Source organism: Clostridium sp. SM-530-WT-3G, from assembly GCF_012843905.1.
GTDB lineage: Bacteria > Bacillota > Clostridia > Clostridiales > Clostridiaceae > Clostridium.
Map to the genome: position 1 here is coordinate 1 of NZ_JABAGC010000012.1, position 57,671 is coordinate 57,671.

A 57,671-nucleotide genomic window follows, 5' to 3' on the forward strand; every position below is an offset into this window, starting at 1 on the left:
TATCTCTATATAATTTTACTATAATTATTACATTTTCGGAATTTATTTGCTCGAAATATTTTTACTCTTTAGAGCTGATTTCTCTTATACTGTAAATGATATTATATAAATATGACAAACATATGGCAAAAATTAATAATGTAAACTTTTAAAGTTAAATTTCCAATCCTTATAAAGCTATGGTATAATATTAGTATTATTTATAACTATTTTGCAAAGGAGTAATTATATATGGGTTTTAGAGATAAGATGAATAGTTATTTTCAAGATGCTTATTTACAAAAATATGGTGACAGAATGACAAGTGTTTCTGGTACTGTTTTATCATATAAATTAGTTGAAAAAAATTATTTTATCTTCCACAGAATTATTATAGAAATGATAGTAAAACCAGAAGTGGGTAGAAAAGTCGTTAAATGCTGGTTTAAGAAAAATAGATGGTTTAAAAAACCTGAATTTATAACTGTTAAGCAAGGTCACAAAGTTATTGTTATGGGGGTAACTGGTGACAAAGATAACAAAAAGGAAAATTCTCAAGAAGTTCAAATTATGAATCTTCTTAACTTAACAACTAAGAAAGACTTAGTTCCAATTGACCACAGTCAAATAAAAAAATCTCGTCAACAAGCTAATAACATGATGATGAGAAGATAACATTAATTGACAATTGACAATTGATTATTATATATCAATGTCTATTGTCTTTTTTATTTTTTCTTATCTATAATTATATTATTGTAGATACTCCTCTTTAATATTTCACTAAACATATAAATAAAAACTAGCAATCAATAATCAAAAAATTATCAATCACTAGTTTATGCGTAATTTTATTCAATATCTACATATTAAGTATCCTATTTTGATTTAATTAATAAATAAACACTGTTAATAAATGCAATTATTCCAGAGAAAAATATTACTATAAGCCATTGTTTTAAAGATAAAGCAACAGTATGGAATATAGTTTGTAAAAATGGTACATACAATACTGAACATATTAAAACTATAGATACAGATACAGCTCCTATAAGCCACGGATTAGTAAATAGTTTTATTTCAAATAAAGAATGTCTTTCTGATCGGCATTCAAATACATGAATAAGTTGTGACATAACAAGTGTACATAATGCTAAAGTCCTACATGTATCAAGATTCATTCCATAATATCTCCCTGCCATAAATGATAATAATGTGCATAATCCAATTAATGATCCCCTAACTAATATCTTCTCAACTAATCCTCTGGCAAATATACTTTCATCCTTTTCTCTAGGGGGTTGTCTCATTATATCATCTTCAGCTGGATCTATCCCAAGAGCAATTGCTGGTAAGCCATCTGTAGCTAAATTTACAAGTAATATTTGAATAGGACTCAATGGATTAGGCAAAGAAAAAATAGTTGCTAAAAACATAGTAAGAACTTCACCTAAATTACATGATAAAAGATATCTTATAAATTTTCTTATATTGTCATAAATAATTCTTCCCTCTTCGACTGCTGCTACTATAGTTGAAAAATTATCATCCATAAGAATCATGGAAGATGCTTCCTTTGTAACATCAGTTCCTGAAATACCCATAGCAACACCTATATCAGCTTCTTTAATTGCTGGTGCATCATTTACACCATCTCCAGTCATAGCAACAATATTCCCTTGCTTTTTAAATGCTTTAACAATTCTTAATTTATGACTAGGTGAAACACGTGCAAATACTCTTGTTTTTTTAATCTTCTCTTCTAAATCGGAATCAGTGGCTTTTTCTATTTCAGCTCCAGTCATAACTTGATCTTCACTACTGCATATATTCAATGATTTTGCAATAGCAAGAGCAGTATTTTGATGATCTCCAGTAATCATAACAGGCTTTATTCCTGCAAGCTTACATTTGAGAACAGAGTCTCTTGCTTCTGTTCTAGGTGGATCTATACTTCCAGCAACCCCTAAGAAAATCAAATTTGTTTCAAGTTTTTCACTTTTAACAAGATGTTCCTCTTTATATGCAGCTGCTATACATCTTAATGCCCTAGATGACATTGCTAAAATAAATTGTGCTGCTTGCTTTTTCTTCTGATATGTGAATGGTTTAATTTTATTATTCTCTAATATAAAATCACATTTATCAATTACTCTCTCGGGAGCGCCTTTTACATAGCAAGTGTCCTTCCCATTTTCCTTAACTATAACCGACATCATCTTTCTTGTTGAGTCAAAAGGTATATCATATATTCTATTAGCTTTTCCTATAAAAGTTTCTAATTCCTTTACATCATTAAAAAACATATTTATAAGAGCAGTTTCTGTAGGATCTCCATGAAGTGCATCACTCATTTTTTTCTTATTAAAATCATAATTACAATCATTACAATATACCAAAGCTTTCATAAACATTGAGCAATCTTTTATTTTTTCTTTTTCCAAATCATAAATCTTCCCATTTATATAAGCTTCTTTAACTGTCATTTTATTTTGAGTTAAAGTCCCTGTTTTATCTGAACATATTACTGATGTACAACCTAATGTTTCGACTGCTGGAAGTTTTCTTACCAATGCATTTCTCTTAAGCATACGAGATACTCCCAAAGCTAATGCTACAGTAACTATTGCAGCTAAACCTTCTGGAATTGCTGCAACCGCTAAACTTACTCCCAATAAGAACATTTCAGTTATATCATTTCCTCTTACTATTCCCATTATTGTAACAAGAGCGCATATAACCAAACATACTGCAACTAAGACTTTCCCTAACGAATCAAGCTTTTTATTTAATGGAGATTTCTCTTCTTCAATATTCTGAATTAAATTTGCAATCTTCCCCATTTCAGTTTTCATTCCGATTGTACTTACTTTAAATAAGCCCTTACCTTTAACAACAGTTGTTCCCATAAATCCACTATTACTATTTTTTTTAAGTGCATCCTTATTAACTCCTACAGATTCTCCTGTAAGCAGAGATTCATCAACAACAACACCTGAGCTTTCAACAAAAAAGCCATCTGCAGGTATTCTATCTCCAGCCTCTAAAATTACAATATCACCTATTGTTAAATAAATAGAATTAATAATTTGTATACTAGAATCACGCAATACCTTACATGTAGGTGCTGCAAGTTCCTTCAATGCTTCAAGAGATTTTTCTGTTCTAAACTCTTGAATAAACCCTAAAAATGCATTTATTACAACTATAATTAATATTGTTATTGCATCTGCCTTATCACCTATTATTCCAGATATTATAGTGGCAGCAATAAGAACCCATACTATAAAGTCATTAAATTGTGACAAAAATATTTTAAAAGGTGATGCCTTGCTATGATGCTCTAATTCATTAAGCCCAAACTTTTCAATCCGTTTTTCAGCTTCTTTTGTAGTAAGGCCACTGATTAATTCCTTTTCCTGTATCACATTTTTTCCTCCCTATATAGAACTCTATACATTATATATATTTAGGAAACTCAAAAAAATGCTAACAAAAAAACGCAGCCTAAACTGCGTTTTTTATTAAATATATAATTGAAAATATTTTAATTTTTATCCTTAAACTCTCAACTTTCAATTATCAACTTCTCACAGAGTACCCACAAGGGGCATAAACTGAACAAACTATTTCATTGAATTAACAACAGCTGTTAATGGTGGTATTACTTGTTTCTTTCTTGATAATATACCTGGTAAGAATGCCATTGAATCTTTTAATTCAACATTAAATGTCTTTTCAACATAATCTGGTCTTTCACCAGCAACTAATATTTGTGAACCTTCAGTTAAGATATCAGTTAATAATAACATAACTACATCATAACCCTTAGATTTTGCTTCACTTTCCATGAAATCTAACATTTCATCCTTAAGAGGCATAAATCCATCAATATCCATAGTGTTAACTTGTGCAACACCAACTTTAGTTTCTCCCATTGTGAAAGGCTTAAAGTCTTGATTGAATATTTCTCCAACAGTTTTACCCTTTAATGATGTACCTGCTTTAAACATTTCTTTGGCAAATTCTTCTACGCTCTTAATTCCAGCTATTTCAGCTAATTTAAGGCAGATTTCCTTATCTTGTTCTGTACAAGTAGGGCTCTTAAATAATAATGTATCTGAAATTATAGCTCCACATAAAAGTCCTGCTACTTCTTTAGATGGAGTAAGTCCTTTTTCAAAATAACATTTAGCTACTATACTTGAGCTACTTCCTATTGGTTCATTTCTAAAGAATATAGGATTACTTGTTTGAATATCTGCAACTCTATGGTGATCTATAATTTCAAGAATTTCTGCTTCTTCTATTCCATTAACTGATTGACCTCTTTCATTATGGTCAACTTGAATAACTTTCTTCTTATGCTTAGAAATCAAATGATATCTTGAAACTGTTCCAATAACTTTTCCTTCGTTATCAGTTACAGGATAGCTATGATATCTTGTTTCTGCCATAACATCTTTAATGTCTTCAACTAATTCATCTTGAGAGAATGAAATTAATTCTTTAGTTGCCATTACATATCCAACTGGTATACTTTGAAGTAATAATCTTGAAGCTGTAAATGAATCATAAGGAGTACTTATAATTGTAACTCCTGCTTTTTTAGCTGCTTCAAGAATTTCATTAGTTGGAGCATGAGAACCAGTTATTATTATTAATGAAGTTTTGATGTCTATTAATTCTTCTTGTACATCTGGTCTATCACCAACAATAGCAATATCTCCTTCTTGAACTATTTCTCTTAAACTTTCTGGAAGCATAGCTGTTACTGCTATCTTACCATCAAATGTTTTACAGTCTTCATTTACGTATAAAGCTGTTGCATTAAGAGTGTCTACTATATTTCCAATAGGTGTTTTACTTTTTCCTAATATATCATTATCACCAATATCCATATATGATGATGTTAAATTAGAAATTGAAAGCATTCCTATTAATCTACCACTTTCATCAACTACTGGTAAAGATTTAAGATGATTATCTCTCATTATGTTCCATGCATTCTTTAATGAAAGACCTGCTTTAATAGGTTCTATTGTATCTATATCTAAATCTTCAACTTTTAATTTTACTGTTTCTAAAAATCTTGGTGCTTCAACTCCAAAATAATCTAAAATAAATTGTGTTTCACGATTTACTGCACCAAGTCTTACTGGTACTGCTGGAAGATTACTAGTCTTATTTTTAAATTCTGCATAACTATATGCAGCGCATATTGAATCTGAATCTGGATTTTTATGACCAGTTACATAAACTACATTTTCCAAAATACTTCCTCCTTAAATTTACATAATATATACATTAATTATTGTACTTGTATTAATCTTTGTTGTAAAGAGTAAAAAAAAGTGGTAAACCCACTTTTTTCTTTAACTCTAATCTATTATTTTTTCAAATTTTTTATCTCATATTATTAATCATAGACCACATATCATCTGCAGCTATTATAGCTTTAGAATTAAGCTGAAACGCTTTAGAGGCCAACATAAGATCTGAAAACACTTCTACTGTATCTACATTTGATCCTTCTAAAAATCCTTGTCTTATATCAAAGTCATTACTAAGTTCAACCTGTGCATCCTCACTTGCAATAAATGTATTATTTCCCTTTGGTATAAATCCCTTGTCACCAATAGCAGTAAACACAGGTATTTTTCCTATTTCAACTGTATTTCCTTCAAGCTCCATATAAATTGAGCCTCTTTCATCTATAGAAATATTTTCACTCTCAAGTGCAGGATTTCCTTCTGAATAACCATTTGTATATTCTATATACACTTTTGTACCATGAGCAGTAACTAATCTACCATCAACATCAATCTTAAAATTTCCATCTCTTGTATACGATATAGTACCATCTGGTTCCATAAGGGCAAAATACCCTTTACCATCAATAGCAAGATCTGTTTTTAATCCTGTAGTTAATAAATTTCCTTGTTTATTATTTGCATAATTAGTACCTAATCTTACACCTGTTCCATTTATAGCATCTTTATTAGCAAGTGGAGTTCCTTTTTTATCTAATGATTCTGTTAATAAATCCTTAAATCCAACATCAGTACTCTTATATCCTGTAGTTGCAACATTGGCCATATCATTAGCTAAATAATCTATTTTCTGCTGATATGCTGCCATTCCACTTTTTCCAGTTGCAAAAATATTAAACATAAATCCTCACACTCCAAATTTCCCATAAGTCTTGTACAATAAAGTTCACAATTACTAAACTCTTCCTATTTCAGTAGCTGCCTTTTGTACTATTTCATCCTGAATCTTTATAAATTTTTGATTTGTTTCAAATTGTCTTTTTACTTCCATAAGCTTTGTCATTTCTTCAGTTGCATCTACAGAAGACGATTCAAGTACTCCTTGAATTATATTTACTCTTGCATCATAAATAGGATTAGCTGTAGTAATATAATTATCACCAATTGGTGATAAAGTTTTGTAATCATCGTCATTAAAATCTACAGTCATTAACTTTTGAGTTACACCCATTCCATCAATATTTATATTGTTATCAGCATCTATACTGAAATTCATATTTCCTACATAAATAGGTTCTTTCTCACCTGTAATATTATTTTGTCCAAGTACAGTACATCCATCATTGGTTATAAGATAACCCTGCTGATTTATTTTAAAATTACCATCTCTAGTATATACTTCTTGTCCGTTTGCATTCTGAGCTACAAAAAATCCCCTTCCATCAATTCCGAAATCAGTGATATTATTAGTAGATTTAAAAGAACCTTGAGTAAAAATAGTTTCTACATCTGATGTTTTCACTCCTAAATTCATAGTTCCTATATTATTTCTAACATATTTATCTCCTACAAGTTTCTGTCTATTAGAAATCATAACATCATCAAAACTTTGTTTTACTAATAATCTTTTTTTGTATCCATTATTATTTATATTTGCAATATTATTTGTAATAGTTTGCTGTTCGTTTTGTAACGTTATCAACCCTGACACTGAATTATAGAATCCTCTTATCATTTATTATTCTCCTTCACCATTAAACATAGATTTTTGCTCACTCTTATAAATCATCCCTAGATCACGTGCTCTTTGTTCAATTTGACTATCAGATAATCCTATTGTACTTTTATAACCAATCATAAGAATGACACCCAAAATAAGACCGATTCCTATACCAAATAATATTTTCCTATCTTTTAATAAGGTATATGTATTTTTTATTTTTTGAATAATTCTTTTACTAATAATACTTCCCCCTTACTTATAGATAGCTCGTGGCATATCTCTTCTTCTGTTAAACCCATTTTTAAAAATTCAATAATTTTTTCAGCCTTAATACTAGTTTCAATACTATCATCATTTAATACATTAATTTTAGGAATTATATCTTCGTTTATGTTATCATAATCTTTTATCATATTAAATTTTAACTTGTTATCTTCAGCAATACCAATATTATTATTTTCAATAATTCTTAATCTTGTTTTAATTTCTAAAATTTCTTGTTGAAGTTCAGTAAGACTTTCTCCTAAATTTTTTCTTAATAATCCAAGTTCTAATTGATAATCTGTCATTTCATTTTTACTATTATTTAGAACTTTATCAAATGAATCATCTCTATCTTGTATTTCAAAAGAATTGCCTCCTCTCTTTACAGCCTTATAATTAAAAATTATTAGCACTAATCCAATAACTATTAAAATAAATGGCATAATACACCTCTGTTCTATTAATCAACATAATGTAATTTTTTCATACACTCTCTTAAATTTCTTATACTTCTACTATGTAATTGACATACTCTAGACTCTGATACATTAAGTATTTTTCCTATTTCTTTCAAAGTTAACCCTTCATAATAATATAAGTTTAATACTATTCTATCTTTTTCCTTTAATAATTCTATAGCTTCTGTTAATATTTCTAATCTTTCTTTATCTTCAAGATATGAATCAGGGCTTGGGCTATTTTTATCTTCTATTATTCCCATTAAGTTTATATCTTCATCTTCTGAAAAAATAACATTTTCTAATGACACCATTGAAATATAATTTATATAATTTTCAATCTCAGCTACTTCACTAGTTGTTATTTTTAAATACTCAGCAATTTCATTATTATTAGGTTCTCTAAGTAGCTTCATGTGCAATTCCTCTATTGCCTTATTATATCTATTTAGTTTATCCATGGCACCTTTAGAAATAGGTCTATTTTTCCTAAGTTCATCTATCATTGCACCTTTTATTCTTATTGAGGCATATGATGAAAATTTCATACCCTTTGTTTCATCATATTTGTTTAAAGCATCCATAAGACCAATCATCCCATAACTTACCAAATCTTCATATTCCATATACTTATTTTTCCCAAACATAACTCTAGAAGCAATATATTTCACTAATGGAATATACTCCTCAATTATTTGATTCCTGCTATCAATCTCTCTCACTGTATTCACTTTTGTATTCTCCCATCTCTCAATTTTATATCATAGTTTTTTCTTGTGTTCTTCTAAGTGCATTTTTAAATATAGAAAATTAAATACAATCTATAACAACATTTTTTGTTTTCTCATAATTTCAAATAATTCTTCAATAATTTTATCTACTTGCATTTCTGTAATATCTAAAAACTTAATACCACATACTTTATTTAAATCTTTATCTATTTCTACTCTTACTATTTGACCCTTTAAAAGCATTTCTAAATTTTTAACTTCTATTCTAATCAATAAAATATCGTTTACCTTTACTTCTTCTTTAACAATTAATCTCATTCCACCACCACTCAAATCAACCATTAAAGCATTATTAAAAGGTATCCCATCTATTTGCTTTTCATCACTAATATTAGTTATATTCTTATATTTTGTATCATTTAGAATATCTACTCTAAAATAATTTCTTCTTTGAATTCTTTTTATATTATATGGAGAAGATAATTCATAGCATGGTATTGAATCTTCCAAAGCTTTTCTTATAGTTTCACTATTAAAACTGTAACATCTTCCTGTTTTAGAATATATATTAATATCTAATTCTTCTCCTAGCTCTTTTAATAAATATTCACCCTCATAAATTGGTACAGCAATCTTAATATTATCATTTTCTTCATTAACATCTATAATTAGACTTTTATATGCCTTGTCCCCCACAATAATTTCAACTCTCTCATTAACTTCTAACTCAAAACTGTTCACCAAAGTTTCCTCCTATGAAAATAAATTAAATAATCTTTTGAACAATCCCTTTGCTCCACCTGTGGAAGATATTTCTTCTCCCATTAATCTCATTGCAATGCTCTCAACACACCTTGATGCTTCACAATTAGGATATAATAGCACGAATGGTTTTTGTTGTCTTACGCTTTGTACTAATTTTTTATCATCTGCTATACAACCTAAATATTCTATTTTAATCTTTAAGAATTTACTAACTGCTTTATTAAATTTGTTAAATGTCTCTATACCTTCTTCCGGCGTAAAAGCTTTATTAACTATTACTTTTGCTTTATCTTTAAGTTTAAAATAATCAGTTGCTTTAATTAAACTATATGCATCTGTAAGAGATGTAGGTTCAGGTGTAGTAATTATTATCAACTCTTCAGAAGCTGATATAAATGAAAGAATATCCTTATTTACCCCTGCACCTGTATCCATTAATATATAGTCAAATTCATCTAGCTGTTCAAGTTTTTCCAAGAAAGTACTTCTTTCTTCATCTGTAAGTTCTTCTATCTTATTAAGTCCAGTTCCCGCTGGAATTAAACTTACACCATTACTTCCTTGTATAATTATATCCTTTATTGTCAAATCAGTAAATATAATATCAAATATATTATTTTTTGGATATAATCCCATTAACACATCATCGTTACCCATTCCCAAATCCGCATCAAAAATCAAAACTTTTTTTCCTTTACTCTGAAGTAAAACACCTAAATTCACAACAAAATTACTTTTACCAACTCCACCTTTTCCTGATGTAACTGTTATTATTTTACTTCTTTTTTGATTAACGCTTACACTATTATCATCTTTGTCAACTAATTTTCTCAATGAAGCTGCTTGATCTAGCATAAAGTTTCCTCCCCTAGTATAAATCTAGCTAACTCTTCTTTTTCAGGAATTTTAATATCCTCTGGTACATTTTGTCCTACAGTAACAAAACTGATAGGCTTATTAGCTCTTTTAGCTATATTATATATAGACCCATACACTGTGGTCTCATCTAATTTAGTTATAATAACATTATCGTATCCCAAACCTGAATATCCATTTAATATATTTTTTATATCTCTATTCTTAGTTGTGGCACTTATCACCATATTAACATAATCTGGTTCTGCCTTTTCTATAAATGCTCTCAACTCTGAAATCTGCATTGTATTTTTACTACTTCTACCAGTTGTATCAATTAATATAACATCACAATCCGACATACATTTAATTGCTTCTTCCATTTCTTTAATAGTAATAACAACTTTAAATGGTATATTCATTATTTCAGCATAAGTTTTTAACTGTTCTATTGCTCCAATTCTATATGTATCTATAGTTATTAACCCTACTTTTTTCTTATCAACTAATGCAAGTCTTCCTGCAAGCTTTGCTATAGTAGTTGTTTTACCAACTCCCGTAGGCCCTACCAATGCTACTTTACCTTTAAAATTTCCTGTTGTAACTAATAGTTCTCTTTCAAAAATATCTCGTAAAATCTCTTTAATTTCCAGTTGTTGATCTTTATATTCATTTGTAACCTTAATTATATCTTCAAAAAATTCTTCGTCTATATCAAGTTCATCTAAAGTTTTTTTCAATTCACTTTCTATTTCACTTTTATTAACCTCATGTGAAAAATCACTTTGAATATGCTTATTTTTATTTACTTCCTCTATTGAATTTGATTTATCTTCCATAACTTTATTAAGAAGATTTTTTAGTTCAACTACTTCATTATGAACCGATTCAATACTCAAATCATTATTATGTACGTTACTATTATTAGATATATTATTATGATTTATTTCATTAATAATACCATTAGATATCTGAGTATTATTATTTCTTTCTTTTAAAGCATTATTATTATGTTCTGTTATCATACTATCTAAATTTGAAATTTTATTTTCTTTAGTTGCAGTAATTCCAGTTTCCATAAGTCTTTTTATGCTTTCTAGGGATTTTTTAAATTCTTCCTCATTATTAATAGTATTTTTCTTAGAAATTTTATTATCATCTACTTTAGACTTACCTTCAGTACTTTCTACTGCGGCTGTAACTTCAATTAATTTCCCAGAAAATAAACCTTTAATACCAGGTTTTCTTACTTTTCTTTGACTTATAATTATGGCATCTTTACCTAACTCATACTTGATTCTCGTCATTGCTTCATTTACACTTTTTACAATATACCTTTTTATGACCATTATATTGTTACAACTCCTTCACTATTTATTTGAACATCATTTGGTACTTCATTTAATGAAATAACCATGATTTGTGGAAATACCATTTCTATTAACTTTCTAAATACTGGTCTAATATTTGGTGAAACCAATATAATTGGTTGGTTATTATAAAAATATACACTTTCTACAGTGTCTTTAATTCCACTAAGTATTTTAGTTGTTGTATCAGGATCAACAGTTGGGAATGATCCATGAGGCGACTTCTGTACATTAGCGCCAACAATTTCTTCTATCTGAGGATCAAGTGTAACTACAGTAATTGTTTTATTTTCATCAACTACTTGGTTGCATATAGTTCTTGATAGTGCAAACCTAACATACTCAGTAAGTAGTTCTAAATCTCTAGTATTTCTTGAATTATCAGCTAAAGACTCCATTATTGTCACAATATCTTTTATTGGAACTTTTTCTCTTAATAAATTTTGTAATACTTTTTGTAATTCACCTATAGTAAGTAAATCTGGAATAAGTTCTTCAACAACTGCACTATACTTTTCTTTAGCATTATCAACAATAAGCTTAACTTCCTGTCTTCCAAGTAGTTCATAAGAGTGAAGCTTAATTGTCTCAGTCAAGTGAGTTACCATAACTGTTGTTGGATCTACAACTGTAAATCCTTTAATTTCAGCATCTTCTCTCTGATCCTTATTTATCCATACTGCTGGAAGTCCAAAAGTAGGTTCTATTGTCTTAATTCCAGGCATATCTGAGTTTTCTCCTGTTGGATCCATACATAATAGCATACTTGGCATAAGCTCAGAGGATACAACTTTTGTCCCTCTTATTTTTATAACATATTCATTAGTTTTAAGCTGAAGATTATCTCTAATTCTTATAGGTTGTACTACAATTCCCATTTCAATTGCACATTGTCTTCTTACTGATGCAATTCTTTGAAGAAGATCTCCCCCACTACTTTCATCAGCTAAAGGTATAAGACCATATCCTATTTCTACTTCCATAGCCTCAACAGAAATAAGATTCATAACATTTTCAGGTTCTTTTCTTTCCTGCTCTATTATTTGTTCTTCTTCTGAAATAACTTCTTCAACATTCTTAGAAGCTTCATCTTTATATAAAAGATAAGTTAATGTTCCCATTGCTATAGATGCAATAAAAAATGGTATTTTAGGCATATTAGGTATTATCCCTAGGAATAACATGATAGCACTTGCTACACCTGTAGCAACCGGGAATGCTGTTAATTGCTTTGATAAAGTTTCTCCAAAATTTTCAGCGTTCCCTGAACGAGTTACAAGTATACCTGATGCTGTAGATATTAAAAGTGCTGGAACTTGGCTTACAAGCCCATCACCAACTGTAAGTCTTGTATATGTTTCAGCAGCTTCTCCTGCATTCATTCCATTAAATAATATACCAATTATTATTCCACCTATTATATTAATAATTGTTACAATTATTCCTGCTATAGCATCACCCTTTACAAACTTAGATGCACCATCCATTGCTCCATAAAAATCTGCTTCTGCCTGAAGGTCTTGTCTTCTTTTTCTTGCTGTAGCTTCATCAATCATACCAGAGTTTAAATCTGCATCTATACTCATTTGCTTACCTGGCATAGCATCAAGAGTAAATCTTGCAGATACTTCAGATACTCTTCCTGCACCATTTGTAATAACCATAAACTGAATGATTACTATGATAAGAAATATAATAATACCAACCACATAATTTCCACGTATAACAAAATTACCGAAAGCAGAAACTATAGTACCCGCATCAGCTTCAGTAAGTATTAATCTTGTAGATGATATATTTAATCCCAATCTAAACAATGTAGTTACAAGCAGTAATGTAGGAAATACTGATAATTGTAATACATTAGTTGTAAACATAGTAATAAGAATTATAACTATAGATATAGTTATATTTAAGGCTAAAAGCAAATCAAGCATAAACTTAGGTAAAGGAATAATAATCATAAGAACTATTCCTATAACTCCAAAAGCTATTATAACATCTAAATTAGCTTTTAAACTAAAGCCCTTGTCTCTGAACATAAATTCACACACCCTTTTAACAAATTTAACATTTGATATTAAATCAATATGTTTTCTTCATATGTTTAAATAAATATTTATTTAATTTAGTTATCCCTTATTGTACCATATATCCCCAATATTAAGATTATTTATTTCATATAAAGTAGTAAAGCATTATTTATTCTCTTTTAATTTCATTACTACTGCAAGTATTTCAGCTACTCCCTGGTATAGTTCATGAGGTATTTCCTGATCTACTTCTACCATATCATACATCATTCTCGCTAGTGGTTTGTTTTCCACTATAGGAACATCCTTATCTTTTGCTAAACTTTTTATTTTTAAAGCAAGGTAATCAGCACCTTTTGCCACTACTTTAGGAGCTTCCATATCTTTTCCTTCTTCATATTTCAATGCAATAGCTAAGTGAGTCGGATTTGTTATAACAACAGTAGCATCTGCAACTGACTGCATCATTCTCTGCCTACTCATTTCTCTTTGCTTTTGCTTTATTTTTCCTTTAATATTTGGATCCCCTTCTTGTTGTTTATATTCTTCTTTTACTTCTTGCTTTGTCATTTTTAATTCTTTATCGTGCATTCTTACTTGCATAAAATAATCTATAGCTGCTATTATTACAAGTACTAGACATATCTTTTTAAATATCCCTAATACTAGATCTTTAATTTCTACTCCTACAGTAGGCAAATATAGATTTGACATAGATGCTATATTTTCATAATTTGAATAGATATATTTGTATGCAATTATCGTAACAATGATTATTACTATAAGATTTTTACACAAGTCAATTAATTTCCTTTTAGATATCATGTTTTTAAAACCTGATAAAGGATTTAATTTACCAAAAGAAGGTTTTAAAGGTTCACCAGTTATTATAAATCCAGTCTGAAGTAAACTTGCTACAATTCCACCAATCATTATAGGTAATGCTATTGGTAATAATGCTATTGCAATTTTTAATACAACTGTTATCATTATACTAAATAATGATAATTTATCAAAATTATTTATCCTAGGAAGCTGTAAAAAATAAATTATAACTTCTCTAAAATTATTTATTATCATATCCCAAAAAATCGATAATGCAAGAGTGCATACAATCATTGTTACTGCAACACTAACTTCTTTACTTCTTGCAATTTGTCCTTTTTTTCTAGCGTCAGATTTCTTCTTTGGAGTAGCCTCCTCTGTTTTATCATCACTAGCAAAGATAAATACCATTGGTGCTAAAGGTATAAGTTTGACTAGCTTTTCCATTATACCCTGCAGATTATATATAGCCGTACCTATTAAATTAATCATTATAGGTAATATAATTAAATATGTTACAAAAGCTAAAACATTTTTTATTGGCATTCCTAAAATCATCACAGGAATTGTAGGTATTGTTCTTGAAATTAACCCTAGGCAAATATCTGTAATTACTATTATTATAACTACTGGAATAGCTATTTTTACTCCTAACATAAAATACTGTATTATAGTATTTATTACATCCATAGTTGTTTCTTGATATACTATTGTTCTACCTAAAGGAACAATTTCTATACTTTCAACTATTAATTTAATAACTAATCTTTGTCCACCTATTATAAAGAAAAAAACAATCCCTATAAAATATGATAAATTTCCAAGCAGAGTAGAAGACATATTTGTAGCTGGGTCAAAAACACTTACCATTGAAAAACCAGCATGTAAATCCATCCATCCCCCTGCAAATTTTGCTACTTGAAAAATCAAATTAGTTATATATCCCAAAATTAACCCTGTCATTACTTCACTTACTGCATAAAAAACAAGCATATAATTATTATCAATACTTAATAAATTATTATAGTCAACACTTGAAACTATACCGTAAGACACTATAAGTGAAAATGCACCTTTAAATATTCCTGGGGTTCCACTAGGGAAAAATATCTGTGTTGCAAATAAATATGATGTTATTCTTAAAAATATTAAGAATAAGGCAAGAAAGTAGGCTACGTCTACCACTTTATCCTACCTCCTTACGTTGTAATTCTTGAAATAATATCAAATATTCTATTTGTATATGATATAAGCATTTCAAGCATCCAATTTCCAAGTAATAATCCAACTACTGCAGCAGCAATCAATTTAGGAATGAATGTAAGAGTCTGTTCTTGAATCTGTGTTGCTGCTTGAATTATACTTATAACTAACCCTAATATAAGTACTACAATCAATATAGGAGCTCCTATCTTCATTGCTGTAATTATTGTATCTTTTACTACACTATTTAGCATTATCTGGCTCATCCTATATCACCTCATAAAACTTTTTATTAATGATTCAACTAATATATGCCATCCATTAACCATAACAAACAAAATAAGTTTAAACGGAAGTGATACTGTTGTTGGTGGTAACATCATCATTCCCATAGACATTAACACACTTGACACTACCATATCAATGACTAAAAATGGTAGATAAATTAAAAAACCTATTTTAAAAGCTGTATTTAATTCACTTATGGCGAATGCTGGTATTAACGAAGTAAATGGGACATCCTTAGCTTCTCCAAGAGTTGATTTATCTACATTATTTATTTCCACAAATAACTCTAAATCATTTTGATTAGTTTGTTTAGCCATAAACTCCTTTAAAGGCTTTGATATTTCATCTATAGCCTGTTCCTGCGTAATCTTATTCTCTAAATATGGTTTAATTCCATTTGTATTCATTTCAGAATACACAGGCTGCATTATAAATAATGTTAAAAATATAGCTAGTCCAGTTAATATTTGATTTGGTATTGCTTGAGTAACTCCAATTGCTGTTTTAAGAAAAGAAAATACTACTATAATTCTTGTAAAACTTGTTACCATTATTACTATCGAAGGTAATAGTGCTAAAATAGTGAAAAATATAAGTATCTTTATATTATTTACATAATCCTTTGGAGTATCCGTACCATTTCCAAAAGAAATATTTAGTTGTGGAATATCAGTTGTAGTCGGTGCAGCATATGCACTTATAGACCAGAACATCATAACTATGAAAGTTACTAAAAATGTAACTATTATTTTTCTTTTATTTTTCTTCATTGGTTTCTTCCTTTGATTTTATTTTTTTAAATACTTTCAAAGCGTTATCTTTTGAAAAAGAAATTAATTTATTATATCCGTCTAAAACTTCCTCATTATATAACCTTTTATTCTCTTCAATTTCTTTAATTTCTTCTTCAGATAATTCTGATAGCTTCTCTATATGCCCTGCTGTACTAGCTACTACATATCCCTTTTTTCCAGTTTTAATAACTAATATGGAATTTTCTTTTGTAATCTGAGTTCGTTCCAGCACTTTCACATATTTATTTTTATTTATACCATTAACTTTATTTCCTAATATTTTGTAGCTTAAAAACATTATTCCAAGAGTTATTGCCAAGGCAATAATTAATTGCATAATCATTTTAAAAAATTCAAAATTCATTTTTCTTCCTTATTGTACTATCATATTTTTAAATCTTATATCGTTAATTTTTCCTTTTAGAAGTTCTTTATTAATTGCAACTATTAATTCTTCTTTTATTTTTTCTTTATTATTAATATCATTTATGTACTCTGCTTTTTGCCCTTTAAAGTAAAATATAATTGCATCTCTAATAACTACAGAATTATTTGCAAGTTCATCTGGTAGTTTTTTATCGTCTTTATCATATCCTAAAGAAATTTCACCTTTAAAATATCTTTTTCCACCTTCATCAGCAAGATTTATGGTAAACTCTTCCAAATCAACATATGTTTGTTCTTTTATTACTGGCTGAGCAGATACATTCTTATTAGTCTTCATAAACAAATATACCCCTCCAAAACTTGCAGCACCTAACACTATAAGTCCTAAAATAAATAAGACTATCATCAATCCCTTACCGCTTTTTTCCGCTTTTTCTTCTTTATCTTTACTTTTAGCCATTACTATCACTCCTCATTATTCTCAATTAAAATATTTACCCTTCTATTTTGTGCTCTGTTTTCCTCAGTGCTATTATCTACCTTTGGCTTGTATTCTCCATATCCCGCTGCTCTGAACCTTTTAGGATCTTGATTCTTTACTTCTGTAAAATATCTTAATACATTTGTAGCTCTCATTGAAGATAAATCCCAATTATCTCTATATTTATCATTATGTATAGGAACATTATCTGTATGCCCTTCGATATCAATTGAATTTGGAATATTCGATATAATTGTATTAATTTTATCTAATATTTCATTACTATTTGCCTTTAAATCTGCCTGACCTGATTCAAATAATATATTATCCTTTAATTGTAATACCACACCTGTATCATTTTCTGCTAAATCTATTACATTATCCAAATTATTTTCTTCTATAAATTTTTTTATATTTTGATACATTGCCTCAGCTTCTGCACTTTCACCTTGGTCAATGCCATTATCAACTTTTGATTCTCCACCAATTATAGGTTGACTTCCTTGATACATGTCATATTGTAAAATGCTATCAGCTGCTTTTCCACTTAATACAGAAAACGCTTGTGAAATAGCTTGTACCTTTGCTTCATCAACACTAGACATGGAATATAATAAAACAAATAATGTCATAAGTAATGTTACCATATCAGAATATGTACCTAACCATTCACTCCCTGTTGGGCCACCGCCTTCTTCCTTCTTTTTCCTAGCCATATATTATGCAGCTCCTTCACTTCCATTAGGATTATTTTCATTAAATGTTCTTCTTTCTTCTGGTGATAAGTAACATATAAGCTTTTGCTCCACAACTCTAGGATTCAATCCTGCTTGAATAGCTAAAACCCCTTCAACAATCATTTCTTTTATTGCAACTTCTCCTTTACTTTTAGCAATTAAATTTTGTGAAATTGGTGATCCAAATAAATTTGCAATAAGTGATCCATAATATGTAGTTATAAGAGCTTTTCCCATACCTACAGCTATTGTTGTTGCATCCGATAAATTTGCAAGCATCTGTATTAACCCTATTAACGTCCCAAGCATACCCATACTTGGACCATATACTCCAATCATAGCAAACATATTAGCATTTTCAGCATGCCTTGTTTCCATTCCAGCTATATCTGATTCTAATATTTCTTTAATTGATTCAGGCTCAGTACCATCAACAACCATTTGAAGTCCTTTTTTAAGAAATTGATCTTCTAAATTATTTATTGTATCTTCTAATGATAATAACCCTTCTTTTCTTGCCTTAGTAGACAAATCTGAAAATTGAGTAACAATTGACAATTTAGAACTAGTATCTTCTTTTATAGCTTGGCCTAATAATTTACCAAAATTCTTCAATACGTGTGGTGGAGTTATTATCATTGTAACTGCTGTAACTCCACCTAAAGTAATGGCTACAGATGGTATATCTAAAAATAATCCTAAGGTTGGTATTCCCATTCCATAGAACATCATTCCGATTCCCAGGGCAAATCCCACAATAGTCAATACCTGTGTTTTTTTCATTATTAATTCCTCCTACATAATATCTCTATACATCTTTCTTTTGAAATTTATTATTTTCTTCTTAATTTCTTCAATACTTTCAAGCACTAGATATTTCTTACCATTGCTCAAAGTAATCACAGTCTCAGGTACAGATTCTATTTTTTCTATATGATCATCATTAAGGGTAAATTTCATATTATTCATAGCTGTTAAATCTATCATGCTCCCCCTCCATTCTTAATATTAATAATGAACCTTCTATCCCCTATTATACCTTGTACATTAATATGTAATATATTAAATATAACAGCCACATTAACTTTAATTATAAATATTAAATACTGCAGCTGTTATTAGATAATTCATATTAAATATATATCATTAAAATATTATAATTTCTTATTAATCAATCACAAACTCATCATAAAATATTATCTAATTAACCCAGTTATTGTCTGTAGTATTTCATCAGCATTACTTATCATCTTCGATGATGCCTGGAATGCTCTTGTAGCCGTAATCATATCTGTAAATTGCTCTGTAATATCTACATTAGATGCTTCTAAACATCCTTGTATAAAATCTCCATAAGCATTACTGTTATCCTTATTCTCATCAGTACCTACAGCTGATCTTATGGTTTCACTTCCTGAGTTTGTAGAAACCTGAAGTAAATTACCTCCAACTGATGTTAATCCTTCTGGATTTTTAAATGTTGCAGTTGCAATTTGACCTAATGCAGATCTACTCCCATCTGCTAATATTGCTGTTATTACTCCATCTTTCCCAATTGTAAATGATGCTACTTTTTTTTCTTCAGTTGTTCCATCTGCATTCTTTACAATAACACTATCAGGTATTTGTAATGGATATAACTTCTCTCTACTAGCCTTTAAATCTCCATCTGCATCTACATATTGAACCTTTCCATCATCATCTATAGACGGACCTGTTGGATCTCCTGCAGCATTTCCTCCAGCTGTAGCTTTAGGGGTAGATGATAATAAATATCCCATTACTCTATATCCATCAGCCGTTAATAAATTTCCATCTTTATCTAATACTAAATTACCATCTCTTGTATAATTTATTGACATGCCACCACTATCTGCAATACCATTAGTATCATTAAGCTCAACACCCTTTGCATCTGTGTAATCAACTAATCCTGAACCTACAATTAAATATCCCTCTCCATCAATACATACATCAAGTGATCTACCTGTTGATAACGCATTACCTTGAGACATTACTTTATTTATACTTGAAAGTTGAGCTCCAAGCCCTACTTGTTTAGCATTAGTACCGCCTTTAGTTGATGTTGGCGATGTTGCTGCACTTGAACTTTGATAAATCATATCTGAAAACCTTGCATTTGAAGATTTAAATGCAGTAGTACTCACATTGGCTATATTATTACCTATTACATCTAATTTAGTTTGATTAACTTTCATTCCACTTATTCCTGAATACATTGACCTTAACATTTTCTCATATCCCCTATCTTATTATTTTTATTTTGCAAAATACAATTAATATATTGTTTCTAAACTATATACTCAAACCAGCCAAAAATTTATTCTCATCATTAATTAACTCATCTATATTATCCGAATTTGAACTATTATTGTTTAATTTAGTAGTATTTCTTGTTACTAATGCTTCTGTTGTATTATTTTTTATTGCCTCATTTACAACATCATCTGATAAATCTTTACCTGCAACAGCTATAGTACTATAATCTACAGTTTTAGTAGTTCCATCTTCTAATTTAATGGTTACTTTTACCACACTATTTTGTTTATCTAAATAAGCTTTTTCAATAATACATTTATGTGCTGTTTTAGTAGTAGTTGTAACAGTTGTATTCTGTCCATTAATAACTTCATTATGATTTTTAGTTGTTACTTCAACATAAACAGCTGTAGCATTATCTTTAGCAAGTGTAGATGCCGCTGAGAAATTTGAATTTAATGCAGTTTCATAATTAGCTGACCCATATCCCGAATCTGATGTACCAATTATCTTATTCATAGAATAATTACTATAAGTTCCTGTTTTAGGGTCTAATATTGTTGCAGTAGTCACTGTACCATTTTTTATTATTTGTGATATTATCCCATATTTATTATATCCATCCGCATCAGTCTCACTTAAAATTGCAACCTTACCAACCATCTGTTCATAAGCAAAATCCTGCATTGTAGTATTAAGATTATTCATCTGTTCAATACTTGAAAATTGGGCCATTTGAGATACATATGCAGTAGAATCTTGATTTTGAGTTGGATCCATATTCTTAAGCTGAGCTACTAACAAATTTAAAAAAGCATTCTTACCCAATCCATTATTTTGTTCTACAATTGCCGTTCCTCTATCAGTAGTTCCAATTTTCCCTGATTCATAAGAACTCCTTGCAGCAGCCTTCGCATCAGCTGCTTTTGTATAATTATTAGTTAATGTAGTTTGTACTGCCACATTTTTCACCTCCTAAACTAAGAAATCCAAATTATTATCTAGAATTGATAAATTTTCTTCCTGCATTTCATCATCTTCATCCATGCTAACATTAGCATGTCCACTATTATTTGATTTACGTTCATTATTATTTTGTTCTTGAGACAATTGCCCTCCAAAGGTTTGTTCTTTAAAGAAAGTAGAATCTTCATTATAAATATCAATATTTACTTCAGAAACTTTAATATTTTGATCTACAAGTTCCTTTTTTATCTCTGATAAATTTTGTGATAATAGTTCTGCAGTTTCCTTTGAATTTGCTTTTAAATTGACCTTCATAAATCCATCTTCTTGTACTAACCTAATAGTTATTTCACCAAGATTTCCTGGATTTACTTTCACCGTAAGTTCCTTAATATTGTTTACGTTCATATATTTAACATCCTTGATCAGATCACTAGTAAATGTAGATTTATTAATAGTAAGTCCCTTTGCTTCAGTATTCTGAGTTTGTATACTTTGAGTTCTTGAAGCAAATAAATTAATTTTATTATCTATAGAATCATTTTTATCTTCAATTAATGAATTTAGAAATTTATTTTCCTTAGAATTATTGTTTCCTAACATTCCTGAGTTACTATTCTCATTAGATGTATCTTGTTTAAATAATTCTTGAGAAGGTGCTACATTTTTTCCCTGCTCTTCTGAGTTCTGAAGTACTTCATCAAGTTTTGAAATAATATTATTAATACCTTTATTCATATTGTTGTCATTATTTGAGTCTCCACTTAATTGCTGAAGGAAACTTTTTAATTGTTTTAATATATCAGAATCAAAAAAATTATTTGAATCTACTTTAAGCAATTGATTTAACAAATTATTTTTATCATTATTATTGGTAAGTTTCTCAATTAGTGTTTCTAATATTTTATTATTTTCCTTCACTTTTTCCATTTGTGATAATTCATTTGATTTAATTAAAATATTTAATCCATTAAGTAGTTCATCTAAAATATCATTTACTTTTTTATCCTCAGAATTTTCTTTTTCATCCGTTTCCTTAATATCTTCTTTAGAATCATTTATTTTATCTTTAACTTTATCACTTTCAAAATTTTTACTTGAATTAGCTATAGATCTTTTATCACTTACTTTTGAGTCTTTTTTAAAATTCAATACTTCATCAAATCTCTTTTTATTAATATTATTTAGTTTTTGCTTACTATTATCTGAAATTATATTGTTATAATCACTAAGAGTATTAGATATTGTTTGGGAATTTTGATTTTTAGAATCGTTTGATAATTGTATCAAACTGCTATTATTTACATAACTATTAAAGAATTGTGTATTGTTAACCATATATTTGCACCTCCATTAAAATTAAGATTTATACATTTTTCAATATATTTAACTGTTTTCATTTCTTATATACGAATATAAAGCAAGTTCATCCAATGTTATCTGCTCTATTCGTTCTTTTTCTCTTATAAATGCGTTATATTTTTTTTCTCTTAAAGCTTCAACAGTTTTTCTCTCAATTTGTTTAGTAATTAATTCTCTTCTTCTTTTATCAACTTCAAGATTTTTGATTTTTAATTCATCTGTAGCTGATTTAATCCCCTTTTGTAACCCAGATACGTAGTATCTCTTTAATTTTTGATATATTACATCTTCATTTCCACTTATACCTTTATATTTGTTATAATTATCTTTTAAATTTTGTAATTTATCTTCTACTATTCTTTTTTCTCTCTGACATTCAGTAAACAAACGCTTACTTTCTTCTTCTTTTTCTTTTCTTATATCTAAAAGCTTATCTAAACTAAATTTAAATTCTTCACCCATTTATTCACCTCATTTAAATTATTTAAACATTGAAATCAATTCTTGCTGAGTTGTTTCAAAAGATGCTTTTTCTTCTATTCCTTGACATAAGAAATTGTTTAATCTTTCATTATAAGCAACTGCCATATCTATTTTTTTGCTACTTCCTTTTACATATGCTCCTATATTGATTAAATCTTCTGAGTCCTTATATGTGGCTAATAAATCTCTTGCCAGAGATGCCGATGTTTTATGTTCCTTAGTAGCTATTTGACTCATAAGTCTACTTACACTATTTAAAACATCAATAGCTGGATAATGATTCTTATGTGCCAAACTTCTTGATAAAACTATGTGACCATCTAGAATACCTCTAACAGTATCAGCTATAGGTTCATTAAAATCGTCCCCATCAACAAGTACAGTATAAAAAGCTGTAATAGAACCATCCTCAGATGTACCAGCTCTTTCCATAAGTTTAGGAAGCTTTGCAAATACTGATGGAGTATATCCTTTAGTAGCAGGAGGTTCCCCTATTGCAAGTCCAATTTCTCTTTGTGCCATAGCAAATCTTGTTACTGAGTCCATCATAAGAATTACTTTCTTTCCTTGATCTCTAAAATACTCTGCAATAGCAGTAGCAGTAAGTGCACCTTTAAGTCTAATTAATGCTGGCTTATCGGAAGTCGCACATACTACAACAGATCTTTTCATGCCTTCAGGTCCTAAATCTTTTTCAATAAATTCACGTACTTCTCTTCCTCTTTCTCCAATTAAACAAATAACATTAACATCAGCCATTGCTTCTCTTGCTATCATTCCAAGAGTAGTACTCTTACCAACTCCACTACCTGCAAATATACCTATTCTCTGTCCATCACCAACCGTCATAAAGCCATCAATAGCTCTAACTCCTGTAGGCATTATTTCTTTAATTCTTTTTCTCTTCATAGGGTCTGGAGCTTCATTTTCTAGTGGATATTCCTCTCCATCAAAATCAAGCAAATCACTATCTAAGGGATTTCCAAGACCATCAATGATATGACCTAAAAGCTTATCTGAGCACTTTACAGTAAGAGGCTTATGTTGAGGTACAACCTTACACCCAGGTGATATACCTATAAGTTCACCTAAAGGCATTAATATTACAAATTCATCTCTAAATCCAACAACTTCACAATTTATAGGTTGGTTTCTTTCATTGTATATAATACATAATTCACCTACAAATGCCTTTATCCCTTGAACTTCTACAGTAAGCCCAATAACTTTTTTAACAATACCTTCACTATATATTGGTGATGTACTATTAATTTTTTTTAATATTCTCTCAAAATTCACATTTAACTCAATCATTGACCATCCTCCATATTACCCAAAAATAGCTTTCTTTATCTGCTCCATTCCTATATCTACCCCAACTTTTACTACACCACTTGATTTTTCTAATACTGCATTTCCTGGTTCCAAAGAATCATCTGTAGCAATAAAAATATCATTTTTTATACCATACGATATTTTCCATCTTTCACTATTCTCTTTTATTTTGTCTACATGAACTGAATTAGCCCTTATTATAATACTTTCTTCACCCTTTGATATTTGAAATGCTTCATCTATTAGTGAATTTAATGAATCATCATTTGATAAAGTTTTTCTAGTTATACTTTCAGCAATATTAAGTGCCAAATTAACTATTTCATTTCTCTTACTTTCAAGATATTCTGAATAATCCTTTTGAGCTGAATTTAATAGCTTTTCTGCTTTTTCTATAATAGTTGAAGCTTCTTGTTTAGCATTCTCTATATTTTCATCATAAGCTTTTTTATAGCCATCATCATAACCATTTTTAATTCCTTGCTCATATCCTTTTTCATAAGCATTTTTTTCGGCTACCGAAGCCTCCATCTGTGTTCTTAACAAAATTGCTTTCTTTTCATTTTCAGCATCTTGTATTATTCGCTGTCCAATTTCTTCATATCTCTTTAGCAATTCTTCAGGATCAACCTTTGGAACTTGTGGTACTTCTTCCACAAGTTCCTCTTCAATAATATCTTCTTGATTTACATTTATATTTTTTTTTAAATAATGTGTAGTAATTATTTTTTTTTCTCCAGTTGTAGCAAAATTATTTTTTATAAGACTATACGATGAGCGCATCTTCTCCACCTCTTGAAATTATAATTTCATTTGCATCATCTAATCTTCTAATAATAGAAACAATTTTTTGTTGTGCTTTTTCAACATCTGTTATTCTAACAGGCCCTAAGAATTCCATATCTTCTTTTAGTGAAGCTGCAGCTCTCTTAGATTGATTTCTATAAATAGCATTGGCAACTTCTTCCGAACATCCTTTAAGTGCAAGTGCAAGATCACTAGCTTCAACTTCTCTAAGAATTCTTTGAATAGACACATCATCAAGAGAAATAATGTCTTCAAATACAAACATAGAACTTTTAACTCTATCTGCAAGTTCAGCATTTTCTCTTTCTAGTCCTTCAGTAATATTCTTTTCAGTTGTTCTATCAACAGAGTTTAATATACCAACTAATGTTTCTACTCCTCCAAGTGTAGTCATTTCAGTTCTTACAACTGATGATAACTTACTCTCAAGAACTGCTTCAATTTCTTTTATGACCATAGGTGACGTTGTATTCATAGTTGCTATTCTATATGCAACCTCACTTTGAGTTTCTTCTGGAAGCTCAGCCATAACCTGGGCTGCTTTATCAGGTTGTAAATAACATAAGATTAATGCAATAGTCTGTGGTTGTTCTGACATTATTACATTTAAAAGCTGCTTAGGATCAGCCTTTCTTGCAATAGAGAAAGGTCTGTACTGTGCAGTAGCTTCTGAAACTTTATCTAAAATTTCATTTGCTCTTTGAGATCCTAATGCCTTTGATAGAAGCTCTTTAGCATAATCCATACCACCTTCGACTATGTAATCTCTAGCTTTATTTATTTGTAAAAATTCATTCAATATTTCTTCTCTCTGTTCTGATGTTACAGATGTAATATTTGCAATTTCATAAGTAATCTTTTGTATATCAGCTTCAGGAAGCTTTTTAAGTATCCCTGATGACGCTTCTGGTCCAAGAGTAATAAATAATATTGCAGCTTTCTGTACGCCTGATAGTTTACGTGAATCTTTCGCCATATCTATCACCTCTCATTTTCATTAAGCCAAGCTTTAATAATTTCTACAACTTGTTCTGGTTTTTCTGTAGCATATTTCTTAATTTCATTTTCTAAATGAGTATTTTCAGTCTCTTTATCAAACTCGATAGGATCGAAGGCTTCTGGTTCTTTAGGTATGATAGTATCGTCTATTAATGTATCAAATAACTGTTCATCCTCTTCTTCCTTCTTCTTTCTTCTCTTAATAATTATAAATACTAGTAATCCTATTACTACTGCTCCTACAATACCACCAATAATAATCATCATATTTCTCTTATTAGCAGCTTCTTCTGCTTCCATAGCTTGGACATCAGCTTGTGCTTTATCTGCTGCTGTTGTATCAAACGGCATACCTACAACTGAAAGTTGATCTCCATTTACAGGATTCAACCCAATAGCATTTGATATTGATTTAGTTAATTGAGTAACTTCATCATCTGTAAGAGTTCTATCTACTACAACTGAAGCTGTTACTCTCAATACTTTTCCCTGTGCAGTTATAGTTTTTACTTCACTCTTTCCTGAATCATAATTAGTTTTTTGCTCTTCTCTCGTAGATGTGCTATTATCTTTATTATTTTCATTAATTTGATTACTCATATTATTATCTACAGGACTTTCTGTCACAGTATCACCTGTGCTACTACTATTAGATTCTTTTAGTATATCCTGACTTACTATAACCTTATTAGGATCTATAGTAGTTTCAGATTTTTGAGTAGAATCAAAATCTAGCTTAGCATTAACTTGTGCTTTAACTTTATTTTTCCCTACAATAGGTTCTAATAAATCAATTATTGCTTTTTGAAGCTTTTGTTCATAATCCTTCTCAGCTTTCTGCTGTTTTGAAATATTATCAGAATTTATTTCTTCTGTATCATCTGAATTTAAATCCTTAGTAAGCCATGTACCATTTTGATCTACAACAGTAACATTTTCTCTTGGAATGTTTTGAGCACTTGCAGATACAATTGCTACAATTGATTTAACCTGTTCTTCAGAAACGCTTTGTCCTTGCTTAATTTTTAAAGTGACTGAAGCGGTACCCTTTTCATTATTATTTTTAGCAAAAATAGAACTTTCAGGTTCTGTTATGGTTACTTTTACATTTTCAATTGGTTCTAAAGATTTAATAGTTTTTGCTATTTCTCCTTCAATCATTCTCTTTTTGTTAAGCTTAAATTGATCATCTGTCATTCCAAAAGAACTTTGACTATCCATCAATTCATATCCAGTACTACCAGAAGTCAATGTAGGTGCAAGATTTAGTCTTAATTTATCAACTTGTTCCTCCGGTACATAAATAGTATTGGTAGAACTATCAATTTTAGCATCTACTTTATCGGATGTTAATTGGTCAAGAACTGCTTTAGCATCTGTTGCATCCAAGTTAGAAAACAGAACTTCATATTTAGTTTTTGATGAATAAACTATAGCACTTACAATAGCTACTATAATAGCTATTAGTGATGCTATAATTGCAATCTTTATCTTTTTATTCTGTGACTTAAACTTTTCAAATAGTTCCTTGACCCTTTCTAAAAGTTTATTCATGTTCTAGCTCTCCCCACCTTACTACAACTGCATCTTTGACAATGTATCATATCCTTCAAGTAACTTATCTCTAGTTTGAGTTAAAAATTGAAGACATAAACTTGCTTCTTGGTTTTTTATCATAACCTCATCAATGTTTATATCATCGCCTCTTATAAATGCATTTGTAGCGGCGTCTGATTCCACTAGTTTATTATTCGTATCATCTATTGCCTTTTTTAAAACATCTCCAAAACTTATATTGGAGGAATTTTTCACACTCCCATTACTATCTAATTGAAATTTATTATTAAATAAAATTTCTCGATTAGTAAAATTATTATTAACTCTCATATCTCAATTCTCCTTCTTCCCAATTCCCTTACTTTCCTATTTCTAATGCTTTAGAAAACATACTCTTAAGTGCATTAAATGTATCAACATTAGCTTCATATGATCTTGACGCTACCATCATATCTGCCATTTCATTTAAAACATTAACATTAGGCATTGTAACATATCCATCCTCATCAGCATCTGGATGATTAGGATTATATTCTTTTCTTAATGGTGATTTATCGTTTTCTATTCCAACAGCTTTTACCCCAGCCATCTGTTTTTTAGAATCAAGTGCTTCTTGAAAAACTGCAATCTTTCGTACATACGGACTCTTTTCCCCTTGAGCATTTCTAGTTGTACTTGCATTTGCCATATTAGAAGATATGGTATCCATTCTAAGTCTTTCTGCTGCTAATCCCGTAGCACTAATCCTCATAGATGAAAATGCATTCATAATTTTTAATACCCTCCTATTTTATAACTGTCTTCAAATTATTAAACTTATTATTAATACTAGTAATCAATGCATTGTATTTAAGTGTATTCGCTGCCTGATTTACCTTTTCTGTTTCTAAGTCTACGTTATTTCCATCAGTCCTCATGCTTGTACTCTTATCTTGAACAACATTAATATTTTGACCATATTCATTATCGTCTGATATATGACCTTCTCTAGTTTTCTTCAAACTAAATTTTGATTCATTATCACCTTTAAGATTTTCTTCGAATACAACACTAAACTTTTTATAGTTTTTAGTATTTATATTAGCCATATTATTAGCAATTGTTTTAGCCCTTAAATTTGATGCTTTTAAACCCAACTTAATCAAATCATAAGTATTGTCATTAATTGCTGATTGTCCTCTCATGAACTCACTTCCTCAATATACTATTTTCAATATTTTTCCCCCGTTATTTACAATCATCTACATTTTATTATAAATTAATTGCAGAGTTTTCGCCATATTTTTTTTGTTTTTTTGTCATTTTAATAGCTTTTTATACATTTTTTCTTCTATTTAGTTTTATTTGTTCCACATTTCTCTATTACAAATTTCTACATCCGTTAATTTATGCTAGGAATTCAATACAAAATGTATTGATATAAAAAAGTTTCTAAAACCTTATAAATCATATTAACAATATTTTTTACCCCAACTATATTTACACTAGCTATTGGTTTAGTAGTTTGAACAATGCCTCTAGTTTAGTTTAGAAATTAATACTGTTAAGCTACAAATAAAATCACTTGTAGAATAGACTTTTGCCTTATCTATTCTACAAGTGATTTCACAAATTACTTAATTTTTATATTTTAAATCTATAGTATCAATTTTTATTATTTTATATTAGCTAAAACCTGTAATGCATCCTGTGGTAACTGATTACTTTGCGCCATTAATGCAGCTGCAGATTGAATTATTATTTGACTTTTTGATAAATTCACCATTTCCTCTGCAACATTAGCATCTGCAATTTTACTCTGTGATTTTTTAAGAGTTAGATTAATTTCGTTCATATTTTCCTGTGTAGTTTCTAAAGTAGATTGTAATGCCCCATATTTACTTCTAGCATTTGATACAATTCCAATTGCAGTTTCTATATCATTTAGGGAATTAGATGCATCTTTTATAGTTCCAACATTTAAATCCTTAATTCCCAATCCGATAATTGTAAGATTGCTTTTTTCAATTTTAATCCCTTCTCCCGAAAAAGAACCTGTCATAGTGTTTATACAACCAGTTCCATTCAATAATTTAACACCATTAAAGTGAGTATTATTAGAAATATAATTTATATTATCATTGATTTGATTAATTTCATCTTGAATACTTTTTCTGTCGTCTTCTGATAAAGTTCCATTGCATGCTTGCACAGATAATTCTTTAGACCTAATTAAATTATTATTTATCTCCTGCATAGCTGTATCAACAGTTTGTAACATAGATACGGTATTTTGAATATTTCTCTGAGCTGCCGAATTACTTATAGTCTGTATTTTAAGACTTTCACTTTGTGCTATTTTTCCTGGATTATTTTTTGCCATTTCAAGCTTAAGCCCACTACTTATATTATTTAAATTTCCACTTGCAGAAGTAACATTTTTCTTATAGTTTTTATAAATATTCAAAGAAAACATATTTTTATTTAATCTCATTTTATTTACCTCCCATCATTGTATATTTATTCTATCTTCCCTGTGCTAAGTTCATAACTACTTTTACCATTTCATTAGACTGAGCAATCATAGCTTGAGCAGATTGAGTTAAAATAGAATTTTTAGATAATTCTATAATCCCTTCTGCCATATCTAAATCTCTAATACTACTTTCAGCAGTCTGTAAGTTTTCACCATAACTTTCAACATTATTAATATTTTGTTCTAATCTATTAGAATAAGAACCCAATTTAGTTCTTTGATTTGTAATATATTTAATTGCATCATCAACTTTTCCTAAAGAATTATTAGCTTCTGTTGATGATAATACTGACACTGAATCATTGTCTAACTTAATTTTTTTTAGAGTTGTATTAGGTAAATCAATTCTTATTTCTTCACCCGAACCTGCTCCAATTTGAATATCTATATAAGAAATATATTCTTTTTCTGGAACACTCTCTCCATATACACCAAATTCAAATTTTCCTTCACCTGATGATGTTGGAAATATATCTCCTATTGTATCTGTAGACCTTTCATCATATATAATTAACTTTCCATTATCAAATTCAAGTTGTGTAAAATGATTAGTAAAAGTTTTACTCTCATTATATGCAGTTTCTTTTATTTTTTCTGCAAGTTCACTTCCATTTTTTATTCCCCTTATATCGATTTCCATAACCGGATTCAAATCACTTAATCTACTCGTATCAGGATCACCATTCACAAATTTGATACTGTATGCTTTTGTACATGTACAACAAGTATAGTTAAAACCAGTTCCCTCAAGTTCAGCAATATCCTTCTCTGTTTTTAAATTACTAAAATCTACACTTGCACTAGGATGAGTAATTCCTTTTGAATCAACATACTTCTCTGTTTGCCCTCCAGTTGTAGTTATATGATTCACAACTTCATCTATGGAGTTAATTCCTTCATTTTCAAATTTATTATGCTCCCCATCTAATAGTGGAACATTATTAAAATTTGTATCTCTCGCTATTCTTTCTACTTCCTCTAACAAATTATTTATTTCTACTTGAATTACTTGTCGATCATCTAATGAATTTGTATCACTTGATGCTTGTACAGTAAGTTCCCGTACTCTTTGTAATATTTCAACCTGTTCACTCATAGCTCCATCAGCAACCTGCATTAATGAAATACCATCCTGAGTATTTCTATTTGCTTCACTAAGACCTCTTATCTGCATTCTCATTTTTTCAGAAATAGCCAATCCAGCTGCATCGTCACTAGATTTATTTATTCTTAACCCAGAACTTAATCCCTGCATCGCCTTACCAACACTAATATTATTTCGATTATATTTAGAAATTGTATTTAATGCATTCATGTTATGATTAATAATCATAATTACTCCCTCCCAATGATTCTGATAGTGTAAAGCTGTTTACACTACGCTCTTTAATTTTTCTTTATATTTCAAGGGTTCCGACCGTTTTTTTGTATAAAAAACAACGACCCCCTCAATTTCATGTTATTATTGAATCACCACAAAACAAAACTCACATGAAAGGTTGTCGTTATTATGGAATCAATTATAACTTATTTACTACTATATAATCAATATCTAATTAAACTTGTTGGCAAATTACTTTTATTTATTGCAAAATACATACCACTCAAACAAATGTTATTCGATGATTCAAATAGCCCACAATATCAAAAGTTTAAAGTAGATAGACTACCAAAAATCTTAAAATTTGAAAAAGTAGATTATATATTACTTTCTAGAATATTACAAACATAAATATAATAAAGCCTTAAAACCCGTCAAAAGACGTAACAGTAAGTCAATTCCTGAATCAATTATATGCCCAAAGTGTGGTGCACCACACTTTGGATATATATGACAACAATGGTAATAAGGGTTAGTTTTAATGTAAAATTTGTGGTATTACTTTTAAACAAAGTAATACTGTTGCTAAACCTTTAGTATTTAAATGCCCTTATTGTGGTCATACACTTGCTGTTCAAAAAGAACGAAAACACTTTAGAACTATAATAGTGCATTTTTACTTGAATAATTTTACAGTTGAATAACCAAACAGAATTCTAAGCTATTTTTAATGACTCAAAAATTTCTTCTATCGGCGTACCGCTTGCGGCAGCTTCATATATGAATATTACTTTAGATTTTTGTAAATCCTTCTTAGCAGATTTATATCCAGTATTGAAGTGATAAGAATTATTAGAATACATTTTGCAATAAGTATAGTTTATTAACATTATTGTTAGATATCTATTAATACTTTTTTCACTTCTTACTTGATATCCATCAAGGCCTAAATAAGTTTTACAGTCTTTAAAAAATGGCTCAATAGCCCAACGGTCAGTATATTGAGTTAAAAGTTCTAAAGGTTTTATGAAAGAATTTATAGAAATAAAAGCCTTCAGTGCTTTATCTTTCTGAAATGCATCTTTAGGATAGCTTAAAACAATAGAAATATTTTTTCTATCTTTCAAATTGCCAACATAATTGTAAATGTAATATTGTTTTTCTTTGACTGTGACAAGGTCAAAATCTTCAATATTTAATGTTTCAGCAAATTTATGAAGTTTTATTCCTAATCTTTCATGACCTTTTGGGAAAATGACTCTGTTTGTCTTTAAAGTTCCAATATAACTGTATCCAGCTTTTGAGAGGCATTAAATATATCCTTACAACTATACCAACTATCAGCTAAAACATAACCTTCATATTGAGGCTTAGGTAGTGTTGAAATTAAATTTTCAGTTAATTCTATTTTACTCATAGATTGTTTATCATAAATATCAATCGAATATGGAAGAACTAATCCGTCACACGATAGTAATGAAACTAATATTTGATGACCATATACAGTTTTACCCTTTAAATGTGAACTGTGAAATGAACACTTTTCAATAGGATTTATAGCCTTTGACGAGGGCTTAGTCTTTTCAGATATAGTGTCATCAACAATAAAGTATATTGGTTGTTTAGATTCTTTTGATTTATTCCAAATAAGTTCTACTATATAAGCTTTTAAAGATCTCTTTAGAAGATTTTCATCCCAAGAACTATTTGATAAAAATCTAGTGATACTAGTTCGATGTCTTGCAGGCGCAAGCTCCGCTATGTCGGAAATCTTACCATTAAACCCTTTAGATATCATAGCATTCATGATATTTTCTAAATGCTTTAACTGAGGATTTGTTAAATAAAAATTAAAATTTAATTCATTAAAAAATTTGTATATTGATAGCTCATTTGATATAATTGTATTCTGAAACATTTATGTATCTCCTTGTTGGATTTTGTGTTGGAACTTAATTATAACAGGGATTTATCATAAATGTTTTTTATTTTATTCAGTTGTAAAATTATTCAAGCATTTTTGCACTATTATAGTTTAGAATACATAAATGTAAAAACTCTGATTGCTCTTATTATTTAAAGAATATTAAAAATATTCCAAAAGATTTTGATAAAAGCAAAAAGCATAAATACATACTTCACTATATTTACATAGAATTCACTCTTAATTTCTTCAAGATGGATTTACATATGTTGCCTAAGTCTGTAGTTAATTTTAGTTTCAAAAAATTCAATCCTCATATAATGGGACTGTGCTTAACTTATCATGTCAATTTAAAGCTTTCGACTAGACAAACTGCTCGCGCGTTAGCGGAAGTACATGGTATAAAAATATCACATACTATGGTTGCTAATTACGCATTGACAGCAGCTTCAGTAATTAAGGCATTTATAGATACTTTTGATTATAAACCATCTAAAATTCTTGCTACTGATAAAACCTACATAAAAGTAAAAGGCATCAAACATTACGTTTGGATTGTCATGAACGCTTTCAAAAAGTCTATTTTAGGTTATTAAGTATCTGATACTCAAGCAGTTGGCCCTTGCATATTAGCAATAAGAATGGCTTTTGAAAAGTTTTGAACTTTTCCTAACAATGCATTAAAGTTCATTGCTGATGGATATTCAGTTTATCCTTTAGCTAAGCAACAATTTGAGTTAGAAGAAAACAAACAATTTGATTTAACTCAAGTTATTGGTCTTACTAATGACAATCCAGTTTCTGAAGAATATCGTTGGTTTAAACAAGTTGTAAAACGCTTGAATAGAACATATAAAGCTTCTTACCGCGTAACCTGTGGATACGGAAGTGACAATGGTGCAGTATATGGCTTTTCTCTTTGGGTTGCTTACTACAACTTTTTACGTCCACATCCTTATAATTACTGGCATCCATTAAATGAACTTACTGAACTAGAGAATGCTGACAATATGCCAGCAAAGTGGCAAATCCTTATTAGCCTCGGACAGCAAACTATTTTCAACATGCAGGAGAGCAAATGCTCCTGACATAAAAATTACAATATTTGTTTTTTGCCTGCGCTGCCGGAGGCCTATTTCTTATGCCCAAATTTAAGTAGCAATTCACTAATTCTTACTTATATTGATTATTTAGTTATTAAATTTTCAAATATCATTTTTCATAGCATACTTTACACTATCATGATTCTCATTTAATATATTAATCTAATTAATGCTCATGTTAAGTATTCTTTATAAGGAAATCATCATAAATAATTTTATAAACTTACCAAATTAATATATCTCTATTGTAATATACTATTATTAATTTTACATAACATCACATATCCTAGTTAGACTTCTTATTAAATCACATCCATCCCATACTAATGAAAAGTCCGCTGCCTTACCTATAGGTACTATTCTATCTATGCCTGTAAGTCCATTTTTAAAAACCCATTTTCTAATTTCTAGCGGATCTATTCCAAAGTATGATACTGTTTGATATTTATTAGTAATTATTGAAGCTAACGAATTCAAATTATTATCACTATACTCAAAAAAAATACCACCTGCACATTTAAAATCCTCAATATTATCGGTTAATGAATTTAATTGTATTCTATTAATTAAATTATCTTCTAAATTTTCTATATGTATATCCTCTAAGCAAATTGCACACCTATATGAAGTCAATAACTTATCAACCACAATTACTGATTCTAATGTATATTTATTTACTATAAACTCATGAAGAGCACTCCAAAAAATTTTTTTTGCTATACCTATATTTTCATTATCTCCTAACCAAACTATTAGTCTAGGAGAAGAACATGCATTTTGATCATATAAATATGTGTCATTATAGAAATCTTGAGCTAATTTTTTCATATTTGGATGATTAATAATATCCATTGAATTAATTATCGCTATAGAATATCTATCAGCAAAAGCTATATCTATAGATCTAATGGGAATATTAAATTTACGTATCTTATTTATAGTGTTATCCCCGCCCCAAATAATTCTCGAATCACATATCGAAGAAAAATATTCTGTTAAATTAGAATCTCTATTATAATTTAATATCAAAATATAATCTTTTAAAATACCCCCGTGCTTTTTTAAAACTTTTGATAATAATTTACAAACAATTTTAGTTTGTTCAAATTTTTTAGATGATATTCTAACAATACAACTATTTCCACTTAACAAGCCTACTACTAACGAGTATGCAAAATTAATAGGTACATTTGATGGGGCAATATGAAAACTAAGACCTCTTCCAATATGTGATTTATTTATTTCAATATACTTTTCTTTTAGCCTCTCTATATTCGCTTTTCTACAGAAAAATCCAAAGGTAATAATATCAGCATATTTCTTAGCTTCTTTATCTAACATTATTGCTTTGGATAACTCATTCAAAAAATTACATACTTGCGCCGAAAACGGTTGTAATGCTTTTAACTTCTTCATTTCTTCAAACGATTTTCCGTTGTAATACAAGTAATTAATATTATTTAAATTTATCTGCATATGTATCACTACACCCCCGTATTTCAGAATTCTTAATCCTTCCAGTTATTTTAAAATACTTACCTAATCTTCCACAAGCGCAATCATCTTCACCTAAAAGAATTCCTTCATCTTCCGTTAATAATATATGCCCTGGATAAGACTCTGGTAATATAGATACAACTTCAATTATTCCTTTTTCTCCAATAGAGGAAACTGAAAAATCAAATGGATTCCTAACTATAATATCCGAATATATACTACTATGAAAATGACCACACTCACATTCCATATATATACTACCTGTTTGTTCAACCATCCCATAATAATCATATATTTTTTTGATTCCGCATATAGAATTTAATCCCTGCTTAAATTTTTCAGCAGTAACAGCTTTATCCATCATATTTTTCCATCCACCTCCATGAATTAAAATACCATTTGATAAATCTATTTTTTTACCACTATTTTTTAATTCTGTATAGAAATGTTGCCAAATCATAAATGTAAAACCAAATACTAATATTGATTCGTTTTTATGCTTTTCTAAAAATGTTACTAATGAATCTATATTTAAACTCATATCATCATTTAATGCATAAACTCTATCATACGAAAACATTTGAAATCCTAATATCCCTGCCCCTCTAGCTGAAAACATAGCTCTATTTTTTACCACTTCTGATGTATCTAATATTATCATTGGCAATCTTTTAGATCCAATAAATGATGATATTATTTTACCTAAAGCTTTAGTTTGACTTAATGCAGTTTTCTTATTCAAATAAATTTTAGACACTTTATTTCCAGTAGTGCCCGATGACATCATTGTTTTTAAAACATTTTCTGCTTCCACACTAACTAGATTAAATTCTTTAAACATTCTTACTGGTAAAAATGGAATATCATAGTAATTTGATATATTATTAACTTCAATCCCTTTGCTATCAATTATCCTTCTATATTCATCACATGAATTATAATGATGCTTAGTTAAATGCCTAAGATACTCATTTAAAAATTCATGTTTTTCTTCTCTATTTAAGCAATATGGATCTCTCTTGAATACTTGACTATAATCAATCATAAAATTCCTCCAACTTAGCATATAAGGTTTTGCCTGCTTCATTCTTAGGTATTTCATTGACTTCTCTTATCTTAAATGCACTTAAATTTAATCCTGTAGTTTCAGTAATAAACTTTTTAATATGAGTCGATAAAGAAATATCTGTAACAAATATATACATTTTATCATCAACACCAGAACATGCGCACTCTATATCTTGAAATTTATTCTTCAATAATCTTTCAGCTTCATCAAGGTTTATTCTATTCCCAAAAATTTTCAAAAATCTTTTTTTTCTTCCTACTATATAAAAATACCCATCATCATCTCTTTTGGCCATATCTCCAGTTACTAAAACTCCTCTATTTTCATCTCCCTTAGAAAGATCACTCCCACACTCAGCATAACCTAAAGTTACATTATCACCTTTATATTTAAGTTCTCCTACCACATTAGCATAGATAATTTTATTATTATTAATATCTATCAATTCAAATTCCCCGCCTGGAATTGCAACCCCTACACTTCCATATTTTTCCAAAGATTTATAATGCGGTAAGTATGCCATCCTCGCTGTAGCTTCTGTTTGTCCATACATTACAACAAACTTTATATTATTCTCTTGTGCATATTTTGCAAATTTTTTATGCAATTCAAGTGATAATTTACCACCTGCTTGAGTAATTGTTTTTAAAGAAGGTAAATCCATTCTAAAAAATTTTAACTTATTTAATATCTCATAAGTATATGGAACTCCTCCAAACGATGTCGCTTCTTCATTCCTAAAAAATTTCCAGAATTGCTTTTCCAAAATAGTTTTAGTTGTCAATAAAATAGTTGCTCCTGCATATAAATGGCTATTTATTATAGATAAACCATATGTATAATTCATAGGCAAGGTTGTTATTGGTCTTTCAAAACTATCTATTTCTAAATACTGAACAATTGATTCTGTATTAGCTAAAATATTTCTATAGCTTTGGCGTACTAATTTAGGACTACCTGTTGAACCTGATGTAGTTAATAATAATGCTAAATTATCATGTAATTTATATTCATGATTATATTTTGTTTTTACTAATGAATAATTAAAAAGCTCTAAAATACAAGTATATTCCTTGAATTTGTCTTTAGCTGATAAAGGAATCCATAAATAATCTGGTTTATAATTTTCTATAAGACCTTTTAATAAGTTTCTATCTATTCCCGCATCCAAAAGTAATGGTACAATGTTATTATTCAAAAAAGATGTATATCCTAATAATGAACCTAATGTATTAGTACATAATGAAAATACTAATGCTCTTTCTCTTATATGTTCTTTTATAATCTCTCCTTTTTTATCCAATTCATGATAAGTTATTTTCTCTCCATTTTCATCAACAGCTGCAACTTTATCAGAATATTTATCAAATTTCCACATCATACTTATTTAAAATTTCCTTTCCCTTTTCAAATGAATTAAAATCGATAATATCATCAGTATCCATCATTATATCAAATATTTCTTCTAATGCTGCCATTAGACTCATGTGCCCTACTGAGTCCCATTCATTAATTTCTTGGTATTTTAAACCGTCTAATTGTGATTCTTCTATTTCAAAAGTTTCTATAAATGCATTTTTATATTTTTCCAAATTTATCATGTTAATTTACCTCTTTATATCTATTAATTATTTTACTTGCAATTTGTTGTGATTCTAATCCATATTGGTGTAAAAGATAATTATAATCACCAGCATGCTTGAATTCATCTGAAATACCTATTATCTGATGAGGAGGCCTCTTATTGAACTTAGATAAATATTCCGCTATCGCGCCTCCTAAACCACCATTAACACTATGTTCTTCAACTGTTACAATCAACTTAGCACTTGTGGCTTTTTTTATTGCACTAATATCTAATGGCTTAATTGTATGCATATTTATTACACTACAGCTAACCCCCTCTTCTTCAATAATGTTGGCTGCCTCAAGGGAATTATTTACCATTGTACCCGTAGCAATTATTGCAATATCCAAACCTTCTTTTAATGTTATTGCATTTCCAATCTTATATTCATAGTCTTCTTTATATACTATTGGATTATTCATAATACCAGTAAGCCTTAAATAAACTGGCCCATCATGTTCAGCTGCTGCAAAAGTTGCTTTTATTGTTTCTGTACAATCAGCCGGCGATAATATAGTAATATTAGGTATTGCCCTCATTATTGCAATATCATCAAAACTCATATGCGTAGCTCCTAATATCCCTGCTGATAATCCTGAACTTAGTCCTACAAGTTTAATGCCTAATTTCATATACCCCATATTTACTCTTACTTGATCGCAACTACGTGTTGTTGCAAAAGCAGCATATGTAGTAGCAAATGGATTTAATCCTTCTTTTGCCATTCCTGCTGCAATTCCTATCATATTTTGCTCTGCTATTCCTATATTATATAACTTCTCAGAATACTTCTTTTTGAACCTTTCTAATCCTGAATAAAAAGTTAAATCTGATGTTAAAATTACTACATCATTATATAATTCAGGTAATTTCAATGCAGCAATACCAAATGAGCCACAAGATCCAAGTTTAGCCCATGTTTTTATATTTCTCGAATTAAACTCCAACATAATTACACCTCTAGTTCATTCATAGCACTTTCAAATTGTTCTTTACTTAATTTTGAATGATGCCATAATGGATTATTCTCCATAAAAGAAACTCCTTTTCCTTTAATAGTATTTGCAATAATAGCTATGGGCATATCTGATTTTTTAGTTAAAGCATCATATAGTTGCTCTATATCATGTCCATCGACATCAATTACATTCCAGCCAAAAGCTTTCCATTTTTCTGATAGACTCTCCATAGATAAAACATTTTTAGTCTCACCATCATACTGCAATCCATTTTTATCAACAATAGCTACAATATTATTTAAATTGTAGTGGGAAGCTGACGCTGCTGCTTCCCATATAGCTCCTTCATCACATTCTCCATCACCTAATAACACAAATACTCTTGAAGTTAGATTATTTTTTTTCTTCAATGCCAAACAACTTCCAACTCCCAATGATAAACCTTGTCCTAAACTTCCACTTGAAAACTCAATTCCTTTATCTAGCTTCATAGACGGATGTCCATATAAATATGTATCATTAGATTTAAAAGTTGCTAAATCATCATTAGAAATTATTCCTATTTGATTCAACGCTGTATACAATGCCAAAACACCATGTCCCTTACTTAAAATAAATCTATCTCTTAATTCTGAAGTAACATTACTTTCATTTATATTCATTACACCAATATAAAGAGTTGCCATAATTTCAATTATTGAAAGACTCCCGCCAATATGTCCTCCAAAGTTTTTTGCATTATATATCATCTCTATTGATTTACGTCTCATTTCTCTAGCACCTATAGCAATTAATTGAATTTTTTTCTCTTTCCTAATCATATAATTCCTCCATCAACTCTCAAAACTTGACCAGTAATAAATGATGACCTGTCAGAAGCTAAGAATACTATTGCATCTGCTATTTCCTCTGTTTTTCCTAATCTCCCCATAGAAATCTCCCTAATCATTTCTTTTTTAGCATTTATCTCCATTAGTTTTGCCATATCTGTATCAGTTAAGCCAGGTGCAATAGCATTCACTCTTATTCTAATAGGCGCTAATTCAGCCGCTAAAGTCCTTGTAAATGCAATAAGCGCAGCTTTAGATGTACCATATGCACAGTTTCCCCTTTTCAAATCTAACCCTGAAACAGAGGATACATTTATTATTGCACCTTTTGATTGTTTTTTCATAAACTTTAGTATCAATTGAGTAAGCTCTAATACCGAAAAAAAATTAACATCAAAAACTTCCTTTATTTTATTCACAGACGTCATTTGAAACAATCCACCATGAGCAATACCTGCATTATTTACTAATACATCTATAGAAATTTCTTTCATTTGAAGTTTTCTTATTTCTCTTTTCATATCATCATAATTAACTAAATCAAAATATACTGGTATAATTACGATATTATATTTATTTTTTACTTTTATTAGATACTGTTCATATTCATCACTTTTTTTCCTAGCATGAGCAATTATAGTATTTGCACCATTTTGGGCAAATACCTCAACTAATTTTTTACCAATCCCCCTGTTACATCCCGTAATAAAAATATTTTTATTTTCTAATAACCTCAATAATTTTCCCCCTTTTTATTATGATAAATATATACATAATTAGTTTCGTTAAACTGAAACCCCAAAATTGAATGCATCCTAACTGTATTGCTATTATTAGTAGAAATATATGTAGACACCATTTTGCCACCTTTCTTAACAACTTCACATAATGGCTTATAATTAAATATATAACCTAATCCAGTATTCCTATAATCATTATATATACCTGCTAAAAATGGATAATAAGTATCTTTTTCTATCTCCTTTAACATAAAAAAACCTACATGTTTTTCCTTGTAAACTAACTTAAAAGCTTCAGCACCTTTTGAAAGTTCATCTTTAATCCAACCAATGTATCTTTTACTTGCTTGTTCGATTGTAAAACTAGGGTCTAAATAAATTCTATCTGTTGTAAACATTCCTTTATTAATTTCATCAAAAAGTACACTATAATCTTTTTCATTCATTAGCGAATAAGAGACATTATCACTTAACCGCTTTGGTATTCCTTTCAATTCTATATTCTCCAAATCATGAGTAACACGAATTATGCATTCAATAAAATTATATCCAAGTTTATTTAGCAAAAACATTGCATCTATTTTTCCTGCTGGAACTTTTACCACTATATATTGTGAATCTATTTTTCTTAAAGTTTCTTCTATATCATCAATAGTATCTTTTTCTTCTATAATAATTTCTATTGTATCAACTCCAATATTTCTCTTTTCCCAAAATGCATCTATTATTTTCATACTGTTCTCCCTAACTCCCTTAGGTAAATATCTATTACTTAGTTTATTTTTTCTTATAAATAATTGCAATTAAATTCTATTATATAATATGTTTTATTAGCATATTTATAGTAATTATTCAAAAAAAAGATTCAATTACTTGTTATAAAAGCTTATTATTTTTTCAACTACATAATTCACTAATTCTTCTGTAATCGAAAAATACATTGGTAATCTCAATAACCTTTCGCTTTCCTTAGTAGTATAGATATCCTCGCCATGAAATCTACTAAAATGCGCTCCAGCTTTAGTTGAATGTAAAGGTATGTAATGAAACACACTTAATATATTGTTTTCTTTCAAATATTTTATTAGCTCATTTCTCTCCTCCAAATTTTTACACTTTATATAAAACATATGTGCATTATGTATACAATCCTTAGGTATAAACGGAAGATTAATTAAATTTCTTATTTCAAGATTTTTCAATCCTTTATAATATAAATTCCAATATTTCATTCTATCATTATTTATCTTTTCTGCTTCTGTTAATTGAGCATAAAGATATGCTGCATTCAATTCACTTGGTAAAAATGACGACCCTATATCAATCCATGAGTACTTATCGACTTGTCCTCTAAAAAATTTACTTCTATCTGTACCCTTTTCTCTTATTATTTCAGCTCTTTCATTAAAATTCTGATTTTGAATAACTATAGCCCCACCTTCTCCCATACTATAATTTTTTGTCTCATGAAAACTATAGCATCCAAAATCTCCAATAGTCCCCAGAGATTGCCCCTTGTATGTAGACATTATACCTTGTGCCGCATCCTCAACTACAAATAAGTTATATTTTCTTGCTATATCCATTATTTTATTCATTTCACAAGCAACACCTGCATAATGAACAGGAATTATCACCTTAGTTTTTTCAGTTATTGCGTCTTCAATCAATTCTTCATTTATATTCATAGTATCTGGTCTTATATCAACAAACACTATTCTTGCCCCTCTAAGAACAAATGCATTCACAGTTGATACAAAAGTATATGATGGTGCTATTACCTCATCACCTGGCTTTATATCACATAATATAGCTGCCATTTCTAATGCATGTGTACATGATGTAGTTAAAAGAACTTTTTGAGCTTTTAGATTTTCTTCGATCCAATTATTACATTTTTTCGTAAATTCCCCATCACCACATAGCTTTCCATTTTCTCTTATAACTTGCCTTATATACTGTTCTTCTTTCCCAACTACTGGTGGGATATTAAATGGTATCATTTTTCCTCCTTATAATTTAGATATTCTATTAATTCACACAAATTTCATATAGAAAAAATTCAGTGTAACTCTTCGTTATTTTTATAGTTTAAATGTATACTACAGATAATTTCAGAAATTATTTTTACTATTTCTAATCATATATTTTCAATTCTTTATCAAATACACTCTTACATTTATCAACTATGAATACAAATTAATCCAACGATTAAAATTAATTCTGTTTAACCTTTATTAATTAAATAATACTATTTGAGATTATCTTTGATAACCCATTAAACTTAAATATATATCACTATTATTTTAAATACTACATAATTAATAATTTATTAATTATTTTTTCTACAAATCTCATCCAAAAATATTTAATCACACTATAATTTATTACACTTTACTATCGATAATAAATTAAATCATTTTATAGTTCTAAAAATACTTTTCTTAATAAATTTATTTTTTTAATAAAGCCCAAAATTCATCAATTTCATCACATTCTTTTAGTATTTCTAACTCTTTATTTACTTTATGTTTATTTAATGAATTATACAATAAATTGATTTCTTTATTTGTGTTACTATTATGCTTTTCTAAAATTGATTCTGTAATATTTTTATCACATTCCATATTGGTTTCATTAATAAACTTTATAATTTCATTTACACTATTAAATATGCAATCTTCCAATTCTATTCCATAATCCGAAAAAATAGGATTATATCTATTATTAAATCTTATAACTTTTAAGCCATATAAAGCAGCATTTAATATTGCTGTTGGCCCACCAATCATAAATGAATCCATATAAAAATCAGAAATTTTATAATAATCTTCAACTTCATTTTGAATTCCAAGAACTTTTACTTTACCTTCAGCATAATTCTCTAACATTCTCCATACACCTTTAGATTTTGGCCCAATAATAAAAATTACAATATTATCAATCTTATCAACTATTTCTTTAATAATTTTAATATAGTGATTACTATTTAAACTTATGAATTTATCTTCAGAAGCTATTGTTAGCATGACTTTAGTATCTTCATTAATATTATATTTTTTTCTCAATTCACTTTTACAGTATTTTTCTTTTACCTCTAAAGGTAGATGAACAGCTTGACTTTTAGTTATTCCTCGTTTATTTAATGATATATATTTTCCCCATTCTCTTCCATCAACTACAACATCAGAAATAGATGCACCTATCCAAAATCTATGATCTGCATGGTTCATATAAACTACCGGCTTTTCACCATCAACTCCAAATGCTAGTAGTGGTATCGGATCTTGCATATGTGTATGTAAAACTATTATATCTGCCCATTCATTTGCAATTGCTCTTAAAAGAGCAGCTTTTTTTAGAAATGAACTTTCATAATTATTCAATGATAAAATAAAACCTGTTCTTTTCTCAATCTCCGCCTTTAGCCATGAAGGAGCTGTTTCAAGTTGCCATGTTGCAACTACTGAAGAAATTGATTCATTATCGGACCTTATCCAATTCCATAGCTGTCTAGTATGTCCACCTACATCATATGCCTCACTTATTACATGCAACACCTTTCTTTTGGAGTCTTTAATATTTAATTTTATCAAATCAGTTTGGAGTTTTATTGGCTTTATTTTTTCGGCACATTTTATTAATAAGTTTTCTAATTCCTTATTACAATATTCTCCAGGATGTTTTTCACAAGCATAGCTTCCATATTTAAATGCATAAAAAGCTACTTCTTCATATTTTTCATTTCTAATACTTTCTCTCATCAAACTTAAATACAAATCTACGACTTTTTTATTTTCCTGTATAACTTCTCTAGCAGCTTCCCTATCATAAACAAATAAATCTCTTTCATTGTTTAGTCTAGTATTATTTAACATATTTGTTTTAGTCAACTCTTTATCCAAGAAATGTTCTGATAACAATTTCTTATGTTTTATTAATGTATTATAGAGATTATTTATTCTTTTTCTATCATTCACCTTATATTTGATATACTCTAAATATTTCAAGCAATTATCTATGCAACTTTCATATTCATCATACTCATGGAACATTTTTTTTTCTATCATTTCTATAATTGAAAACACATAATCTTCAGCTCCACCAACTAACATTTTTTCATGTTTTAACTGTTGATTCACATGTCTTCTAAAACTACTTAAACATTCTTTAATAATTATAGCATTTCCATTCTCAAGCAGGTTAAACCATGTTGCTTGATCTACATTACAAATATATCTTCTTCCTTTATAACAACCAAACTTGTCTTTCAACTTATCTTTCCTAAATAATACTGTTGTAGGTTCTCCAATTATGTTATAATTATAAATTAATAGAAATTTAACAAGCTCTCCACCATTAACATTTAAGACATCTTTGCCATCAAATATTTTATCAAGAATAAAGCTTCCATTTATCTTTCCATTGTCATCTATAATATTTCTATTAGATGTAACTAAACTTATCTTTTCATCAATATCATTAATAAAATATTTTATCATTTTTTCTATTTTTGTTGGTTCAAATAAATCATCATCCATTAAAAAATTTATATATTCACCATTTGCTAATTCCATTAATTTTAAATAATTATCAAATTGTCCTATATTTTTTGAATTATGATAATACTTTATATTATCCACTTTATTTATATATTTATTATTTATTATTTCTTCAGTATCACTATTAGTACTATCATCTCCTATAATTATTTCAATATTAGGATAAGTTTGATTAATAGCGCTTTGTAATGCCAACTCAAAATATTCAGGCCTATTATAAGTTGGTATTAATATACTAACTAAAGGGAATATTTTTTTTGAATATTCATCTAAAAATATTTTTCTATATTCTTCATAATTATTTTCTACATTAACAATTCCACATTCATGAATACACCAAACATTTTGTTGTTTTGGTATTACAACTTTATATCCATTCTTAATAAATTCTACGCTCTGTGAAATATCATAAAAATGCCATCCATCAAATAAATCTTCTCTCCATTCAATATCATGTTGGGTTATCATGATAAATCCATCAATAGCTTTAACTTCTTCGTGAGCCCCTACTATTTCATCAAAAGCTAGTAACTGCATATTTCCAGTGTGACTCTCATATACTTTTCCGTATTTTTTATTAGCCTCCCACCATACAGCATTAATAGGTATATTTTCACACCCCACCATTCCTATCATTCCAATATTTTTATCTGAATTAAAAATTTCTAATATATTTTTGATAAAATATTTATTTATTATTAAAGTATCTTGATGTAGATAAACTTTATATTTAGCATCTGTGCTATTCATTGCATTATTATATGCTGATGTTATACTTTTAGCTTCTCTTACAGATATTACATCTATTTCATAACCTTCAGGTATTTCTAAATCACCAATATATCTCAGACATTCATCATATAATATATCGTCATTTACACATGTAATAAATGCAATTTTCTTATTGTTCATTAACTTCCTCCATAATACGTATTTTTAATTCTTTAATATACTCATTTGTAATATTTAATTTATTCAAATATTCTAATGCTAATCCTTTTTCACCAATCATATTCAAAAAATATGCAATATTATAATTTGTATCTATATTTTCACTATTTAATTCATAAGCATTATTTAATAATTCAAGTACATTCTCAAACATATTGCATTCAATTAATTTTCCAGCTAAATAGTTTAATATATATACCTTATCTATTATATATTTAGCCACGGCTTCTATAATAATATCTTTAGTAAATAATTCATCATTTAAATTACCAATAATCTCTTGTTCAGTTTCTTCAATATCTATATTGAATTCTATTCTTCTTAGTAGCGTACCACATTTTTTTACTATACCTTCATCTAAATTAACACGTCTTTTAGCTTTTACAATATACCGATAAGCTTCCAATTGATCTTTTACACCATCTCCTGAAATATGATTTAACTTTTTAATAAACTCAATATCACTTTCGGTTTGATATACTTGATTTGCTTTAATATTTAATTCATCATATCCACATTCCACGAACAAGCGTGTTATTTCATTCTTTGTAAAAAATCTCAAATTACATTTATCTAATATACCAAAATTTTGATACGTCCAATATCCCTCCAGTAAATCCTTGATTACCGAAAAGTGCATAACATTAGGAATACTAGCTAATATATACCCATCAGCTTTTAAATATTTTGATAGTTTTACTAAAACCTCTTTAGGATTATTAAGCCTTTCTAGTACATTTCCTAATATTATATAATCAAAAAATTTCTCAGAATACTTTAATTCTATGTTTTCGATATCTCCACATTCAATATTTAAAATATCATTAATCGCACTTACTATATTAGGATTACTTTCTATTCCATATACTTCACTATTATAATACCTATTTTTTATATCTAATAGTGTAGCTCCTAACCCGCATCCCACTTCCAACACTCTTATATTTTTATAGTTTGGAACATTAATATTACTTATCAAATCCTTTTTAATATTCATTGAATATTGACTTGAAAATCCCCATTTTTCTTTAAACTTGTTTGAATTAACTCTCAACAACTCATTATACTGTTGAGGTTTTTCTTTAAAACTAACGCTTCCAAAATGATGTACATAACTATCTTTGCATAATAATAATTTATATCCTTCTCTTATAATTCTTAAGCTTAAATCATCATCTTCAAAATTACCTGGCGTAAATCTTTCATCAAGCATTCCAACCTTATCTAAAACATTTCGCTTAATAAACATAGCAAATCCAACTAATTTTACTCTTTCTTCATACTTCAAACTATTAGTGATATTATTTCTTAATGCAAATTTCATATACCCATTGAAATCATTATATTGTTCATCTATTTGTTGATAATAAGATATACTATTACTTACAGCTCCTGTTGCCCCTACTTTACAGTCACTATACAATCCCATTCTTAAGTTAAATATAGAATTAGGCATAATTACAGTATCATTATTTAATAGAAATATATCATTATCCTTTTTTGCTATTTTAATTCCTTGGTTACATCCAGCTGGAAATCCTTTATTCTCATTATTAAGTATATACTTAATATCACTTTGTTGTTTTAACCATTGAACTGTACCATCATTAGAAGCATTATCAACAATTATTATTTCACAATTTTCACTACCATTATATTTCCTTATACTATCAACACATAGTTTTGTATAATCTAAATTATTGTATGTTAATATAATTATTGAGTAACCTTTAACATTTAAATTATAATTTCCTCTCAGATTACGAATTGCTTCTAATATAATATTCTGCTTTTCTTTATTTTCAGTATACAGCAGCGAATGCTCATAACATAAATAAGCTCTATCATACTGTTGCTCAACTTCATATATATTTCCCATCGTATAATATAAGTCGCCATTATATATATTAAATTCAAGTCCTCTTTTAATACATTCTAGAGCATCAGTTGATTTATTATTATAGATATCAACTATAGCTTCCATACTTCCAATTTCATCATCATAACCATATATCTTTTTATATTGATCAATTATTTCAATTGCATTCTTTAAGTCACCATTAGAAATTAAATTTTCAAGGTGGCATTTTATGCTATTTTTATTCATCCATTATCTCCTTAAATTTATTTTTCATAGAAACTCTTATTTTGTTATATCGACATTTTTATATAATTCTTTACACAATTATCCCTTTGTAATTAATATTAATTTTATCCATTAATGTAATATTATTTAACGTTTTTTATCAATATAGTTTGTAAATTATTTCATTCCACAACTATTCACCTATACAATGTTTCTATTATACAATCAGGACCACCCGTGAAAACGGGTGGTTTTTTCTGCGCCTATAAGGCTTTGTTGCTAGCCGTGCTACTCGCACGTTGAAATGGTCTGCCGACCGCAAAACCTTTACCGGCTGCACCTAAAAGGTGCTTTATTTTTTGCCTTTATTTACTGGCTCACCCGTAAACGGGTCGATATATTCCTTCAAACTCATTTGTTCGTATGCTATATCTTCCTGTATCTGGTTTTTTATATATTCTTCTATTATCTTTTTGTTCCTTCCAACTGTATCAACATAGTATCCCTTACCAAAATTGCCTATTGCCATACTTATATTTCATGTTTGCATGTCTATCAAAAATCATCAAAGAACTCTTGCCCTTGAGATATCGCCTAAATTGAGCTACGCTCAATTTAGGCGATATACTTACAAGCATATGTATGTGGTCTGGACACGCATTTGCTTCTATAATTTCAACACCTTTTCTTTCACATAATAATCTTAATATTCTTCCTACATCAGCTTTTATCTGCCCATATATAATTTATCTCCTAAACTTTGGTGCAAAAACTATGTGATATTTACAATTCCATTTGCTATGTAATAAACTATCAATGTCCATTAACGGACACACCTCCCTGTATTTTTATAGTATTACTCGGCAAGTCTACCATAGTTTTACAATTAAGGTTTTTTTATTTCTACTTATAGCTAAAAGCTTTCCGAAACCACAAGTCGAACTTATGGTATTCATAAATACAAAAATAAAAAGATTTCTTTAATTTAAATCAAAGAAATCTTTTCTACAACACTTAACTAAATTTTACTTGTTCAATTCTTTGCAATGCTTTATCATACCCTCCACATTTTCTGTAATACATCAAAGATTCCTCAATATTACCCAAACATTCTAGTATAACTCCTATATTATAATATGAAAGATAACTATTTACTCCTTCCATTTTTGAAAATGTAAATTCACTACATTTCTTAAATTTATCAATTGCCTCGAAAAATAATCCATTATTCATATAAATTAAACCAATTAGAAAGATAAAATCAGCTGAATCTTTCAAATAATCATATAAATTTAACAACTTTAAACTTTCTTTATATTCACACATATTAATCAACGTATACCCATAAGTTTCTATCAAATCTTGAACATATTCTAATTTGATATCTAAATCAAAAAGCAATGCGTTCTCAAAAGATATCTTAGCTTGTAAATAATTCCTTTCCATATAATAGCTTTTTCCCAATTGATATAATATATATGGATCTTTTCGTATCTTTAATGCTTTTTTTAACATAATAATATTTCTATGTATTTTATTTTTTCGATTTACCTCTTCATTGCTATATCCATTATGGGTTATTTGTATAGGAAGTTCATATGTTTCTATTTTCTCATTGCAATTAGATACCACCTGCTCATGAATACTACCATCATAGCTATATATTTTCTTATTAAACATTCTTATTATATAATCACAATATGTATAGTTATTATCTTCTCTTATATATATATTTTTTCTATAAATTCTACCAACCTTATACTTATTTTTTTTTATTTTTCTTTCTAATTCATCTACGTTAAATTCTTCTACGACTTCATCAGCATCTAGAATTAATACAAAATCATTTGTAGCCTTACTTATAGAAAAATTTCTTGCTTTAGAAAAATCATCACACCAAACATAATCAAATACGTTTTTTGTATACTTTAATGCAACCTTTTTACTATTATCTGTAGAACCAGTATCAACTACAATAATTTCATATCCATATCCAACTATACTCTTCAATGATTTTTCTAAGTTTTCTTCTTCATTCTTCACAATCATGCATATAGATATCATATCAATCACCTTATTTAATCTTATTGATAATATTATAAATTTCTTGCTTTAGTTGATTATCATCACATAAATCATATGATTTTTGATAGTAATATCTTGCCATTTCCAAACTACCCTTAAATTCAAAAACACACGCCATATTATAAAGTGTATCAAAATTATTTTCTTCTAAAACATCAGATAAAGCTAAATTATTAATAGCTTCATCATAGTTACCATTCATGTAGTTAACAACACCTAAATAATTTAAAATTGTTGGGTCAAATTTAAATATTTTTTTCAATTCGCTAAGTATTTCTAGCGCTTCAGCTATTCTGTTCTCATTCACAAGATTTTGTACAACATTTAATAAATATTCTTTTTCTTTAATCATCTCTTTAGTTATATTATTTTCACCTATATCTTTCAGATATAATTTTATCAATCTGTTGTATTCAGGATAATTTTTCAACATTTCCTTTAGATTTCTTATATACATTAATTTGTCATACTTATATGCAAGCATGGCCTCCCTAATATCGATCCATATTCTTTCACTCCTATTGATTAATTTATTTAGACTTTTATCACAAAAAATAATGTTGTTATACATCTTCCTAATGACATTAATCTTATTAATAAAAGTTCTACTGATGAGATTTTTATATTGATTATCTTCAATTGATGGATTAAACAATAATACCTCTTCAATACTAGTTATTAAATTCAATAACTTAATATCACTTGACATAAAATTTTTCTCTGTATATTCATACAATAATGCTAAACACTTGTAATTTGAGCTAACAAAACTAATATATTTTTTTACATCTTCTAATGCCAATTCCTCAAATATTGAAAAATCTTCTTCTTCAGATATAAGAACTTCTTGAATATATTCTGCTTTCCACAAGTAATAAATATTCAAATCTATTTTAGCCTTGTTTTTTTCAACATTACTTTTTAATAATACTCTCTCAATATATTGATCTAATCTAAAATCCAAATTCAAAAAATAACCAATCTCTTCAGTTACATCTCCAGTTAATGATTCATCTCTAATTTTTTTTATAACATTTATTATACTTTGTATATATTCATCATCAATTTGTTTTTCTTTTAAATATTCACTAATCTTATCACTCATTTTATTTTTTACAAGTGAATAAATATATATTTCCTTAAGTTGCTCTTTTATTTTATTCTTTTTCAGCTCATCAAATAGTATAGGTATATTATTATATTCCTTAAGCTTATGTTTGCATAATATTTCATCTCTTAATACCTCTTCTTGTCTACAAAAAGAAAAATTAATTACCGATATATCTCTCACTATAAATCCATTTTTTAATTTATTATATAATTCGAAATATTTTTCAAAATACTTCTTTGCTTCTATATATTTGTTTAAACCTAAATATGCTTTTAATATCATATAATAGAAGTCTAAATGCTCATCAGTATGTTTTAATGCTTTTTCACATACTTGTATTACTTTCTCATAATTCTGCCTTTCTAGTTCTTCCCTTGAATAAAAATGATATATATACAAATATTTTTTTTGATTCTCTTCATTTTTAACTAAATCAAATGATTTTTTTATACTAACAAATGCTTCATTATTTTTATTGGCCATAGAATAAGTCTGCGCCAATTGAAAATATGTATAAATTAAATCTTTCCCCTCTTCTAAATCTTCTAATAAAAGTTTTTTATTTCTTTCATACTTATATTCCATAAGTTTATAGTCTTCTCTTGAATATCCATAATGTTGTATTGTTATATTAGTACATGCTATTGGCGGCAGAATATTAGGTTGTTCATGAACTCTTCCAGTATAGTAAAAATATTTATTATTTCTGAACACTCTAACCAAACTCCCAATTAAATAATTTTCTTCGTTATCCGATATAAAATTCTTTAATCTTACAGTTGCACAATTGACACATTCACTTTCTTTGCTTTTAAAAAAATTAATAAATTCATCTTCTGATTCCAGTACTTCATCTGCATCAAGAATTAAAATCCATTTTCCTTTACAATATCCTATGCTTATATTTCTCATTTCTGCAAAATTACCAGTCCAGTTATGTTCATAGACCTTTTCGGTATATTTCTTTGCTATTGATATCGTACTGTCTGTACTTCCTGTATCAACAATTATTATTTCATATTCTATTTTATTATTTAAAACTTGTAACGCCTTCAAACATCTTTCTATATTTCTTTCTTCATTTTTAACAATCATTGCTATACTTAATAACATATACTCTCTCCTCCCAAAATATATTATATTATCGATTTTAAATCTCTTTACTTTAATCTCATAAAATTATAATCACCAATAAAATAGTAGCATCCTTCTACTCTTTACTATATCTAAGTTTATTTTTACCAACAAAAAAGAAGTCATCGTAAAATGATTTTATCATTTTACGACAACTCCTTGTTATTATATACTATCTTAATAATGAAAGCACATTTTGAGGTTGTTGATTAGCTTGGCTAAGCATTGATTGAGCTGCTTGTTGTAATATGTTATTCTTTTGGAATGCCATCATTTCTTTTGCCATGTCAACATCTCTTACTCTAGATTCTGCTGCTGTTAAATTTTCTTGTGCGTTATCCACATTTGCTATTGTATGTTCTAATCTATTTTGGACAGCTCCTAGTTTTGATCTTTCAGAAGATACTTCTTTTATCGCAGCATCAATTGTAGAAATTGCTCCAGTTGCACCAGGTTGTGTACTTACTGATACACTCATACCAGCAACACCTAATGCACCTGCACTCATTGATCCAAAGGAAACAGATATAGTTTGGTCTTTATTTGCTCCTACTTGGAATGTAACAGTCGCACCAGTGCTAAACATATTTTTTGTATTAAATTCTGTTTGCCCTGCTATTCTTGTTATTTCTTGTTGAAGTGCTTCCATTTCTTCTGCTATTGCACTTCTATCTGCAGTAACATTAGTATCATTACCTGCTTGTACAGCTAATTCTCTCATTCTTTGAAGTATCGAGTGAGTTTCGCTTAATGCTCCTTCTGCAGTTTGAATCATTGATATACCATCTTGTGAGTTTCTTGATGCTTGACTTAATCCTCTTATTTGTCCTCTCATTTTTTCTGAGATTGAAAGACCAGCTGCATCATCTCCTGCTCTGTTAATTCTTAATCCTGAAGATAATTTCTCCATTGATTTAGCTGCTTGTCCATTGTTTATCCCCATGTTTCTGTGTGCGTTTAACGCATTCATATTATGATTGATTATCATTTTCTATCACTCCTTGATTGTATTATTAGACTTCCTTGTCTATTTATTTAAAATATTATCTTAATAATGAAAGAACGTTTTGTGGTTGTTGATTAGCTTGGCTAAGCATTGATTGAGCTGCTTGTTGTAATATGTTATTCTTTTGGAATGCCATCATTTCTTTTGCCATATCAACATCTCTTACTCTTGATTCTGCTGCTGTTAAGTTTTCTGCTGCATTATCAACATTAGCTATTGTATGTTCTAATCTATTTTGGACAGCTCCTAGTTTTGATCTTTCTTTAGATACTTTTGCTATCGCATCGTTAATTGTACAAATTGCTGCAGTTGCACCTGTTTGTGTACCTACTGCTGAACTCATATTAGCAACACTTAATGCTCCAGCATTCATTTGGCTGAATGTAACTGATATAGTTTGTCCACAATTTGCTCCAACTTGGAATGTAACAGTCTCACCATTGCTATTGCTAAACATATTTTTTGTATTAAATTCTGTTTGCTGTGCTATTCTTGTTATTTCTTGTTGAAGTGCATCCATTTCTTCTGCTATTGCAGTTCTATCTGCAGTAACGTTAGTATCATTACCAGCTTGTACAGCTAATTCTCTCATTCTTTGAAGTATTGAGTGAGTTTCATTTAATGCTCCTTCTGCAGTTTGAATCATTGATATACCATCTTGTGAGTTTCTTGATGCTTGACTTAATCCTCTTATTTGTCCTCTCATTTTTTCTGAGATTGAAAGACCAGCTGCATCATCTCCTGCTCTGTTAATTCTTAATCCTGAAGATAATTTCTCCATTGATTTAGCTGCTTGTCCATTGTTTATCCCCATGTTTCTGTGTGCGTTTAACGCATTCATATTATGATTGATTATCATTTTATATCACTCCTTGATTTATTTTTAGACTTCCTTGTCTATTTTAACCTTCTTTATATTTATCGTTAAATTATCTATTAACTTTATATTTTTTTAAATATTTATATAAATACAAAACTATACTTTAGCATCTAAATGTATGCCTTTATCAGGTTCTACTGACATATTACTCATCATATCATTTACAACATTTGATATCTGCTTATTCATATTCATTCCCATTTTTAATACCGACATTTGTACCGCTGAAGCTAATGACGCATTACTCATACTCATCGATAAAGTACCTATATCCATTTACTCACCTCCCCTATTAATTTTAAACATTAGCAGAAAAAAAATTACTTCTTCTATTAACTGAATTATAACTTTTATTTGCAGCCTTATTCTTAGCTATCTTGTTTATTTTTTCTTTAATTCTTATCATTTTCTCTTTAAGTAATCTCTCAATTTCTTTATCCAAATCTACTAATCCCATATTGTTATACATCATTCTCTTTTGTTCTTTTGACCAATTCAGATTAAATAATTCTCCAATAAGCTTTTCACGTTTTTCAAACAAGGAGATATCCTCATTATCATTTTTTATTGAATCTATAATCTCAAGATTAACTAATTTATATTTATCAAAAAGTTCATTATTCATATCTATGCTCCAAACATTGATTGTAGCGATAATTGTTGAGAAGCGAGATTACTCATCATTTTTTCAAGCGTAGCATACTTTGAATATAAAGCCTGCTCTCTTTTAGTAAAATCTCTTTCCATATCCTTTATTTTTTTTTCATAATCTGATATACTTTTAGTTAATTCATTATTTGAGAATGTTGCAGTTCCTTGTAATCCTACTTTTTTAGCCAATGGTGACGAACTACTTTTAAACTCACTATATAATATATCCTTTAATTTATTTAAAATACCTGTTTGATTTTTTTCTTCATTATACTTTTTTACCTTTGCTGGATCATTTTTTTCATCTTCTGAAAGTGCTTTCGGCGCTGATTTTGTAAATAAATTCATTACTTCCTCAACATTATCCTCCAACGCTTTTGTTAATTTATCTTCATCAATAGAAAACGTACCATTTTTAGTGCCTGAATAATCCTTTACAGGAACAATCCCTATCTTTTCAAGATTTAATCCACTATCATTCATAAGTGTCCTCATTGATTGTTTTAATGAATCAGCTATTCTTGTTAAATTAGAATCCTTATATAATTGACCTTGTTGAACTTTTTCATTCCAAAGCTTAATTTCATTTTCAGACATTTCTTTCTTTTGATCTGCTGTAAGAGGAGAATAATTTCTATTAGGCCTTGTTGAAGTAACAGTATTTAGTTTTTCTATCAAAGTATTATAATCATTAATAAATTTTACTATATTATCCTTAAGTTCTGTAACATCATTTTTTCCAGTTATTTTAGCTTCACCATCTATTTCTCCGCTAAATGTAAATGTAACTCCATCTAATGTTACTGTATTAGATGTACCTTTATGTTCATATTCTTCTCCAGTATTTTCATCTTTAATTACTATAGTTGAATCTTTACCATTATTATATGTTTTTCCCTTGTCATCACCTATTTTTACATCAACCACACCGGTTGATCCTATTGTTTTTGATGTTAAAATTATATTATCCCCATTTATTTCAGCATTTACACCTGATTCCTCAAGCAATTTCTTTAACTCTTCATCTGTCACCTTTTCAGGTATATTAACATTTTTGCCGTTAACAACTATATTGCCTGATCCTAAATCATTTTTTGTAAATGCTACCTTTGAAGGTGTACCTTCTCTTCCATTTGTAAAAGTAGCACTTATATTATCAACTTTTATTTGAGGATCATTTTCACTTTTAGTACTACTACTAGTAATCTTTAAGTTCCCATTAACATCTTTTTCTATAGTTGCTTCAAACCCCCTCTTTTTCAACTCTTCTACAAAACTTCCTATAAGTAAATCATCATTTGTTGTATCTAGTGTTATATCACTACCACCAATTGATATTTTTCCTCCATTTTTTTTTATATTTTCTAATGATATTCCTGTAATAGTAGCAGCTAAAGGATCTTGCCCTAGTTCCTTATTTAATGACTTCCATCCACCTCCAACATAAAACTTTCCACTTGACCCTTTTTCATTAGCCTCTAAAACTAATGCTGGTTTCCCAACTGATCCTGCAACTTCACTAAATGTAGCAGTTACATTAATTCCTTTATCTTTTAATTGTTTGTTTAAGTTTTCTTCCATTTTTCTTGAAGTTGATCCACTTAATGTAAATTCCTCTCCATTAATAACTACCTTACCACCTTCTTCAACTCCATCTTTTATTAC

Annotated in this window: 53 protein-coding genes and 1 pseudogene (1 of these 54 running past the window's edge); 2 read left to right on the forward strand and 52 right to left on the reverse strand. The window is 28.6% G+C overall.

Annotated features, from left to right (window positions below; genetic code table 11):
* The first annotated feature begins 231 nt into the window (after positions 1-231).
* Positions 232-654 carry a hypothetical protein gene (locus HF850_RS06470; RefSeq protein ID WP_169104651.1) on the forward strand — a complete coding sequence of 141 codons (423 nt, stop codon included), beginning with the start codon at positions 232-234 and terminating at the stop codon, positions 652-654.
* 203 nt (positions 655-857) lie between these two features.
* On the opposite strand, the gene HF850_RS06475 is transcribed toward HF850_RS06470, so the two are convergent.
* The 33 genes from HF850_RS06475 to HF850_RS15730 all read right to left on the reverse strand — a co-directional run bounded on the left by HF850_RS06475 (position 858) and on the right by HF850_RS15730 (position 33,709).
* Positions 858-3,407, reverse strand: coding sequence for a calcium-translocating P-type ATPase, SERCA-type (locus HF850_RS06475; RefSeq protein ID WP_169104652.1), 2,550 nt, complete (start codon positions 3,405-3,407; stop codon positions 858-860).
* A 198-nt stretch (positions 3,408-3,605) separates the two neighbouring features.
* The gene (locus HF850_RS06480; RefSeq protein ID WP_169104653.1) at positions 3,606-5,252 is read right to left on the reverse strand and encodes a putative manganese-dependent inorganic diphosphatase; all 1,647 of its coding nucleotides are present in this window, start codon (positions 5,250-5,252) and stop codon (positions 3,606-3,608) included.
* 133 nt (positions 5,253-5,385) lie between these two features.
* Positions 5,386-6,153, reverse strand: a complete 768-nt coding sequence (locus HF850_RS06485; RefSeq protein WP_169104654.1) for a flagellar hook-basal body complex protein — start codon at positions 6,151-6,153, stop codon at positions 5,386-5,388.
* A gap of 54 nt (positions 6,154-6,207) precedes the next feature.
* Complete coding sequence (locus HF850_RS06490) at positions 6,208-6,987, reverse strand: flagellar hook-basal body complex protein (protein WP_169104655.1); 780 nt, start codon at positions 6,985-6,987, stop codon at positions 6,208-6,210.
* A gap of 200 nt (positions 6,988-7,187) precedes the next feature.
* Positions 7,188-7,682 carry a hypothetical protein gene (locus tag HF850_RS06495; RefSeq protein WP_169104656.1) on the reverse strand — a complete coding sequence of 165 codons (495 nt, stop codon included), beginning with the start codon at positions 7,680-7,682 and terminating at the stop codon, positions 7,188-7,190.
* Between the two features lie 17 nt (positions 7,683-7,699).
* Positions 7,700-8,428, reverse strand: coding sequence for a FliA/WhiG family RNA polymerase sigma factor (locus HF850_RS06500; RefSeq protein ID WP_169104657.1), 729 nt, complete (start codon positions 8,426-8,428; stop codon positions 7,700-7,702).
* 90 nt (positions 8,429-8,518) lie between these two features.
* The gene (locus HF850_RS06505; protein WP_169104658.1) at positions 8,519-9,169 is read right to left on the reverse strand and encodes a PilZ domain-containing protein; all 651 of its coding nucleotides are present in this window, start codon (positions 9,167-9,169) and stop codon (positions 8,519-8,521) included.
* A gap of 12 nt (positions 9,170-9,181) precedes the next feature.
* Complete coding sequence (locus HF850_RS06510) at positions 9,182-10,048, reverse strand: MinD/ParA family protein (protein WP_169104659.1); 867 nt, start codon at positions 10,046-10,048, stop codon at positions 9,182-9,184.
* Positions 10,042-11,397 carry a flagellar biosynthesis protein FlhF gene (gene flhF, locus HF850_RS06515; protein WP_169104660.1) on the reverse strand — a complete coding sequence of 452 codons (1,356 nt, stop codon included), beginning with the start codon at positions 11,395-11,397 and terminating at the stop codon, positions 10,042-10,044. Before flhF ends, HF850_RS06510 begins: the two co-directional genes overlap by 7 nt.
* The gene (gene flhA, locus HF850_RS06520; RefSeq protein ID WP_169104661.1) at positions 11,397-13,460 is read right to left on the reverse strand and encodes a flagellar biosynthesis protein FlhA; all 2,064 of its coding nucleotides are present in this window, start codon (positions 13,458-13,460) and stop codon (positions 11,397-11,399) included. Before flhA ends, flhF begins: the two co-directional genes overlap by 1 nt.
* A gap of 156 nt (positions 13,461-13,616) precedes the next feature.
* Positions 13,617-15,461 (reverse strand): fused FliR family export protein/FlhB family type III secretion system protein, encoded by a 1,845-nt coding sequence (locus tag HF850_RS06525; RefSeq protein WP_169104662.1) that lies wholly within the window; start codon positions 15,459-15,461, stop codon positions 13,617-13,619.
* 14 nt (positions 15,462-15,475) lie between these two features.
* Positions 15,476-15,745: a flagellar biosynthetic protein FliQ gene (locus HF850_RS06530; RefSeq protein ID WP_169104663.1), complete on the reverse strand. Its 270-nt coding sequence runs from the start codon at positions 15,743-15,745 to the stop codon at positions 15,476-15,478.
* Between the two features lie 6 nt (positions 15,746-15,751).
* Positions 15,752-16,537, reverse strand: coding sequence for a flagellar type III secretion system pore protein FliP (gene fliP / locus HF850_RS06535; protein ID WP_169104664.1), 786 nt, complete (start codon positions 16,535-16,537; stop codon positions 15,752-15,754).
* Complete coding sequence (locus HF850_RS06540; RefSeq protein WP_169104665.1) at positions 16,524-16,925, reverse strand: flagellar biosynthetic protein FliO; 402 nt, start codon at positions 16,923-16,925, stop codon at positions 16,524-16,526. Before HF850_RS06540 ends, fliP begins: the two co-directional genes overlap by 14 nt.
* A 9-nt stretch (positions 16,926-16,934) precedes the next feature.
* Positions 16,935-17,408: a flagellar basal body-associated FliL family protein gene (locus HF850_RS06545; protein WP_169104666.1), complete on the reverse strand. Its 474-nt coding sequence runs from the start codon at positions 17,406-17,408 to the stop codon at positions 16,935-16,937.
* A 5-nt stretch (positions 17,409-17,413) separates the two neighbouring features.
* Positions 17,414-18,145, reverse strand: a complete 732-nt coding sequence (locus HF850_RS06550) for a flagellar motor protein MotB (protein ID WP_169104667.1) — start codon at positions 18,143-18,145, stop codon at positions 17,414-17,416.
* 3 nt (positions 18,146-18,148) lie between these two features.
* Positions 18,149-18,949: a MotA/TolQ/ExbB proton channel family protein gene (locus tag HF850_RS06555; RefSeq protein WP_169104668.1), complete on the reverse strand. Its 801-nt coding sequence runs from the start codon at positions 18,947-18,949 to the stop codon at positions 18,149-18,151.
* Positions 18,950-18,961: 12 nt separating this feature from the next.
* Positions 18,962-19,153 (reverse strand): flagellar FlbD family protein, encoded by a 192-nt coding sequence (locus HF850_RS06560; RefSeq protein WP_169104669.1) that lies wholly within the window; start codon positions 19,151-19,153, stop codon positions 18,962-18,964.
* 209 nt (positions 19,154-19,362) lie between these two features.
* On the reverse strand, positions 19,363-20,418 hold the full coding sequence (locus HF850_RS06565; RefSeq protein ID WP_169104670.1) for a flagellar hook-basal body complex protein: 1,056 nt from the start codon (positions 20,416-20,418) through the stop codon (positions 19,363-19,365).
* Between the two features lie 64 nt (positions 20,419-20,482).
* On the reverse strand, positions 20,483-21,409 hold the full coding sequence (locus HF850_RS06570) for a flagellar hook capping FlgD N-terminal domain-containing protein (protein WP_169104671.1): 927 nt from the start codon (positions 21,407-21,409) through the stop codon (positions 20,483-20,485).
* A 12-nt stretch (positions 21,410-21,421) separates the two neighbouring features.
* Entirely contained in the window at positions 21,422-22,750 is a 1,329-nt protein-coding gene (locus HF850_RS06575; RefSeq protein ID WP_169104672.1) for a flagellar hook-length control protein FliK, read from the reverse strand.
* A gap of 48 nt (positions 22,751-22,798) precedes the next feature.
* The gene (gene fliJ, locus HF850_RS06580; protein ID WP_169104673.1) at positions 22,799-23,236 is read right to left on the reverse strand and encodes a flagellar export protein FliJ; all 438 of its coding nucleotides are present in this window, start codon (positions 23,234-23,236) and stop codon (positions 22,799-22,801) included.
* A gap of 18 nt (positions 23,237-23,254) precedes the next feature.
* Positions 23,255-24,571 (reverse strand): flagellar protein export ATPase FliI, encoded by a 1,317-nt coding sequence (gene fliI, locus HF850_RS06585; protein ID WP_169104674.1) that lies wholly within the window; start codon positions 24,569-24,571, stop codon positions 23,255-23,257.
* A 15-nt stretch (positions 24,572-24,586) separates the two neighbouring features.
* Positions 24,587-25,375 (reverse strand): FliH/SctL family protein, encoded by a 789-nt coding sequence (locus HF850_RS06590; RefSeq protein ID WP_169104675.1) that lies wholly within the window; start codon positions 25,373-25,375, stop codon positions 24,587-24,589.
* Positions 25,359-26,375 carry a flagellar motor switch protein FliG gene (gene fliG / locus HF850_RS06595; protein ID WP_169104676.1) on the reverse strand — a complete coding sequence of 339 codons (1,017 nt, stop codon included), beginning with the start codon at positions 26,373-26,375 and terminating at the stop codon, positions 25,359-25,361. Before fliG ends, HF850_RS06590 begins: the two co-directional genes overlap by 17 nt.
* Positions 26,376-26,380: 5 nt before the next feature.
* Entirely contained in the window at positions 26,381-27,952 is a 1,572-nt protein-coding gene (fliF, locus tag HF850_RS06600; RefSeq protein WP_169104677.1) for a flagellar basal-body MS-ring/collar protein FliF, read from the reverse strand.
* Positions 27,953-27,973: 21 nt separating this feature from the next.
* Positions 27,974-28,285 carry a flagellar hook-basal body complex protein FliE gene (fliE, locus tag HF850_RS06605; protein ID WP_169104678.1) on the reverse strand — a complete coding sequence of 104 codons (312 nt, stop codon included), beginning with the start codon at positions 28,283-28,285 and terminating at the stop codon, positions 27,974-27,976.
* A 28-nt stretch (positions 28,286-28,313) separates the two neighbouring features.
* Complete coding sequence (gene flgC, locus HF850_RS06610) at positions 28,314-28,724, reverse strand: flagellar basal body rod protein FlgC (RefSeq protein ID WP_169104679.1); 411 nt, start codon at positions 28,722-28,724, stop codon at positions 28,314-28,316.
* A 16-nt stretch (positions 28,725-28,740) separates the two neighbouring features.
* Positions 28,741-29,139, reverse strand: coding sequence for a flagellar basal body rod protein FlgB (gene flgB, locus HF850_RS06615; RefSeq protein WP_169104680.1), 399 nt, complete (start codon positions 29,137-29,139; stop codon positions 28,741-28,743).
* Positions 29,140-29,609: 470 nt separating this feature from the next.
* Complete coding sequence (locus HF850_RS06620; RefSeq protein ID WP_169104681.1) at positions 29,610-30,428, reverse strand: flagellin; 819 nt, start codon at positions 30,426-30,428, stop codon at positions 29,610-29,612.
* A gap of 31 nt (positions 30,429-30,459) precedes the next feature.
* Positions 30,460-31,803 (reverse strand): flagellin, encoded by a 1,344-nt coding sequence (locus HF850_RS06625; RefSeq protein ID WP_169104682.1) that lies wholly within the window; start codon positions 31,801-31,803, stop codon positions 30,460-30,462.
* A gap of 704 nt (positions 31,804-32,507) precedes the next feature.
* Positions 32,508-32,918 (reverse strand): hypothetical protein, encoded by a 411-nt coding sequence (locus tag HF850_RS15725; protein WP_243159425.1) that lies wholly within the window; start codon positions 32,916-32,918, stop codon positions 32,508-32,510.
* A gap of 143 nt (positions 32,919-33,061) precedes the next feature.
* A complete protein-coding gene (locus HF850_RS15730) occupies positions 33,062-33,709 on the reverse strand; it encodes a hypothetical protein (protein ID WP_243159426.1) in 648 nt (215 codons plus the stop codon).
* 425 nt (positions 33,710-34,134) lie between these two features.
* Between HF850_RS15730 and HF850_RS15735 the strand changes: the two genes are divergently transcribed.
* On the forward strand, positions 34,135-34,311 hold the full coding sequence (locus tag HF850_RS15735) for a hypothetical protein (protein ID WP_243159427.1): 177 nt from the start codon (positions 34,135-34,137) through the stop codon (positions 34,309-34,311).
* Positions 34,312-35,085: 774 nt separating this feature from the next.
* On the opposite strand, the gene HF850_RS06645 is transcribed toward HF850_RS15735, so the two are convergent.
* The 19 genes and pseudogenes from HF850_RS06645 to fliD all read right to left on the reverse strand — a co-directional run.
* Complete coding sequence (locus tag HF850_RS06645) at positions 35,086-36,294, reverse strand: acyl-CoA reductase (RefSeq protein ID WP_169104683.1); 1,209 nt, start codon at positions 36,292-36,294, stop codon at positions 35,086-35,088.
* Positions 36,275-37,360: an acyl-protein synthetase gene (locus HF850_RS06650; protein ID WP_169104684.1), complete on the reverse strand. Its 1,086-nt coding sequence runs from the start codon at positions 37,358-37,360 to the stop codon at positions 36,275-36,277. The genes HF850_RS06645 and HF850_RS06650 overlap by 20 nt, the downstream gene beginning before the upstream one ends.
* Complete coding sequence (locus HF850_RS06655) at positions 37,353-38,762, reverse strand: AMP-binding protein (RefSeq protein ID WP_169104723.1); 1,410 nt, start codon at positions 38,760-38,762, stop codon at positions 37,353-37,355. The genes HF850_RS06650 and HF850_RS06655 overlap by 8 nt, the downstream gene beginning before the upstream one ends.
* Positions 38,749-38,985, reverse strand: a complete 237-nt coding sequence (locus HF850_RS06660; protein WP_169104685.1) for an acyl carrier protein — start codon at positions 38,983-38,985, stop codon at positions 38,749-38,751. The genes HF850_RS06655 and HF850_RS06660 overlap by 14 nt, the downstream gene beginning before the upstream one ends.
* A 1-nt stretch (position 38,986) precedes the next feature.
* Positions 38,987-39,961: a transketolase C-terminal domain-containing protein gene (locus HF850_RS06665; protein ID WP_169104686.1), complete on the reverse strand. Its 975-nt coding sequence runs from the start codon at positions 39,959-39,961 to the stop codon at positions 38,987-38,989.
* Positions 39,962-39,963: 2 nt separating this feature from the next.
* Positions 39,964-40,791 carry a transketolase gene (locus tag HF850_RS06670; RefSeq protein WP_169104687.1) on the reverse strand — a complete coding sequence of 276 codons (828 nt, stop codon included), beginning with the start codon at positions 40,789-40,791 and terminating at the stop codon, positions 39,964-39,966.
* A complete protein-coding gene (locus HF850_RS06675; RefSeq protein WP_169104688.1) occupies positions 40,788-41,537 on the reverse strand; it encodes an SDR family oxidoreductase in 750 nt (249 codons plus the stop codon). The genes HF850_RS06670 and HF850_RS06675 overlap by 4 nt, the downstream gene beginning before the upstream one ends.
* A complete protein-coding gene (locus HF850_RS06680) occupies positions 41,534-42,274 on the reverse strand; it encodes a hypothetical protein (protein WP_169104689.1) in 741 nt (246 codons plus the stop codon). The genes HF850_RS06675 and HF850_RS06680 overlap by 4 nt, the downstream gene beginning before the upstream one ends.
* A 135-nt stretch (positions 42,275-42,409) precedes the next feature.
* Positions 42,410-43,543 carry a dTDP-4-amino-4,6-dideoxygalactose transaminase gene (rffA, locus tag HF850_RS06685; protein WP_169104690.1) on the reverse strand — a complete coding sequence of 378 codons (1,134 nt, stop codon included), beginning with the start codon at positions 43,541-43,543 and terminating at the stop codon, positions 42,410-42,412.
* A 450-nt stretch (positions 43,544-43,993) separates the two neighbouring features.
* Positions 43,994-47,014: a glycosyltransferase gene (locus HF850_RS06690; protein WP_169104691.1), complete on the reverse strand. Its 3,021-nt coding sequence runs from the start codon at positions 47,012-47,014 to the stop codon at positions 43,994-43,996.
* On the reverse strand, positions 47,004-49,160 hold the full coding sequence (locus tag HF850_RS06695; RefSeq protein WP_169104692.1) for a bifunctional glycosyltransferase family 2 protein/class I SAM-dependent methyltransferase: 2,157 nt from the start codon (positions 49,158-49,160) through the stop codon (positions 47,004-47,006). The genes HF850_RS06690 and HF850_RS06695 overlap by 11 nt, the downstream gene beginning before the upstream one ends.
* Positions 49,161-49,491: 331 nt before the next feature.
* Positions 49,492-49,963 (reverse strand): annotated as a pseudogene (gene tnpA, locus HF850_RS06700) (IS200/IS605 family transposase).
* A 190-nt stretch (positions 49,964-50,153) separates the two neighbouring features.
* Complete coding sequence (locus HF850_RS06705) at positions 50,154-51,203, reverse strand: glycosyltransferase family 2 protein (protein ID WP_169104724.1); 1,050 nt, start codon at positions 51,201-51,203, stop codon at positions 50,154-50,156.
* A 10-nt stretch (positions 51,204-51,213) separates the two neighbouring features.
* A complete protein-coding gene (locus HF850_RS06710; protein WP_169104693.1) occupies positions 51,214-53,448 on the reverse strand; it encodes a glycosyltransferase in 2,235 nt (744 codons plus the stop codon).
* A 193-nt stretch (positions 53,449-53,641) separates the two neighbouring features.
* Complete coding sequence (locus tag HF850_RS06715; protein ID WP_169104694.1) at positions 53,642-54,457, reverse strand: flagellin; 816 nt, start codon at positions 54,455-54,457, stop codon at positions 53,642-53,644.
* A 55-nt stretch (positions 54,458-54,512) separates the two neighbouring features.
* The gene (locus tag HF850_RS06720) at positions 54,513-55,334 is read right to left on the reverse strand and encodes a flagellin (RefSeq protein ID WP_169104695.1); all 822 of its coding nucleotides are present in this window, start codon (positions 55,332-55,334) and stop codon (positions 54,513-54,515) included.
* 117 nt (positions 55,335-55,451) lie between these two features.
* On the reverse strand, positions 55,452-55,631 hold the full coding sequence (locus HF850_RS06725; protein ID WP_169104696.1) for a YjfB family protein: 180 nt from the start codon (positions 55,629-55,631) through the stop codon (positions 55,452-55,454).
* Between the two features lie 22 nt (positions 55,632-55,653).
* Positions 55,654-55,980 (reverse strand): flagellar protein FliT, encoded by a 327-nt coding sequence (locus HF850_RS06730; protein WP_169104697.1) that lies wholly within the window; start codon positions 55,978-55,980, stop codon positions 55,654-55,656.
* A gap of 2 nt (positions 55,981-55,982) precedes the next feature.
* Positions 55,983-57,671, reverse strand: the 3' portion of a protein-coding gene (gene fliD / locus HF850_RS06735; RefSeq protein WP_169104698.1) for a flagellar filament capping protein FliD. 330 nt of this gene lie beyond the right edge of the window; only the last 1,689 of its 2,019 coding nucleotides appear in the window; the start codon falls outside the window, past its right edge; the stop codon is at positions 55,983-55,985.

Coding starts and splice junctions, on each gene's coding strand:
- flgC (WP_169104679.1), bottom strand. CDS start 28,724: ATGAATGCATTTTCATCTATGAGGATTAGTGCTACGGGATTAGCAGCA.
- HF850_RS06625 (WP_169104682.1), bottom strand. CDS start 31,803: ATGATTATTAATCATAACATGAATGCATTAAATACAATTTCTAAATAT.
- HF850_RS06670 (WP_169104687.1), bottom strand. CDS start 40,791: ATGATTAGGAAAGAGAAAAAAATTCAATTAATTGCTATAGGTGCTAGA.
- HF850_RS06620 (WP_169104681.1), bottom strand. CDS start 30,428: ATGAGATTAAATAAAAATATGTTTTCTTTGAATATTTATAAAAACTAT.
- HF850_RS06695 (WP_169104692.1), bottom strand. CDS start 49,160: ATGAATAAAAATAGCATAAAATGCCACCTTGAAAATTTAATTTCTAAT.
- fliI (WP_169104674.1), bottom strand. CDS start 24,571: ATGATTGAGTTAAATGTGAATTTTGAGAGAATATTAAAAAAAATTAAT.
- HF850_RS06645 (WP_169104683.1), bottom strand. CDS start 36,294: ATGCAGATAAATTTAAATAATATTAATTACTTGTATTACAACGGAAAA.
- HF850_RS06555 (WP_169104668.1), bottom strand. CDS start 18,949: ATGAAAAAAACACAGGTATTGACTATTGTGGGATTTGCCCTGGGAATC.
- HF850_RS06565 (WP_169104670.1), bottom strand. CDS start 20,418: ATGTTAAGGTCAATGTATTCAGGAATAAGTGGAATGAAAGTTAATCAA.
- fliG (WP_169104676.1), bottom strand. CDS start 26,375: ATGGCGAAAGATTCACGTAAACTATCAGGCGTACAGAAAGCTGCAATA.
- fliE (WP_169104678.1), bottom strand. CDS start 28,285: ATGAGAGTTAATAATAATTTTACTAATCGAGAAATTTTATTTAATAAT.
- HF850_RS06720 (WP_169104695.1), bottom strand. CDS start 55,334: ATGATAATCAATCATAATATGAATGCGTTAAACGCACACAGAAACATG.
- HF850_RS06715 (WP_169104694.1), bottom strand. CDS start 54,457: ATGATAATCAATCATAATATGAATGCGTTAAACGCACACAGAAACATG.
- HF850_RS06660 (WP_169104685.1), bottom strand. CDS start 38,985: ATGATAAATTTGGAAAAATATAAAAATGCATTTATAGAAACTTTTGAA.
- fliF (WP_169104677.1), bottom strand. CDS start 27,952: ATGAATAAACTTTTAGAAAGGGTCAAGGAACTATTTGAAAAGTTTAAG.
- HF850_RS06470 (WP_169104651.1), top strand. CDS start 232: ATGGGTTTTAGAGATAAGATGAATAGTTATTTTCAAGATGCTTATTTA.
- HF850_RS06730 (WP_169104697.1), bottom strand. CDS start 55,980: ATGAATAATGAACTTTTTGATAAATATAAATTAGTTAATCTTGAGATT.
- HF850_RS06575 (WP_169104672.1), bottom strand. CDS start 22,750: ATGGTTAACAATACACAATTCTTTAATAGTTATGTAAATAATAGCAGT.
- HF850_RS06590 (WP_169104675.1), bottom strand. CDS start 25,375: ATGCGCTCATCGTATAGTCTTATAAAAAATAATTTTGCTACAACTGGA.
- HF850_RS06485 (WP_169104654.1), bottom strand. CDS start 6,153: ATGTTTAATATTTTTGCAACTGGAAAAAGTGGAATGGCAGCATATCAG.
- HF850_RS06650 (WP_169104684.1), bottom strand. CDS start 37,360: ATGATTGATTATAGTCAAGTATTCAAGAGAGATCCATATTGCTTAAAT.
- flgB (WP_169104680.1), bottom strand. CDS start 29,139: ATGAGAGGACAATCAGCAATTAATGACAATACTTATGATTTGATTAAG.
- HF850_RS06550 (WP_169104667.1), bottom strand. CDS start 18,145: ATGGCTAGGAAAAAGAAGGAAGAAGGCGGTGGCCCAACAGGGAGTGAA.
- HF850_RS15730 (WP_243159426.1), bottom strand. CDS start 33,709: ATGTTTCAGAATACAATTATATCAAATGAGCTATCAATATACAAATTT.
- flhA (WP_169104661.1), bottom strand. CDS start 13,460: ATGTTCAGAGACAAGGGCTTTAGTTTAAAAGCTAATTTAGATGTTATA.
- HF850_RS06710 (WP_169104693.1), bottom strand. CDS start 53,448: ATGTTATTAAGTATAGCAATGATTGTTAAAAATGAAGAAAGAAATATA.
- HF850_RS06690 (WP_169104691.1), bottom strand. CDS start 47,014: ATGAACAATAAGAAAATTGCATTTATTACATGTGTAAATGACGATATA.
- HF850_RS06545 (WP_169104666.1), bottom strand. CDS start 17,408: ATGGCTAAAAGTAAAGATAAAGAAGAAAAAGCGGAAAAAAGCGGTAAG.
- HF850_RS06510 (WP_169104659.1), bottom strand. CDS start 10,048: ATGCTAGATCAAGCAGCTTCATTGAGAAAATTAGTTGACAAAGATGAT.
- rffA (WP_169104690.1), bottom strand. CDS start 43,543: ATGATACCATTTAATATCCCACCAGTAGTTGGGAAAGAAGAACAGTAT.
- HF850_RS06560 (WP_169104669.1), bottom strand. CDS start 19,153: ATGATAGATTTAACAGCTATGAATAATATGAAATTTACCCTTAATGAT.
- fliJ (WP_169104673.1), bottom strand. CDS start 23,236: ATGGGTGAAGAATTTAAATTTAGTTTAGATAAGCTTTTAGATATAAGA.
- flhF (WP_169104660.1), bottom strand. CDS start 11,397: ATGGTCATAAAAAGGTATATTGTAAAAAGTGTAAATGAAGCAATGACG.
- HF850_RS06665 (WP_169104686.1), bottom strand. CDS start 39,961: ATGTTGGAGTTTAATTCGAGAAATATAAAAACATGGGCTAAACTTGGA.
- HF850_RS06490 (WP_169104655.1), bottom strand. CDS start 6,987: ATGATAAGAGGATTCTATAATTCAGTGTCAGGGTTGATAACGTTACAA.
- HF850_RS15735 (WP_243159427.1), top strand. CDS start 34,135: ATGGTTGCTAATTACGCATTGACAGCAGCTTCAGTAATTAAGGCATTT.
- HF850_RS06530 (WP_169104663.1), bottom strand. CDS start 15,745: ATGAGCCAGATAATGCTAAATAGTGTAGTAAAAGATACAATAATTACA.
- HF850_RS06705 (WP_169104724.1), bottom strand. CDS start 51,203: ATGATATCTATATGCATGATTGTGAAGAATGAAGAAGAAAACTTAGAA.
- HF850_RS06540 (WP_169104665.1), bottom strand. CDS start 16,925: ATGAATTTTGAATTTTTTAAAATGATTATGCAATTAATTATTGCCTTG.
- fliP (WP_169104664.1), bottom strand. CDS start 16,537: ATGAAGAAAAATAAAAGAAAAATAATAGTTACATTTTTAGTAACTTTC.
- HF850_RS06655 (WP_169104723.1), bottom strand. CDS start 38,762: ATGTGGAAATTTGATAAATATTCTGATAAAGTTGCAGCTGTTGATGAA.
- HF850_RS06680 (WP_169104689.1), bottom strand. CDS start 42,274: ATGAAAATAATAGATGCATTTTGGGAAAAGAGAAATATTGGAGTTGAT.
- HF850_RS06725 (WP_169104696.1), bottom strand. CDS start 55,631: ATGGATATAGGTACTTTATCGATGAGTATGAGTAATGCGTCATTAGCT.
- HF850_RS06495 (WP_169104656.1), bottom strand. CDS start 7,682: ATGCCATTTATTTTAATAGTTATTGGATTAGTGCTAATAATTTTTAAT.